The sequence below is a fragment of the Shinella zoogloeoides genome, assembly GCF_020883495.1.
Classification (GTDB): Bacteria; Pseudomonadota; Alphaproteobacteria; order Rhizobiales; family Rhizobiaceae; genus Shinella; species Shinella zoogloeoides.
The window spans coordinates 228623-285101 of the sequence record NZ_CP086612.1 but is presented as its reverse complement, the minus strand read 5'-3'; the positions used below and the strand labels follow the sequence as shown (position 1 = coordinate 285101).

Genomic DNA, 56479 nt, shown 5'->3' with positions numbered 1-56479 from the left:
CTTGAGCTTTGGGCCGCGACCGCCGAGCGGGAGGCGCGCCAAGTCTCGGAAGTGCAGGAGCCCTCGGTCGCCTTGCCCTCGATGAGGGCAGGGCACGAGGTCGTCGAAGATTACGCCCACACCGGCCTCACCCTCCGCCAGCACCCGATCGCCTTCCTCCGCAAAGACCTTCGCCAGAAGGGGATAGTGACATGCGCCGAAGCGATGGCCGAGCGCGACGGCCGCTGGCTGATGACCGGCGGCCTGGTGCTGGTGCGCCAGCGGCCGGGCTCAGCCAAGGGCGTGATGTTTCTCACCCTCGAAGATGAGACCGGGATCGTCAACGCGGTGGTCTGGCCGACACTGTTCGAGCGCCAGCGCCGCGTTCTTCTCTCCTCATCGATGATGGCGATCAACGGCAAGATCCAACGGGAAGGGGACGTCGTTCATCTCGTCGCGCAGCGGCTGTTTGACCTGTCGGACGATCTCGGCCGGCTGGGCGAGCGGGACGAACGATTTCCCTTGCCGCATGGCCGGGGCGACGAATTCGCGCGCGGCAATGGCGCACCGGATTCGCGCGAGCGGCCGAAGGCGGCGGCGCCCGCGCGCGACATCTATGTTCCCGACCTCTTAATCGATCGATTGAAGGTCAAGAGCCGGAATTTTCATTAGTTGCCACCTCGAGCCGACCATGGCGGATCGAATCGAGCGCAGTTGTAGCGGATGCCGAGGAGCCTTGTAGATCTTACCTACTAGGCAGCGACGTCTCCAATCAAAGACCCAGCAGGAATATTCCATTCCTTGCTGAGCTTTCGAATCTGTTCGAGATTGATTTCGCGTTTGCCGTTCAGAAGATCAGCAGCCCGCGCTTTAGAGCCGATAACGGCTACCAGATCCGCACGCGTGTAGTTGTTAGCAGCCATCACCGACTTGACCACCTCCACCGGACTCGCAGCCGGGATCGGGTAGTTTTTGCCTTCGTACTGTTCGATCAGAAGAACGAGCGCGTCAAAATGAGCCGCTTCTTCAGTGCCTTCCTCAGGTTCGTTCTCGAAATACGGCCGAACTTCCTTTAGTGCGGCATTGTACTCGTCTTCGCTCTGAAGGGTTCGGAAAGTTTTCAAATTCAACATATCGACCTCCTCACATCAGAGTTTTGCTACGTCAATCGCGTCATACTGAGCATGCGTACCGACAAACAGAACGAAAATCCGTTTCGTCCGAAATGCGACCAAACCCACAATGCGATATTTGTTGCCACCCACGTCGAAAATCACTTTGTTGCCCGCGACGATGTCGGCCGAGTTGAACGTTTTCTTCAGCTCACTGAAATTGCTCCAGCTTGCCTTTGATGCGGTTGCATACCATTCCGTCATCGCCGCTTCAGCCGTCTCTCTTGGCGCTCCTTTCGGCAGGTCGCTCCAGAATTTGACCAACGCGGACTTGGCGATAACGTTCACGTAGGCTCCTATATATCGCGTTCCCAATCTGGAAACAAGCTCCAAATTCCCAATTTGGAAACTTGCTTTGGATGGTTGTTGACCAGCTCGTCGACGACAGCATCGAACATCGCGTTGCCGCGCTGCTTACGCGGCCTGGCGTGCGTGGTTAAGCCTTAACGCCCAAGCACCGATCGCCTGATTGTTATCGACTCGCGTCGCTCTAAGGCGAGAGGAGCCGGGCACGATTGTCGGCGTCACATCGAAGGTCACAGGAATCGAGTAGATATCCGCCGCATGACGGTTTTGGAACTCTGCCTCAGCTCTTTCGACGAAGGTCGGTCCGATGTCCCTCAAAACTGACAATAGGAGGAGGACGATGGCCGTGCCAGAGATTGCCAATGAGGTGCCGAAGGGGGTTACGGCAGAGCTGGCGGCGGAAGCGAACGGATAGATTGTCGAAGGGACGAACAGAGCCACGACGAAAAGGACCACTTCCCACCAGAGGCGGGGCGCACGCGGCTTGCTCTTTGACGCTCCAGACATTTCCATCACCCATTGTCGTTGTCGATTCACCTCGTCCTTTATGGCGCAATCATCGCGTGATCAACATTCGTATAACCTTTTATGGTAATGTTATATCATATCGCATAAGATACCTTATGGAACTAACCCATTGATTTATTGCTCCAATTAATGGCCTTTCGGCAACACACACCGATCTGCGACCACGCCCTATGTCGATCCAAGCGTCTCCGCCGCAACGCTCGTCGAACTCGATCGCCACGCGAAATGAAAAGGTAGCGTCCGCGCACGTGGTGTAATTTCGGAGGCGCATTGAGGTGGAAACGGCGGTGGAGAATGAGCTGCCGAATTCGTTGAGCGCAAGGTGGGCACCGGGCCTGTCGGAGAAGGTGGAGTTGCAAAGCTTCAACCAGCCGAAAGGAACCCCGATGACCGACGACAGATTAGCTCTTTCCGAGCTTGCCGCGAAGAGTGGCGATAGCGATTTTCTGCGCACGATTGCCGAAAGCGTGCTGCAACTGATCATGGAAGCCGATGTTGATGGCCTGATCGGCGCTGGGCGCTATGAACGTGGCGACAGCCGCCAGACATGGCGCAACGGCTACCGCGACCGCTCGCTCGACACCCGGCTCGGCACGCTGAACCTGAAGATACCGAAGATGCGACAGGGAGCCTACTTTCCCGGCTTTCTGGAGCCGAGGAAGATGGTGGAGAAGGCGCTGGTGGCCGTGATCCAGGAGGCGTGGATCAACGGCGTCTCGACGCGCAAGGTCGATGAGCTGGTGCAGGCCATGGGCATGACCGGCATCTCCAAATCCTCCGTCTCCAAGCTGTGCAAGGATATCGACGAGCGGGTGAACGCCTTCCTCAAGCGCCCCCTTTCCGGTGACTGGCCATACCTCTGGCTCGACGCCACCTATCTGAAGGTGCGTGAGGGCGGTCGCATCGTGTCGGTGGCGGCGATAATCGCGGTGGCGGTCAACACGGACGGGAAGAGGGAGATTGTCGGCCTGCACATCGGCCCCTCCGAAGCCGAGCCGTTCTGGACGAGCTTCCTGCGTGATCTGGTCCGCCGAGGCCTCACCGGCGTCAAGCTGGTCATCTCCGATGCCCATGAAGGGCTGAAAGCGGCCATTACCCGTATCCTCAGCGCGACATGGCAGCGCTGCCGTGTTCATGCGACACGCAATGCGCTGGCCTACGTTCCCAAGGGCCAGCACACCATGGTCGCCGCCGCGATCCGTCAGGCTTTCATCCAGCCCGACCATGACAATGCCGTGCAGACCTGGCGGCATGTCGCCGACCAGCTCCGCGCCAGATGGCCCAAGCTCGGTACCTTCATGGACAATGCCGAAGCCGACGTGCTGGCCTACATGGCCTTCCCCGCCCAGCACCGCACGAAATTACATTCAACGAATCCACTCGAACGCCTCAACAAGGAGGTCAAGCGCCGTGCCGATGTCGTCGGCATCTTCCCCAACGAGGACAGCATCGTTCGCCTCATCGGCGCGGTTCTGCTCGAAGCCAACGACGAATGGCAGCTCCTGAGCCGATACATGCAGGTCGAGGCAATGGCCGAGCTAAACCCACCAACAATCGAAGAGGAAACTACACTTCAGATTACACCCAGAGCCGCCTGATCATGACGGCCCGGTCCTACACCCGAAATTACACCAACTTGACGGACGCTATCAATGAAAATGCTCAAACGCAGCGGGATGCCCTCCGCAGAAGACGGATTTCTGCGTGCTGAATCTATGAATCTCAACGGAGGCGTCGCCTTAACCGGCTGGTGCGGATCGAGGCAATAGTCTATCGGCATGACTGACGATGCGTCCGCCCGATACAAACGCCACCGCTTTCCAGCCGAGATCATCGCGCATGCGGTATGGCTCTATTACCGGTTCCCGCTGAGCCTGCGCGATATCGAAGACCTGCTTGCCGAGCGCGGCATTGCCGTCTCGTTTCAGACCGTCTCAGAATGGACGACTAAGTTTGGCCTGAAATTCGCCCACCAACTCAAGCGGCGGTCGATCGGCAACTTCGCAGACAAATGGCATCTCGATGAGATGGTCGTATCGATCAAGGGCAAGAAATACAGGCTGTGGCGCGCCGTCGATGCCAACGGCTACGTTCTCGATGCTCTGCTGCAAAGCCGCAGAAACAAGGGAGCCGCTCTTCGGCTGATGCGCAAATTGTTGAAGAGCCAAGGTGTTGCGCCGCGCGTGATGGTGACAGACAAGCTGCGTTCTTATTACGCCGCAAAGCGAGAGATCATGCTGGGGATCGAACACCGTTCGCACAAAGGGCTCAACAACCTCGCAGAAAATTCTCACCTTCCCGTTCGACGACGAGAGCGACGCATGATGCGGTTCAAGTCGGCAGGTCAATGCCAACGTTTCTCAACCCACGGCCAAATTGCCAATCTTTTCCAACTTCATCGAAAACACCTGAATGCCGCTGATCATCGCCAACTCCGCGCCCTCACCAGCGCCACCTGGCGTGAGATCGCGTTGCCGATCCAAGCCTGAAATTCAGGACAAAGAAATGATTGCGTCCTACGTCAGGTTAAGGCGACGCCACCGCCGCGAGGTGAGCGCAACGAAGAGCCCACGGCTTCCGTGATTGACTGAATAGGCTTCCGGCTGTCGGTCAGAACTTTTGCTTTGCCCGCTTCGGCATAAAATAGGCTCGGATCTTGACGAGCGCTTCGGCGACGGCAACGGCATCCTGACGGGTCGCGTTCCGTTTTGCCTCGCCGAGCTTGCGGATGGGCGCGACGATATCCCCAGTGACGGCATGACCTCCAAGGACGGGCTGCCAAAGCTTGGGCGCGTACCTTGTTCCCAATAGAAAGCAGAGGTCCCAAGCGAAGGGATCAAAGGTTTGATCATCGATCTTGGTGAACCTGGGCCGATGATCTTTCGGCGTTTCGGCGAGGCTTGCCGATATCCGGTTGTATTCCGCAACGATGGTCTGGACGGCTCGATGCTCGGTTGTTTCCATTGGCAGGTTCAGGGCATCCGGGCCAGTCAGCTCCGGGATCCACTGACGCGGGTCGATAAACCTCGGGCCGATGATGAGAGCCGTGAGATAGCCGTCGAGGCCGCTCATCGACCAGATCGGCGAGACTGGACGGCGTGCCCTGATAAACGCCTCGAACGCCTCGTCATCGAGCTTCGGTCGTGCCGTAGCCCCTTGGCTGTTCTGTGTCATGCCGCCCGTCGCTCCTGATCTGCAATGCTCTCGCGGTTGGCCTTCCAGGTCCATGGAAAGAGCGTATCCATCTGGTTCGCGGTCACCTTGCCGGAGATGATGCGCTCGAGCACGTCGGCAAGCCAAGCTTCGGGGTCTACACTATTGAGCTTTGCCGTGTTGACGAGCGATGCGAGGACCGCGAACGTCTTGCCACCGCGTTCGCTGCCCACGAACAACGAGTTCTTCCTCGTCAGAGCCACCGATTTCATCGAACGCTCGACCACATTGGAGTCCACTTCGATCCGGCCATCCTCCAGGAAGGCTGCCAGTCCGTTCCAGTGGTTGAGCGTGTAGGTGACGGCCTTGCCAAGCGCCGATTTCGACGACACCTCGTCGCTCAGTTCGGTGAGCTGGGCCTTCAGTTCGCTCATGATGGGCGCTGCCTCGCGACGCCGCACCGTGAGCCGGGTATCGGCATTTTCGCCGCGCAGTTTCGCTTCGATCCGATAGAGCTCGGCAATCCTGGCAAGGATCGACAGGGCCTCAGCAGACCCGGTCATCTTGACGATTTCGACGAACTTGCGTCGGGCATGGGCAAGGCAGAAGGCCAGCCGCATGGGAGCGACATTGCTCCTCCCCCGGCGCTTGGCCAAGGTTTTATAGGCTTGGTACCCATCGACCTGGAGCACGCCGGCAAACGACGACAATTGCCCCTCGACCTCGCGCGCGCTGCGGCTTTCGGCAAAAGTATAGGCCACCGCCGGCGGCGCCGGACCATTCCATGGCCGATCGTCGACCGCCTGCGCCCAAAGTTGGCAGACCTTGGTTCGCTTACGCCCCGGATCAAGCCGCGGGAGCGGCGTCTCATCACAGAACACCCTTGGCTGGGAGCGGATGAAGGCAAGCAGCGCGTCATAGAGAAGCTCAAGCCACCAGGCGACCCGCGTCACCCAGGCCCCGAGCGTGCCGCGATCGATGATCACGCCGCAGGAGGCAAGCATCTGCGCCTGGCGATGAAGCGGCAAATGCCAGGCGAACTTCGAAACGGCGACATGGGCGGCAAACGCCGTGGTCACCATGCCGCCGTCCATCACACGCGCCGGCGCTGGCGCTTGCACAATGGCACTCTCGCAGGCCCGGCATGCGTAGCGCGGCCGGATCGTCCGCTTCACCCGGACAACCGCCGGCACGATGTCGAGCGCCTCACTGACGTCCGTGCCGATGCAATGCAGCTCGAACGAGCAGCACGGGCAAATCTTGCTCTCCGGCTCGATGAGCTCTTCATACCGTGGGAGATGCCTGGGTAACCGGCCGATGTTGCGCGCCGGCGATCGCCGCTCCTGCTTTCGGCCGTCAGCCACGGGTGCAACATCGTCATTGGCCGCCGCGGGAATGTCGCTGAGATCGCCAAGCTCAAGCGTCGCCTGCTTCGGGTCGATCGCCGTCATCTTCTCCGATTTCGGCCCAAAGAGCTGCCGCTCCAGGAAGGCAACGCGCGCCTTGAGGTCGGCATTCTCTGCATCGAGCGAGAGAATGATTCGGCTCAATTGCGCGGCATCCTGAGGTAAAGGGTCGGGTCGAAGCGGCATGGCAGACCCTAGCACATGACCCTGAATCTTCAAGCAAATCCAATAGGATCAGCCTGCTTTCGTTGGCCGCTTTACGGTGTTTCGCCTGACCCGCGTCCAGTCGATACCGGCCAGCAAAAGGGAGAACTCCTGGCTACTCATCTGCATCGCGCCATCACGGATCGGTGGCCAAACGAACGTGCCAGCCTCCAGCCATTTCGTCGCCAGGATCATGCCTGATCCGTCCCAATAAATGCAGCGCAGGCGATCGAGACGCTTGGCGCGGAACACGAACACGTCACCACAGTAGGGATCAGCTGCAAGCGCTGACGCCACCAGCGCAACAAGCCCATTCATGCCGCGCCGGAAGTCGACCGGCTGCGTCGCCACCATGATCTTCACTCCACCAGGCGAAAGTCCAATCACCGGCGTGCTCGCAACGTTGCCACGATCGCCTGCGCCAATTCGGGCGCCACCGAGCCGATCACGGTCATACGCGCGCCAGCAATCTCGATCTCAATACGCCCCGCGGCGTCATGGGCGACATCCGACGGCGAGTTCTCGCAAGACGTTCTATCGCCAACCACCGTCACCGGCACGAACATGGCCTGCTGTGCGCCGGCTTGCGCGGATCGTCGAGAGGTCAGCCCGGCTTCGCGCCGCCAGACGTTCAGCAGACCGCGATTGACGCCCCAGCGCCGGGCGATCGCCGAGATGTTCACGTCAGGTTCTGCACTTTCGGCAAGGATCCGCGCCTTCTCCTCGTCGGTCCAATTCCGCCGCTGGCGTCGACCCGTGATCACCTCGATCCGACGATACTTTCCCTCATGCCTGGCTTCATGCATGCCTTCATCCATGGCTTCAAGCATGGCATCAGCGCGATCTTCGACCATCCCGTTCCGCTCCTATCGGTGAAGGAGCTGTTCTCGCGGCCGCGATCGCAAAAGGAAAGGTGGGGTGTTCGTCGCGCTCACGGTACTCCCGCGGCGCCTCCGGATCTTATCATACAGGACGAATTGCACCTTATCTCCGGACCGCTTGGAAGCCTGGCCGGTCTTTATGAAACCGCAGTTGACGAGCTTTGCCGTACGTCCGACGGGCGTCGCGCAAAGGTTATTGGTTCAACCGCAACGATCCGACGCGCGTCCCAACAGATACGCGCGCTTTTCGACAGAACCTCCTTCCAGTTTCCGCCACCCGGTCTGGACTACAGTGACTCGGGTTTTGCCGTCGAGGACAGGACGCTTCCCGGACGCCGGTATGTCGGCATCAGTACTGTCGGCCGGTCTGCCAAATTCACCCAGCAAGCCGCCTCAGCTACTCTCCTGCAGGCTGCAACGGATCCGGCAATCCAGGATCATGTCCGTGACGGTTACTGGACACTGATCAACTACTTTAACTCGTTGCGCGAGCTCGGCGGTGCGCTCGTTCTGATGCGTGATGACGTCACGAGAAGCATTGGCGACTATGCTGCACGCCGCGTTGGCGAGAGCGAGCGCCTTACCGACAACCAGATCGAGCTCACCAGCCGGGTCCGCTCAAACGACATCCCGCGATATCTCAAAAATCTGGAACGTGGCTGGCAGGATGAAGAGCATGTCGACATCGTGCTCGCAAGCAACATGATCTCCGTTGGAATGGACGTTTCACGGCTGGGGCTTATGCTCGTCAACGGACAGCCAAAGACAATCGCCGAATACATCCAGGCCACGAGCCGCGTGGGCCGAGATCGGCGCTGGCCGGGGCTCGTAGTCACTCTCTTCAACGCGGCAAAGTCCCGAGACCGAAGCCGCTACGAGACATTCGCAAGCTGGCATAACAGTCTCTACAGAGAGGTTGAGGCGACAAGCGTTACCCCCTTCGCCCCACGCGCCAGAGACAGGGCCTTACACGCTCCCTTTGTTGCACTGGTTCGCCATCTGGTGGCCGGCATGGCAGATCCCGGCGCGATTGACGATCACCAGAGAGAAGCGGAAGCCTTGCTGGACCGCATCGTCGAACGCGTCCGCAGAATAGACCCCGGTGAAGCAGACGCATCAAGAGAGCAGCTGGATGAGTTCCTGAATGACTGGTTCGATTTCCAGGGGCTCAATTCATACTGGGACGACCACAATCCCGCTCTTCTGACCTCCGCCGAAACGGCTGCTGCCCGGGGAAACAAAAGCCGTTACCGGTACCAGAGGCCCACACCCAACAGCCTTCGCTCCGTTGAGGCATCGACTCCATTTGTTCTGGTCGAACAGGCCCGCAGTAGAGAGGACAGACAATGAAACCGATCGGGAACATCAGACGGAGCCAGGTCCTTTCCGGCAACGGACCGGGTGCGATTATCGACTTTCGCGGCGACGGAGGTGCGCCACTTTCTGTCGTCGCTGCGGGGCTCGAGGCATGGGATCAGTTTTCAGCCCGGCAAGGGCTATTGAACGACCAGCGCATCTCTCACGAACCACTTCAGGCTCGACTGGGCGTTCGAGGATTTCGCCTTCCTCCTGTGGGCCAGGAGCGGGTGAACAATGTAAATCGTGAGCGGCTATTACCTGCCTACCGGTTTCCTGACTGGCATGTGTGCCCTAAATGCGAGCTTCTGCAACGTAGTCACTCGTGGGGAAAGGAAACCGATCGGCCCGAACTTTTCTGCTCCGCCTGCAGTACGGGTCGCGGGCGACGAGCCAGAAAAGCATTTGTTGTCCCTGTCAGATTTGTGGTCACCTGTTTGGATGGACATCTCCAGGACTTTCCGTGGGCATCCTGGCCCCGCCATGCCGAAGGGTGCCGCAAGAGACCGCTAAAGCTCAAGGGCGCCGGGTCCGGCCTCAAGGGATTGCGGGTTCACTGCACCGAATGCGCGGCAGAAAGAGATCTCGATGGAGCTTTGAGCCCCGGCACGCTCAAATCCATGAAGATCCGCTGCGATGGTCTTCAACCTTGGCTCAAGGGCGAGGGTTGTGAATGTGCAAACGAGCCGGTGGCGATTCAGCGCGGCGCGTCCAATGCCTATTTTCCGGTTATTGCGTCAGCACTGGATGTGCCCCCCTTCGGTGGTTCGTTCCGCGACGACCTTGAGCGGTTTTGGGACGACCTGAAGGAGCTTGACGATCCGGAACAGCTGCCCCGCTATGTCCGTCAAAAAATCCATCCTGAATGGCCGGATCGATCAATAACCGCGGATCAGCTCACCGCGAAGATAAAGATCTTGCTGACAATACTGTCGAGCGATTCAGCCGATCTCCGCCTGAACGAGCACATGATGCTTTGCTCCGGGCCTCGACGGGACGAGGAATTTCCCGAGTTCAAGATCAATCCTCAGCGGGTCCCCGCCTCACTCGAGACCTACTTTTCCAACCTTGTATCGGTCGACAGGCTTCGTGAGGTTCGTGCACTGCGCGGTTTCACGCGTCTGAGCCCGGCAGAGGCCGAGGATCGGAATGCAAAAATCGCTCCCTTGTCTCGCGAAAAGCTGAACTGGCTCCCGGCGATCGAGGTTCGTGGAGAAGGTATCTTTCTGAACTTCGCTCCGGACAGCGTGAGCGAGTGGGAAAATAATGAGGAAGTCAAAACTCGCGCGGCGGCAGCTCATGCGGCCGCCAAACGCGCCTGGGAAGAGCATAATGGCTCGGACCGTCCCTTTCCGATGGAAATCTCACCGAGATTTCTTCTTGTTCATACAACAGCGCATGCGCTGGCCGAGCGTCTGTCGCTCGACAGCGGATATTCGACTGCCTCGATACGCGAGCGGCTTTACGTTTCACCGGGGCCAGGCGGGATGTGCGGCTTCCTGCTCTACACCTCGGCCCCTGACGCAGACGGGACGCTGGGCGGCCTTTCGCGCAAGGGGCGGGCGGACGAGCTGGAGCCGATCCTTGTCGCAGCGCTTCGCGACATGGAATGGTGCTCCTCCGACCCTCTCTGCAGCACCGGCATCCTGTCCCTGTCGGAGGGGTCCGGATCTGCCGCATGTCACTGCTGCGCCTTCGTACCGGAAACTTCGTGCGAGCATTTCAACCGGCATCTCGATCGGGGGCTACTTGTAGGTACGCCCCTCGATCCCTCACTCGGCTTCTTCCGCACACTTGTCAACGGCGGAGTAAAAACCGGCCACGGGGCGGAGCAAAAGTCGGCCACTGTGGCGCCGGCCTGAGACGGCCGGGAGGGCGTAGCCCGAGCGGGGGTCTCAGGCCGGCGCGGCGATTTTTTGAGAGTAGTTTTAGCCGGCCTTTCGGGCTCGACTTTGAGCGAGGCGATAGCTGTCGCCGTTCATCTCGAGGATGTTGACGTGGTGGGTAACGCGATCGAGCAGAGCGCCGGTCAATCGTTCGGACCCCAGGGTTTCCGTCCATTCGTCAAATGGAAGATTGCTGGTGATCAGGGTGGCCCCGCGCTCGTAGCGTTGCGAGATCAGCTCGAACAGCAATTCCGCGCCGGTCTTTGACAGCGGCACAAAGCCCAGCTCGTCGATGATGAGCAGCTTGTAGCCGGCCATCTGTTTCTGGAACCGAAGAAGACGCCGTTCGTCGCGGGCCTCCATCATCTCGCTGACCAGGGCGGCCGCTGTCGTGAACCCGACGGACAGGCCTTTCTGGCACGCGGCCAGGCCGAGACCGAGCGCGACATGCGTCTTACCCGTGCCGCTCGGGCCCAGCGCAATGACGTTCTCCCGGCGCTCGATCCATTCACAGCGGGCCAGTTCCAGCACCTGCATCTTGTTCAGCTTGGGGATGGCTGTGAAGTCGAAGCTGTCGAGGCTTTTGACGATCGGGAATTTAGCCGCCTTGATCCGACGTTCGACCTTGCGGCGGTCCCGTTCGATCATCTCCCGTTCGGCAAGCCGGAACAGGTATCCGACATGATCGACGCCTTCGGTGGCGCATAACCGGGCCAGCTTCTGGTGCTCGCGCTGGAAGGTCGGCAGCTTCAGGGTCTTGAGATAGTGGGCGAGCAGGATGTCGGGTGCTTCGGTGCTCATGCCGCCTCTCCCGCATCAGACGACAGGAGGCGCATATACGCTTTCGCTGAGGTCTTCTCGACCGTCGCCCGCGGCAGGTAGGGATAGATCGACAGATCCAACCGCGGTGGCCGGCGCTCGACCCGGCACAGGATCAGATGCTTGACCGCATCGAAGCCGATCGCACCGAGCTGTATCGCCTGCTTCACGGCCGCATGCAGGTCCGCAAGGTCGAAGCTCTCCAGCAGGCGCAGAACCTGCACGTATTCCCGTCGGCCATGCTTTGCCATGCGGCCTTCCATCAGGCGGCGCAGCGTCGCGAACTCGTCCGGCAGGTTCCAGCCCTGGAGTGGAGCCGCCTGATCCAGCGCATTGATCTTCTGCTCGATCAGCGGCAGATAATGAACGGGATCGAAGACGACGTCTTCCCGTTCCCAGCATCGCGGATGACGGGCAATGATCTCGCCGCGGCAGCCGATCACCACCTCATTGACATAGCCCCGGACCCAGACGTCCTGATGGCCATAGGCGACCGGTACGGAATAGTCGTTGGTCTTGTAGCGCACCAGCGACTGGGCTGTCACCCTGGCGCTGGCCTGGTCGCAGGCATCGAAGGGAGACGCCGGTAACGGACGCATGGCCGCCAGATCACGCTGTAGCCGCTCCCCGATTGTCTCACTCTCACCGCGCAGCTTGTCGCGCTGGCGTTTGCGGCACTGCTCTTCCAGAAAGGCGTTGAACGCATCCCATGTCGCAAACTGCGGGATCGGCACCATAAAATTACGTCGGGCATAACCGACGAGTCCCTCGACATTCCCTTTATCGTTGCCCTTTCCCGGACGGCCATAGCGATCCCGGATCAGGTAGTGGGACAGGAAGCCGCTGAACAACGCCGCCCGCTTGCGTGTGCCGTCGGGCAGGATCTTGGCCACCAGGCAACGGTCATTGTCATAGACGATCGACTGCGGCACGGCCCCGAAGAAGGCGAATGCATGGATGTGGCCGTCGACCCAGGCCTCGGCCACCGCCGCAGGATAGGCCCGCACGTAGCAGCCGTCGCTATGCGGCAGATCCAGCACGAAGAAACGCGCCTTTTGCTCGACGCCGCCGATCACCACCGTCGCCTCGCCAAAGTCGGCCTGCGCATGGCCGGGCGGATGCGACAACGGCACGAACACCTCCTGCCGACGCTGATCCCGCTCGCGTATGTAGTCCTTGATGATCGTGTAGCCGCCGGTGAAACCGCACTCATCACGCAGGCGGTCGAACACACGCTTGGCAGTATGGCGTTGCTTTAGCGGCATCACAATGTCAGCTTCCAGCCACTGCTCGATCGTTGACACAAACGCATCCAGCTTCGGCCGTCGGATTGGTGTTCGTCGCTGATAGCCGGGCGGTGTCGAATAGGCCACCATCTTGGCAACGCTGTCACGCGATATGTTGAAATGCTTTGCTGCCTGACGCTGCGTCATCCCTTCGGAAACAGCCAGGCGAACCCTCAAATAAAGTTCCACGGTGTAGATCCCCTGTCCCTCCTGCGATCATTGCAGAAAGGAAATAGGTGGCCGGATTTTACTCCGCCCGCGGCTGGATTATTCCGCCGCTACCGTGGCCGACTTTTCCACCGCCGCTCTCAGCCGGTTTCCTTCTCCATGTAAACTTTGGCCTTGCTGCGGCCGACCTGCATGAACCCGCCGAAACCCTGCTTATCGGCGAACTTGCGGAACAGCAGCATCCAAATTCCGAAGAAGACAAGCGCTGGCGCCACCCAGGAAATCAGCGTGCCGAGAAAAGTGTTTTGCGGAACGCCAGTGATCTCGATACCTGACCGGTCTATCCGCTCCAGGATTGCGGGATTCACTACGGTCGTCACGAACTGCTTCTTGCCGTCGACCGGTTCGGCGAAGGTGCCTGTGATCGTGTCTGACCCGACCGCGACAGAGGAAATTTTCCCGTCAGCGAGATACTGCTCGAACTGGCTGTAGCTGATCGGCGCGACGGATTGCCAGCCGGCGATCAGGTTCTGGATGAAAAGCACGGCTATGAAAGCCACCACCCAGTACCAGATGTTGTATTCGGTCTTCCTTTCCATGCCGCTTGTCCCTTTCACTGGCGCCCGAGCCGCGCCCTGATCCGCTCGAGCAGCGCCAGCAGGGCGCGCCTTTCGTCCGCCGACAGATCCTGCAGGATTTCATCTTCGAGCGCCGATTGCCGCGGCGCGAGTTCCTTCAGCATCGCCCGGGCCTTCGACGTTGCCGTGACGATCTGCGCCCGCCTGTCGTCGGGCGAGGGCGACCGCTCGACCCAGCCGCCCCGGACCATGCGATCGACGAGCTGGCCGGCTGTGGCCTGGCCGACCTCCAGCAGGTCGGCCAGATCGCCGATGGTCAGCCCAGGCGCATCCTCGACATGCGCCGCCGCCATCCAGGACAGGCGGGTCAGGCCGCTGCCGCGGATGTCTTGGTCGATCCGCTGCTGGATGAGCTGCGCGACCCGGTGGATCGTCGTCCCGATCAGCGCGATGTCCGAAGAGATCATGGTTATCCCTCCTCCGATTGCATGGTACACAGGAGAAACCGCCCCCCATCCAAAACGCAATGCACCCATCATACATGCTTGCATAATAAATGGAACGGCCTATCTTGATAGGCGTTCTCCGAACCCACATCCGGCCGGCACCGTTGCCCGGTCCCTCCTTGCCGACGGTTCGGGGGTATCGATCAGCAACAGGAGGCCAGCAATGCTCTACCCGACATATCTGCGCCGCAGCGATCCCTTTGCGCTGATGCGCTCCATGATGCGCGATCTCGACCGCGGTTTCTGGCCGCCGTCCCGCGCGGCGTTCCCGGCGGTAAATGTCTGGCAAGGCCCTGAGGCCGTTGCAGTCACCGCTGAACTTCCGGGCATCGAACCTGACGACATTGAAATTTCGGTCAAGGACAACGTCCTGACGCTGTCGGGCGAACGCAAGGCGCCCGAGGTTCCCGACGGTGCGCGCTGGCACCGCAACGAACGCGTTTACGGCAGGTTTTCCCGCGCGATCCGGCTGCCGTTCGTGGCCTCGGATGACAAGGTCGAGGCGAGGATGGCGAACGGCGTATTGTGGATCGTTATCTCGCGGCCCGAGGAAACGAAGCCGAAGAAAATCGAGATCAAGGCAGCCTGACAGGAGCTGGAACGATGAGCACCGACATCTCGCAAGCCGCCGAAAAGACGCCGACCGACTCGCCTGAGACCACCGGCGGCGGACGCATCTACCGCCCGTCGACCGATATCGTCGAGACCGATCAGGGTTTCTCCATGATGCTTGAAATGCCTGGGGTCGCCGCCGATGCGATCGAAATCACGCTCGAAAATCGTGTGTTGACGATCCGCGGCAAGGTTGACCCGGTGCGGCCGAAAAACCTCGAACTTGCCTATGCCGAATATGGCGAGGGCGATTTCGAGCGTGCCTTCACGCTTTCCGAGGACTTCGACCCCGACAGGATCGAAGCCGAGATGCGAGGAGGCGTCCTAACTTTAACGCTCCCCCGGGCCCCTGAAGCGCAGCCGAAAAGGATCGCCGTCAAGGGCGCCTGAAAACCGAAGGAGACCATATCATGCAGATCAAAGACCTCATCCCCTGGGCGCGCAAGGACGGCGCGCCAGACGCCAAGAGCAGCGAAGACAACCCGATCGCGACACTCCAGCGCGAAATGAACCATGTGTTCGAGAACTTTTGGAACCGGGTCGGTCAGTTCGAATGGCCCTGGGGCAGCGGCGAAGCCAAATCCGACATGGTCGAGACCGACAACGCGATCGAAGTGTCGATCGAGCTGCCGGGCATGGAGATGAAGGACATCGAGGTGACGGTCAACGATGACATGTTGACTGTGAAGGGGGAGAAGAAGATCGAGCGCCAGGAGGAGAAAAAGGGGTATTACCTGTCCGAGCGCAGCTACGGCGCGATCTACCGGACAATTCCGCTCCCTCCCGGTGTGGATGGCGAAAAGGCGCAGGCATCCTTCAAGAACGGGGTTCTGACGATCAAGCTGCCCCAGACTCCCGAGGCGCAGGCGAAGGTCAAGCGCATCGAGGTCAAGAACGGCTGATTTGCCACATTGGGTGTCGCCGGTTTGCGGCGTCCCCTCCGCTCCGTGCGATATCGCACCGTCTGGCAAAGCCCCGGGGAGCTTGTCTCTCCAGGGCGGCTTTCGAGAGGCAATCATGAAAGACTTGCAGCGATCTGGGCTGACCCGTGAACAATGGTCGGCGATGACGCTCTACGAGAAGTTCGAGCAAGTTGTCATCCTCGTCCTCAGCGTCATCATTGCGGCGATCGTCGTGGCGTCGGTCTGGGCGCTGATGCGCGAAGTCGTGAACCGCTTGCTTCTGGGGGCATTCGACACTCTCGACTACGCCACCTTCCAGGTGGTGTTCGGCATGATCTTCACCGTGGTGATCGCGCTCGAGTTCAAGCGCTCCCTTCTTGTTGCGACCGAACGCAGCTTCGGGATCCTCCAAGTCCGCACGATCGTGCTGATCGCGCTCCTCGCCATCGCGCGCAAATTCATCATCCTCGACCTCGGCGAGACGGAATCATCCAAGATTGCCGCACTCGCGGGCGCGGCGCTTGCGCTCGGCGCTGTCCACTGGCTGGTGCGCGATCAGGACCGGCGCGAACTCGGAGGCCACGAGACACGATGACCGCGGCCTCCGCCAGCCACCGCCTGCTCAATTTCGTGCAATCGGCGCTGCTGCTCGGGCTCATGGCCGCGATTGCCTGGATCTCGGTGACAGCGGTCGTCGGACCCGAGACCGGTCTCCTCATGGCGCTCGCGATGGTCGGGGGGCTCCTGTTTGCGCCCGCGCTGCCACGCCGGCTGCTCCTCTCGGCCTATCAGGCGCAGTGGCTCACCGGTCGTGATGCCCCCGATCTCGTCGCGGCCCTGGCCGAACTCGCCCGCAGGGCCGGGCTGCAGCGCGCGCCGGCGCTTTATCGCGTGCCGAGCCGGCTGCCGAACGCACGCTGCCTCGGGCGTCTCCTGAGCGAAAGCGGTGGCGATGAAGGCCGAGACGACCCTGCGCCCGCTCTTGCCGGCGTGGGCCAACACGTTCCTCATGAAGTGGACGCGGGGGCTGTTGAAGAACTCATATTCCTATGAAGGCGGTCCTCAGCAAATTGTTGCACTGATAGGCTGACCCAAGAACCTGAGGTCGCTGCCCGGCGATCTACCGGGGCGCTTTTCTTGATAAATGGAGCGCCAGATAAGGCTCCAGAATAATAAAAAGGCGGCGGCAAGCCGCTTCAGGTTGATCGCCATAGCGGTCAGGAAGGACTGGATGCGCATGTTCTCCAGGCCGCGGCGCACAGCCCGTGCGAGACCATGCCAGGATTTCGCCTCGCCATGGAAACCTTCCGAACGCCAGCGATGCCGACGATACAGGCGCTTTTCCTCTTTCCCCCAACGGTCACGTTTCCGCCGTGCTCGAAGAAGTGCGGGATAATCGTTGACATCTCCACGAGCGTGCGCAGGTTCATCATGTCATCGGTCATCGGTGGTCCTTCCGAAATGGGTTGGCGTCAACAACCAAACCCTACCGGAAAGCGCCGATGACCACCCACACGCCGCTCACTCGCTACAGCGCTACCAACGGCGCGCTCGCGAGCGGCTTCATTATCGCCGAGCTACACCAACTGATGGGACACGACCCGTGTTCCTGTCCGTTAGTCGGGCGAAACTCGTAAATCAGATGCGCGGGCGGGCCGGCCGAACAGGAACCCCTGGCCATAGCTACAGCCGAGTTCTCGTAGCGCGTGGAGTTCTGTCACCGTTTCAACGCCCTCGGCGACGACCTGCTTTCCCAGTGCCTTCGCGATATCAATGATCTGTCTTTGGCACCCGCGCAAGACAACCCCTTAAATCTTGCGGTCTGGATGGCGGATAGGGAAGACCCGGGAGCGCCTCGTATCGCTCGACCGGGTTCCTGCGGGATCGATGTGATCTAGCTGTTCAGTCCCGGCATCTGGTGGATCGGGTTCAGGATGAATCGATCTGGCTCTGAGGTCCAGACCTTGCAGATGTATTCATATGGCGTGAGACCGCCGAGGGTCTTGAGCCTTCGTGCGAAGTTGTAGGCCGCCATGAAGTCGGCGAGGTGTGTTCGCAGCTGGTCGTGGCTGTCATAATGGAAGCGCTTGACGGTGGCCTCCTTGATCGTGCGGTTCATCCGTTCGACCTGGCCATTGGTCCATGGATGGTTAGGTTTGGTTAGCCTGTGCTCGATCCCGTTGGCCTCGCAGATCATGTCGAAGCGCATTGGCCGGGAGTAGATGGTATTCCGGTTCCGAGGCTGCTCTGCGAACTGGATGCCGTTATCGGTGAGAATGGTATGGACCTGGTAGGGCACGGCTTCGAGCATATGCTGAAGGAATTCCCAGGCGGTCTTCCTGTCGGCCTTGTCGACGAGTTGGGTCACGGCGAACTTGCTCGTGCGGTCAATACCGACGAACAAATATAGTTTGCCTTCAGTGGTCTGAACCTCGGCGATGTCGATATGGAAGAACCCTATGGGGTAGCGCTTGAACTTCGACCGCTTCGGCTTGTCGCCTTTCCACATCAGGCAGGCGCGATATGCCATGCCGTTGTAGGCACCGGTGCAGTGCGGATCGTGTCAGGTGAGGGATCGAGGGCTGCAGGGCGTAAAGACAATCGTCTAAGGGCAGAAGCGTATGACGCCGGAATGCCACGACCATCGCCTCTTCGGCTTCGGTGAGGACGGTGGACCGCGGCTCTGACGGCCCCGTCTTCATATCCTCGACCGTCGCACGCTTGCGCCACTTCGCAACGGTCTTGGGGTTGATGCCCAACTCCCTGCTCAGTTGCGCGAGCGAAGCTTGCGATCGCTGTATTGCTGCTCGGACAGCGTGCGTGGTCGTGGCGCTTCCGTGACGAATTTGTCCCATAGGGCATCCTTCCATTCCAAGGAAAGGATCGCACCATCAAACCACCGGATCAAACAACTAGATCCTGCCTGCCCCGAGCACCTTTCCGGGATTGAGAAGTGCCGGCGCGTCGAGCGCGCCCTTGATCCGGTGCATCAGGGCGAGTTTTGCCGGGTTGGACAAAGCCGATAGCGGCGCCACCCGCTTCGCGCCGATCCCGTGTTCGGCAGAAAACGACCCGCCCAGCTCTCCGATGCCCCGGTAGATCGCCTCCTCGACGGCACGCGCCTTTTCGGCCGGAATGTCGCCGCCGGTGCTGTTGAGGACGATGTGGAGGTTTCCGTCGGCTAGATGGCCGAAGACATAGGGATCGAGCGCGGCATCGATCGCCTTCAGATCAGTGAGGCACCGTTCGAGATAGGACGCGACCTGCGAGAGGGGAATGGAGACGTCGTAGGATGGCGCGCCCGGATGCTGCCGATAGATGAGGTCCGTGTCCTCGCGAAGCCGCCAGAGATCGGCCTCCTGCGCGCCCGAAAAGGCGATGACGGCCGAGGTGTCGGGATGAACGGCAACCACATCCTCGTAGATGCGCGCGAGTTCCGATTGCAAGGCGGTCTCGTCCGCGCCACCGAGCGTCATCAGGAGGTTGACGGGATGATCGGTGGCGTAGTCGGCCGCCGACCAGTGATGGTGGCTGGAGGTCAGGCGGAAATAGCTGTGCCAGACCGCTTCGGCGGCGCGCAGATGGCCGTATTCGGCATCGAGCCCCCGGCGCACCGTCTCAAGTGCTGCATCCACAGACGCCAGGCCGAACAGGACTGTCGCGGTGGCCAAAGGCTGGGGTTCGAGCTTGACGGCAATCCGCGTTATCACGCCGAGCGTGCCTTCCGCACCGACAAACAGATGTTTCAGATCATAGCCGGCGGCGTTTTTCACAACGCGGGTCAGGTCGGAATAGACCGAGCCATCCGCCAGCACGGCCTCCAGTCCCAGAATGCGATGCCGCATGACCCCCGACCGGAAGGCCGAAATCCCGCCGGCATTCGTCGAGGTCATGCCGCCGATCGTCGCCGAGCCGCGGGATGGCAGATCGATCCCCGGTTCAAGGCGATGCTCCGCGGCAGCCACCTGCAGCGCCTGCAGCGTCACGCCGGCCTCGACCACCACAACGCGCTCGACGGGGCAGAGATGCAGGATGCGATTGAGGCGGGCGGTGGAGAGTACCAGTTCGCCCGATTTAGACATCCCGCCGCCCACGAGCCCGGTTCGCCCGCCATGCGTGACAAGTGGGACGCCGTGGGCGCGGCAGCATTGGACGATGGCGGCAACCTCCCCGGTCGTGCCGGGGAGGACGACGGCGCCGGCGTCGAGATTTTCCGGGGCCACGCCGTAATCGATCATGGCGACCGCCTCTCCCTCCCTGAAATTTCCCGCACCGACGATGGTATGGATTTCGACGGTGAATTCGGGCTTCAGACGGTGCATTGGACAGGTCCTGTCGATGGCATCGGGAAAATGGGAGAGGCTGGCCTTGGGAAGCTCAGGGCATTTAGGCGTGAAGCGTGCCGTTTTTCTTCGCCGTCCAGGTGGCGATGTAGTCCATCAAGGCGGGGTTGAGGCAGTCGTAGGGTGCGAGATCGAGCTCCCGCAGCCGGGTGCGAACGCTGTCCATCTGTGCCGGATCGTAGCCGCTTTCGATGATCGAGGAGACAAAGGCCGCAAATCCGGGCTTGGCCCAGCCGCTCTCTTCAAAACGTTCCGGATGCACGAAGGACAGGCCCTTGAACGGATGATCGCGCTCGACCGGGCCGTACATATGCACGCCGCATGCCTTGCAGGCATGGCGCTGGATGAGAGCGGCCGGATCGACGACCGCGAGCTTGTCGCCGTTTTCGACGACCTTGACATTGTCGGTCGAGGCGACGGCGACGACCGAGAAGACGGCGCCGTCCGGCTTCCAGCACTTGGTGCAGCCGCAGGCGTGGTTATGGGCGATGTCGCCCTTGACGCGGACCTTGACCGGATTGCTCGCGCAGTTGCAGACGAGCGTGCCGCCGGAAAAGGTGGCATCGGTCGCTTTGAACCCGTTGTCGACGGATGGGTGTATCGCGATACTTGGCATGGGTTTCTCCTCCTTCATGGCCGGCGCGGCATGCGCGGCCGATAACAGGCACCGCCAGCGCTGGCGCGGCGGTGCAAATGCATGGATTGCGAGGTGCAGGCGGTCTTGAACCCGCGCTCAGTATACCACCACGCCGCGGATGCTCTCACCCTTGTGCATGAGTTCGAAGCCGTTGTTGATGTCCTCGAGCGGCATCGTGTGCGTGATCATCGGATCGATCTGGATCTTGCCCTCCATGTACCAGTCGACGATCTTCGGCACGTCGGTGCGGCCGCGCGCGCCGCCGAAGGCGGTGCCCATCCAGTTGCGGCCGGTGACGAGCTGGAACGGGCGCGTCGAGATCTCCTGGCCGGCGCCGGCAACGCCGATGATGACCGACTTGCCCCAGCCGCGATGCGAGGCTTCGAGCGCCTGGCGCATTACCTTGGTGTTGCCCGTGCAGTCGAAGGTGTAGTCGGCGCCGCCGATCAGGTCGCCGTTGCGCTTCGTCATGTTGACGAGGTACGGCACGATGTCCTCGCCGACTTCCTTCGGATTGACGAAATGCGTCATGCCGAACTTTTCGCCCCATGCCTTGCGGTCGGGGTTGATGTCGACGCCGATGATCATGTCCGCGCCGGCAAGGCGCAGGCCCTGCAGCACGTTGAGGCCGATGCCGCCGAGGCCGAAGACGATGGCCGTCGAGCCGATCTCGACCTTGGCCGTGTTGATGACCGCGCCGATGCCGGTCGTCACGCCGCAGCCGATGTAGCAGATCTTGTCGAAGGGCGCGTCCGGGTTGACCTTGGCGAGCGCGATCTCCGGCAGGACCGTGAAGTTCGAAAAGGTCGAGCAGCCCATGTAATGGTGGATCTTGTCCTTGCCGATCGAGAAGCGCGAGGTGCCGTCGGGCATCAGGCCCTGGCCCTGGGTGGCGCGGATCGAGGTGCAGAGATTGGTCTTGCGTGACAGGCACGAGTAACATTCGCGGCATTCCGGCGTGTAGAGCGGAATGACGTGGTCACCCTTCTTCACCGAGGTGACGCCCGGGCCGACGTCGACGACGATGCCCGCACCCTCATGGCCGAGGATGGCCGGGAAGAGGCCTTCCGGATCGGCGCCCGACAGGGTGAAATCGTCGGTGTGGCAGATGCCCGTCGCCTTCACCTCGACCAGCACTTCGCCGGCGCGCGGGCCTTCGAGCTGTACGGTCATGATTTCAAGCGGTTTTCCGGCCTGAACGGCAACGGCGGCGCGTACGTCCATGGTCTTTCCTTCCAGAGTGTCCGTCGTTTCGGAGATTTGGTTATCGCGGCAGGTAGCGCGTCAGGCGGGCTTCAAGCAGCCGGACGAGGGTGATCAGCACCAGATTGATCAGGAGGTACAGCACGCCGGCGATGGCGAAGACCTCGAGGATCGCATAGGTCTGGCTCATCAGGCGTTTCGCATGGCCGGTGATTTCCAGCACGGTGATGGTCGAGGCAAGGCTCGTTCCCTTGACGACGAGCACGAGTTCGTTGCCATAGGCCGGCAAGGCCTGCCTTATGGCGAGCGGAAACGTGATCCGGCGAAAACACAGGAGTCGCGACATCCCGCAGGCCTGCGCCGCCTCGACGAGGCCACCAGGTATCGACAGGAGGCCGCCGCGCAGGATCTCCGACGTATAGGCGGCGGTGTTGAGCGCCAGCGCCATCACGGCGCAATGAACACCGTCGCCGACGATCCACCAGAGGACGGGATTGTCGCGCACGAAGGCAATCTGGCCGAGGCCGTAGTAGAAGAGGAAGAGCTGAACGAGCAGCGGCGTTCCCCGGAAGACGGTGCTGTAGCCCTTGGCGAAGCCACTGACAAACCGGTTTTTCGAAAGCCGCATGACGGCGAGCGCGAGGCCGAGATTGAAGCCGACGGCGACGGCTGCCAGTGTCAGGACGGCGGTCAGCCACAATCCCTTGGCAAGGGTCGGAACGGCAAGCTGGATGAGATCGAGATCCATGGCCTATGTCCTCGTGCGGGGGCGCAGAAGGCGCTCGATCCGGTCGAAACCACCCTGGCTGACCAGCGTGATGACGAGATAGACGACAGCCGCGATGAAATAGAAAATGAAGGGATGGCGGGTGGAGCCGGCGCCGACGAAGGCGGCACGCATCAATTCCTGCAGGCCGACGACGGAGACGAGGGCGGTATCCTTGATGGTCGTCTGCCAGACATTGTTCATGCCGGGCACGGCAATCCGCAGCATCTGCGGTGCGATGATCCGGCGGAAGATGCGTCTGCCGGGAATGCCGAGCGCACGCGCCGCCTCGATATGGCCACCAGGAACGGCGGCAAGCGCGCCGCGCACGACTTCGGTGGAATAGGCGCCGGATATGGCCGCGATCGCGATAACGGCGATGATGAAGGCATAGCCGTTGCCGGCCAGTCCTTCATAGCCGAAGGCGGCGGCGACCTGCCCGACGAATTCGACGGAGGAGAAGAAGAGAAGATAGATGATCAGGAGCTCCGGCACGCCGCGCACGATCGACGTGTAGAAATCCACCGCCAGCGTCAGCGGGAAGAGCCGCGCCCATTTGATCAGGCCGCAGGCAATGCCGATGACAATGCCGAAGGCCATGCTCGCGATACCGACGGCGATGGTGATCGCCGCGCCGCGCAGGATTGCGGCGATCCAGCCGCCCTCCCATACCTGCCATAATCCAAATTCCATCGGGCCCGCCCAAACCTGTCTGTTATCCTGTCGGAGGCGGTGTCTCCCGGAGGATATCCGGGAGACACCATGTCGGCGTTACTTGCAGGGGCGGGAAATGTCCGTCTTGAACCAGGTCTGGCTCGCCTTGCCGATAGAGCCGTCGGCGACAAGTTCGCAAAGCGCCTTGTCGATGCGCGCCTTCAGCTCGGTGTTTTCCTGGGCGATGCCGACGCCGATGCCTTCGCCGAGCGTCGGATCGGAAGAGCTGGCGATCTTGACGTCCACCAGCTGGAAATCCTTGCCCTCCGGCTTGGCGAGGAAATCCTCCATCGCGGACGCGTCCGAAAAGGCCGTATCGACGCGGCCGCTGGCGAGGTCGATCTGCATCTGGTCGAGCGTGTCATAGGTCTTCAGGTCGGCGTTCGGTGCGTTCTTCTCGAGATAATGCGCGTGGGTCGTGCCGGCCTGCACGCCGACCTTCCTGCCGTCGAGCGCCTTGATCAGGCTGTCGAAATCCTTGATGCCCGCAAGGTCCGACGTCTTCGGCGCGACGAACATGTTGGCGAGTTCGGCATAGCCGATGGAGAAGTTGATCTCCTTCTTGCGGTCTTCGGTGATCGACATGCCCGAGATGATGATGTCAAAACGCTTGGCCTTCAGCGCCGGAATGAGGCCGTCGAAGGCCTGCACGACGAACTGGCACTTCATTTCCAGCTTGGCACAGAGCAGGTTGCCGACATCGGCATCGAAGCCGGTGACGTTGCCGACGGCATCGGCCATGCTCCATGGCGGATAGGCGCCTTCCGTTCCGATCGACAATTCGCCTTCCGCGGCCTGCGCCGTGGTGAGGCCGGTGGCAAAGAGCGTGGCGAGCAACAGACTTTTCAGCTTCATGTTTTGGTTCCCCATGTTGAGCTTCGTTGTCGAGTGGGTGAGGCCGGCGGCTGTCAGAACGTCCGGGCCAGGAACTGGCGCATGCGTTCGGAGCGCGGATTGGTGAAAACCTCCGCCGGGGCACCCTCTTCCTCCACCTTTCCCTGATGGAGGAAGAGGATCTTGTGCGAGACCTCGCGCGCGAACTGCATTTCGTGCGTCACAAGGATCATCGTGTTTCCTTCTTCGGCCAGTTGCCGGATCACCCGCAGCACTTCGCCGACCAGCTCGGGATCGAGTGCTGAGGTCGGTTCGTCGAGCAGGATGAGTTTCGGGCGCATCGCAAGCGTGCGGGCGATGGCGGCGCGCTGCTGCTGGCCGCCCGAGAGCTGGCCGGGATATTGCGCGTGCTTGTCGGAGAGCCCGACCTTCTTCAGCAAAGCGTGAGCGTGATCGACGGCCGCCTGCCGCTCTTCCTTCAGCACATGCAGCGGCGCCTCGACGATGTTTTCGAGCACGGTCATGTGCGGCCAGAGATTGAAGTTCTGGAACACCATGCCGACCCGCGAGCGGATGCGCTCGACCTGCCGCATGTCGGCCGGAACGGCATTGCCGTCCGCCGTTTTCTTCATGCGGATTTCCTCGCCGTCGATGACGATGCGTCCGTCGTTCGGCTGTTCAAGCAGGTTGATGCAGCGCAGGAAGGTGCTTTTCCCCGAGCCGGAAGAGCCGATCATCGACACGACCTCGCCCGGCTGCGCGGAGACGCTGACGCCGTTCAGCACAGGCAGGATGCCGAAACGCTTGTGGATGCCGTGCACCTCGATCGCCGGCCGTTCGGCAAGCCTCGGGCCGTTTACGTCGGGATGGGTGACGACGGTAACAGCCGCTGCTGCCGGAACGGTCTTTTCCGGGCCGGCGCCGCCAACCGCCTTGAGGTCGGCGAAGGCGCGATCGAAATGGCGCAGCGATGCGGCAAGGCATGTGCGCTGCCAGTCCGCATCCTCGGGGATGAAGGCGGCGCGCAGGGTTTCCTTGATCCTGCCGCCGAGCGGCGTGTCGACCTTGCCGAACAGATGAAGCCAGTTGTCTGCTTGCACCGCGTCGGAAACGGTGGCGCCGTCCAGCGTGCCGCATTCGACCACCAGCGGCAGGACGCGGGCCTTCGGCAGCGCGGTCCGCACGGCCGCAGAAACATAACCGGTTGCGGTCGCGGCAATGCCGGTATCTGTTGTCGCGTTCGCACCGGTGACGACGACCGAGAGTGTGGGGCCGAAGATGCTCCGCCCCCAGTCCAGCCCGGCGTGCTCACTTTCAGCGACCGACAGCAGCGCCGGATAACCATAGGGACCGGCGCCCGTATGAAGGTCGAAAACGACGACCTCGGCCGCCTGCTGCGCGAAGGTGGAGAGGATGTCGATGAGCGTGCGGTTGGACCAGACCGGGCCATCGCCACCATAGAACAGCCCATCCGGAAAATCGTATTGGCCAGCTTCGATGATTGGGGCGAGGCCGGCATAGCCGCCGGCTTGCCGCTTGGCCGCCTCATAGGTCTCCGCTGCCGCGTCGTGGTCCGGCCCCTCCAGGGCGGAACAGACGAGCGCGCCGTGCAAGGCGCCGTACGGTTCGTTTTTCGGCGGTGCTTTTTGCCAGTCGATAAAATTGCGGTTGAGGTCGACATTGTCTTCGTTCACCCGGCGCGACCATGCGCTGCCCCAGGGATTGATGAGATGGATCGCGAGCACGGCGGTATCGTCGGGAAGCTGCCAGGGCGTGTTCTGGGAGAGCCAGGCGGTCTGGCAGGCCGAACCGAACGGACCTTCGACCCCATGGGTGCCGGAAATCAGCACCATGAGCTTGCGGGCATCGTTGCGGCCGAGATAGGCGACATCGGTCGCAAGCCGCTCGCCGTCTGGACCATGCAGCGGATGCAGATATTCGACGAGGCTCGCCCCGGCGGTGCGCGCGGCGGCCAGGAACCGGGTGCGGAGAGCCGAGTAGTCGCCGGAAAAGAGACCGGATGGCGTCAATGAGGACATGCGATGTGGCTCCCGGTTCGCTTTGGGCAGACTTGCGTTTGCGCTCATGGTTCGTTCCCTCGGGCCGTAGATTGACCCCCTGTTCTGTCTTGTCGGATTGGAGCGGCGCTGCGGCGCGTCACTCCGTGGCGAGAGCGGTCAGCGCCTCGATGAAGCGGTCGTTTTCGGAGCGGCTGCCGATCGTCACGCGGATGAAGGTTTCGTAGCCGGCTTCCTTCCACGGCTTGATGATGATCCCCTTCGACAGGAAGTGATCCAGCGCCGCCCGGCTGTCCCAGCCGACATCGATGAAGAGGAAGTTCGTCTGCGATCCGGCGACGCGAAAGCCGAGGGCTGCGACGCGCTGGGAGACCCGCTGTCGTTCCTGCTTCAGTGCGGCGACCGATGCGCGCATCCATGCTTCGTCTTCGAGTGCAGCGAGTGCGGCGGTCTGCGCGGCGGCATTGACGTTGAACGGTGTCTTGGCGGCGGTCATGGCGCGCGCCAGGCGCAGGTCCGACGTCACGGCATAGCCGACACGCAGGCCGGCAAGCCCATAGGCCTTGGAGAAGGTCCGCAGCACCACCCAGGAGAGATCGGTCTTTGCGAGGGCGGCCAGCCCGTCGGGCATGTCGTCGTCGGTGAACTCGAAATAGGCCTCGTCCAGCACGAGCAGCGTTTGTGGCGGAACCGCCGAGAGAATACGCTCGAGGCCGTCACGGTTAAGCGCCGGCCCGACGGGATTGGACGGCGACGACAGAAAGAAGATCACCGGTTTGCGCGTAAGCATGGCGACGATCGCGGGAATGTCGAAATCCAGGTCCGGCCGCATGGCAACCTTCTCGACCCGCGCGCCGTTGGCGAGCGCCTCTATCTCGTGCAGGCCGAAGCCGGGACAGAGCGTCGCGACGAAGGCGCCGGGACGAAGAATTGCGCGGCACGCCGCGGCGATCATCTCCTCCGAGCCGTTGCCGACGACGATGCGGTCTGCGGGAACGTCGAGCTTGTGGCTGAGGGCCGTGCGCAGTGTCGTGCAGGCCGGATCGCAATACCGCGCCGGATTGAGGCCGGCGAGGGCTGCGGCGACCTTCGGCGAGCAGCCGTCCGGGTTCTCGTTGCTGGCGAGCGCGGCGATGTCCTGCCGGCCGCTGTGCTTCTGCGCGGCGGCGATGTTCATGCCGGCATTGTAGGGCGGCAGACCGGCGACATGCGGGTTGAGCGGAATTTCATCTCGGAGCAGTTTCGTCACGGGCTCTCCTTCGGGTGGCGAGGCCCCCCCGGTTCAGGCCGCAGCCTCTTGGTCACAGTCGCTACAGATCGAGCACGAGCGAGGATTTCGGCCGGGTACAGCACAGCAGCACCCGATCCCTCGGCATCACGTCCAGCGGCTCCTCGAAATAGTCGACCTCTCCGGAGACGAGGCCCTGCTCGCAGGTTCCGCAGACCCCAGCCCGGCAGGAGAATTCCGGCTCGATGCCCTGTGCCTCCAGGAAGGCAAGGATGGATTCGCTCGTGCCGTCCCAGGAGAGCCTGCGCCCGGATTTCTGAAGAACGATATGAGGTCCGTCGCCTGCGGGGGATTGGTCGTCGGCGGGCGGCTTGACGGGGTGCGGTGTTGTCTGCGCGGCTTCCTTGAGAAGGCTTGCCGGGCCGAAGAACTCATAGGCGATACGTTCCTTGCGGACGCCCAGGCCGGTGAGAATACCATAGAGCGCCTGCATGAAGGGGGGCGGGCCGCACATGTAGATGTCGTAATCGTCGAGCGGCAGAAGTTCCTGGAGGGTGGCGCGTGTCAGGAAGCCTTCGGAATGGCACCGCATCGTGTCGAGGTCGGCGCTTTCTGCGAAACGGTAGCAGAAATGCACGGTGACGCCGGGTCTGAGGGCGGCAAGCTGTTCGACCTCGCCGCGCAGGGCATGGACGGCCCCGCTGTCGCAGGCGTGGATGAACCAGACGGGACGGTTGCTTTCCCGCGCCAGCACATCGAGCATCGAGACCGTCGGCGTCAGCCCGACGCCGCCGGAAAGCAGCACGACGGGCCGGCGGCTCGACGTGTCCAGCTTGAAGGCGCCGCGCGGCAGGTCGATCTCGACGATGGCGCCGGGCTCGATCTCGTCATGCAGCCAGCACGAACTCACACCCGCCGGCACGTCTTGCGACGGTGCGGCCTCACGCTTCACGGTGATCCGATACGTGCCCTCCTCGCGTGGGGACGAGGAGACCGTATAGTTGCGCAGGACATGGCCACCCTTGCTATCGGGAACCCGTATCGTGAGGAACTGTCCGGCCTCGAACGGCCGCCAGTGCTGCCGGTCGAGAGGGGCAAGTCGGAAAGACGTGATGGTGGTGCTTTCGCGTGCCTTCGAGATGACTTCGAAGGGGCGGAAGCGCGAGGCCGCGGCGTCCAGCATTCGGGCGATCCTTACTCAGCCGCTGCGTGGGCAGGCCCGGCTTGCGCCTCGGCAGCGATCATCTGGGCGAGCTTGCGGCGGAAGCGCATCGGGCCGACGTCGATCTTCAGGTCGAGGTTCGGCGTCTGCATATTCGCCATCCCGTGATGGACGGCCTCCAGTACGATACGGTCCTCCTCGAAGGCGCCGCGCACGGACTTGGCGAAGCTCTCGGAAACCTTGGCGTCGTCGGGCGCGAAATTGCGCATCTGGAACCAGTAGTATTTGGTGCGGTTCTCATCGACCGGCGTCATGAAGTTGTAGCTGTCCATGAGGAAGGTGTTTTCCGGCAGCGCGCGGCCTTCGCCGCCCGTATGGGCCGGCGCGAAGATCGCCTTGATGATGGCGTTGCTCGGGTAGCGGACCTCGTAGTGCTGCTTGCGGTCCGTATTGCCCTCGAACTGCAGGAAGGGGGCATAAAAGGGTGCCGGTTCGGAGTCGATCATCCAGCGCCAAACGGTCACGCCATCGTCCTTCACGGTCGTCTCCAGCGGCGTTTCCTCGCAGGCTGAGCTTGCGAAGGACGATTGATGGACCCAAGCGACGTGGGACGGATCGAGCAGGTTGTCGGTCATGTAGAGGTAGTTGCAGTTGAGCGTCATGGACTCGCCGCGATTGATGCCCCATGCCGGGTCGTCGAAATACTCCACCTCGAAAATGTCCTTCGGGTCGGCCTTTTCCGCCTCGCCCATCCATATCCAGAGCAGGCCGTAGCGCTCGTGAACGGGGTAGGAGCGCACCTTGGCGACATGGGGAATACGCTCTGCACCCGGAACGCGGGTGCAGGTGCCCGAACAGTCGAAGGTCAGGCCGTGATAGCCGCATTCCACGTCGTCGCCCTTGATGCGGCCCATGGAGAGCGGCAGCTTGCGATGGGGACAGGCATCCTCCAGCGCGGCGGCCTGGCCATTCTGCCGGCGGTAAAGAACGATCTTTTCGCCGAGGATGGTGACGGGCTTCAGCTCGCGGCTTACCTCGTGATCCCAGGCCGCGACGTACCAGGCATTCTTGAGAAACATCTCGCTCTCCTTGCGTTTTGATAAGCGAATGTTCGTTGTTTTCTCGGCGCCAACAAGTTGCCAGCTGCTGCGTTCTATTTTAGAAAATCTAAATTGGGATGCGTCGCGGGAGGAATGCGTAACGATGTCGAACCCGTCCTTGCGTGGCTTGCAGGCCTTTGAAGCCATTGGACGATGCGGCTCGGTGAGTGCTGCCGCGGAAGACCTCGGCGTGTCGCCGGGAGCCGTCAGCCAGCTGGTGCGCAATCTGGAGCAATGTCTTGGATTGACGCTTCTGGAGCGGCGCGGCCGGCGGGTGGAATTATCGTCCTGGGGACGGCTGTATTATCGCGAGGTTGCGAAGGGTTTTCAGCAGCTTTCCCACGCCGCCAATGTCCTGACGCGTGCGCGCAACGAAAGCGGCATCGTGCTCAGCGCCCTGTCCTCGGTCGCCAGCCGTTGGGTCAGCCGCAAGATCTTCGATTGGCAGTCGCTCTGTCCGGGCTCGAACGTGCGCATCCTCGGCCAGGAACAGGAACCTCGCCTCGGTGCGGAGGAGGTGGATTTCCGCATCACCTACGGCCGGCGTTCCTACGCCCACGAACACGTAGCAGTTCTGTTCACCGATTGGGTCGTGCCGGTCTGTTCGCCTGCGCTCATTGCAAACGGCGCTCCGCGCTGTCCGCAGGACATCCTCACATTTCCCCTGCTCAATGTGGAATGGGAGGCAGACTACAAGGCGTCGCCGCAATGGAAGGACTGGGCAAGCCTCATCGATGCCGATGGCCGGCAGACCTTTTCCGGCCTTTCTTTTACCTTGTCGAGCAGCGCCATCGACGCGGCCGCCAATGGGCGCGGATTTGTACTCGCGCAGGTTTCCATGGTGCAGGACGAGATTGCCTCGGGCAGTTTGATCGTTCCCTTCGACATTCGCATGAAGCTTTCCGAAAGCTACTATCTCGCCTGGGACAGGACCGCTCTTGAAAAGCCGTTCGGCCAAAGGTTCCACAAATGGCTCCTCGGAATTGCCAGGCAACAGGATCAGTATTCGGCGCCAGCGCTTCCAACAGCCGTCGCGTCATTGTGAACCGCGCCGGGTTTGCCGGAGGCTCCAACTTCTGAGAAAGTGGAGCCGATATGAGCAAGACAACAAACAAATTTTCACCGGAAGTCCGCCAACGCGCCATCCGTATGGTGCTGGATCACGAGGCAGAGCATCCGTCGCGGTGGGCAGCCGTTTCATCTATTGCGGGCAAGATCGGTTGCTCGCCAGCCACGCTGCATGAATGGGTGAAGAAGACCGAGGTCGACAGCGGCAAACGAGCAGGCCTGCCGAGCGACGCGGCCGAGAAGATGAAGGCTCTGGAGCGGGAGAACCGCGAGCTTCGTCAGGCTCGATCTGTATATTTTTGACAGCATAACGGAGGTGCAGGAGATCGCCACGGAATGGCTTTGGACGTATAACCACGAACGGCCCAACATGGGCATTGGCGGCATTACACCCGCTCAGAAACTGAAAATGGCCGCGTGAGTTCTACCGCTGAACCCCGTTAAAACGGGGAGGATTACCCACCTGCCTGCGACTTCCGGGCCTATAAGGATCGGAACCGTATCGAGCGGATGTTCAACCGTCTCAAACAGTTCCGTCGCGTTGCGACCCGATACGACAAGACGCGAAAATCCTTCTCAGAATTCCTTGCCCTGGCCGCCGCAAAGATATGGCTCCCATACTTTGTCAACAGGACCTAGTCGCATATTTTAAATTAAAATTAGACTTTAAAGAGCTAACTTTGATCGAATCGGTTTTCGAGCACCGCGCGCATCAAAGTTACTAAAGATGGCACGCGGCATCGCCGACTGGTGTCATGGTTCCGCGTCTGGTCGTTGCAAAGGAAGGCAGCCCTCGACGAATGCCGGGTATTCACGTCCTGGCTTGCCCTGTGTTTGGATGGATTGCGAAGGCATGTCTGCAATGGACGAACGGCGATACGACAATACGGTTGCGGCAGAGCTCAGGGCTCTCAATCAGCTATTCGCGACGGTCCGTTATGATCGCAGGGGACGCATCAATTCGGCCAATCACCGTTTCGTCCGCTTGCTCGGACACGAGCTCGAGGACGTTGTTGGCTCGAGTGCCGCGCTCTTTGAACGTCCAGGTGCTACGCCACTCTTGCAGACGGGCGCCTGGGACCGAATCCTGGATGGAGAGACCCATCGTGAAGGGCGGTTCTGGTTGACGAAGACGGGCCAGGAACTTTGGCTCGACATGACGTTTGTGCCAATCGGTATACCCTCTGACGACGACTTCGAGGTTGTGCAGATCATCTCGGATCTGACTGACCAGCAAGAGAAGATCGCAGACGAGCGTGGCCAGATCGAAGCGATCGGAAACTCCCAAGCCGTTATCCAGTTTTCTCTCGATGGCCATGTTCTTGATGCCAATACGCTCTTCCTCGAGACGATGGGTTACTCGCTGTCCGAGGTTCTAGGGCAACATCACTCGATGTTTGTCGATCCTGACTTTGCCAGCCACCAGGACTACCGTGATTTCTGGGCTTCGCTTGGGCGAGGGGAGCATCAGTCGGGTGAGTATCGCCGGCGCCACAAGTCTGGCCGGGATGTCTGGTTACAAGCCGTTTATAGCCCTGTTCTTGATCTCGCTGGCCGGCCCATCAAGATTGTGAAATTCGCCACAGATCGGACGGCTGAGAAACTGCGACAAGCCGATTATGAATGGCAGATCAATGCCATCCACAAGTCCAATTGTGTGGTAACGCTTGGAATGAACGGCACGATCCTCGATGCCAACGACAAGTTCCTCGACGCGGTCGGCTTCAGCCTTCAGGAAATCGCAGGCCGTCACCACCGGATACTTGTGGATGGCGCTGAGGCCCATGGTTTGGCCTATAATCAGTTCTGGCATGCGCTGAGACGCGGTGAGCATCAATCCGGCCTTTACAAGCGCGTCGGCAAGGATGGTCGCCAGATCTGGCTTCAGGCAACCTACAATCCGATCTTTGACGCAAACGGTGTTCCGTCCAAGGTGGTCAAGTTCGCTTCGGTTGTAACGGAAGAACGTCTTCTGCAGGCTGAATATCAGGGACAGATTGCAGCGATCAATCAGGCGCAATGTGTGATCTCGTTTGCACTTGATGGGACTGTCATCGATGCGAATGATAATTTTTTGGAACTCACCGGCTACAGGTTTGGCGAGGTCTACGGACAACATCACAGCATGTTTGTCTCTGCCGATGCAGCAGACTCTGACGAATATCGCAGTTTCTGGCGCGAGCTTGGCTTGGGCCGACATAAAGCGGGTGAGTACAAGCGTATTGGCAAAGATGGTCGCGAGATCTGGCTACAGGCGACTTACAATCCGATCCTCGACATGGAGGGCCGGCCATTCAAAATTGTCAAATATGCAGTTGACGTGACCGCCGAACGGCTGAGACAGGCCGATTACGAGGGACAGATCGAGGCTATCAACAAGTCGCAAGGCGTCGTAGAGCTTGCACTTGACGGTATCATATTGGCGGTCAACGACAACTTCCTTTCGACCCTCGGCTTTGAGCGTGACGACGTGGTCGGGAAGCATCATTCAGAGCTCGTCGAAAAGTCCTATGCCAAGAGCGTCGAGTATTCCCTGTTTTGGGAGACACTTCGCAGTGGGCAATATCACGCAGGCCTGTACAAAAGGCTCGGTAACGACGGTAGGGAGATCTGGATACAGGCTTCTTATAATCCAATCCTCGACCTGAATGGTTGCCCTCGCAAAGTGATTAAATACGCGACTGATGTGACTTCAAACGTCGCGCTTGCCGAGGCTTTTGAGGATGCAAAACGGCAGGCCCATTTGGATTCGGGTACCTCCCTGCCGAACCGGACAAAATTAGTAGCTTTCATGGAAACCGCTCTGGCGAGCGCTGCGGCAAGCATGACGGTATTCTACGTCGATCTGGACCGCTTCAAACCAATCAATGACACTCATGGTCATCATGTTGGCGATCTGGTTTTGGGGGCCGTTGCAGATCGCTTGCGGCGTGCCATACGCGCTGATCACATGGTCGCACGCGTGGGCGGCGACGAATTCGTCATTGCAGCGCCCGGAATGCCAGCCGAGGCGGTCGAACGGTTCTGCATGAAGCTTATGGAAACAGTCGGTGCGCCCATTCGCCATGAAAGCGGTGAGTTGACAGTTGGCATGTCGATTGGAGTGGCGATTGCGCCCATGGACGGCACAACGCCGGATGAGCTCCTGCGTGCCGCTGATACGGCGCTCTACCGCTCCAAGCAATCCGGACGCGGGCAGTTCAGTTATTTTGCTGCTGAGATGAACGACAAGATCATGTTGCAGCGTAAGATGACGGAGGATATGCGCCATAGCCTGACCGCCGGCCATTTCTTCCTTGAATACCAACCGCGTTTTGATACGCGTGCCCGTCAAATGCGCAGTGTCGAGGCCTTGGTTCGCTGGGCGCATCCGGAGCGCGGCCGCATCCCGCCATGTGATTTCATACCATTGGCCGAGCAAAATGGTTTAATCGTGCCGCTCGGGGACTGGATCCTCGACACTGCATGTGAGGCTGCCGCGAACTGGTCCGGGATCGGCGTTTCGGTCAACGTCTCGCCAGTGCAGTTTCGCGATACAAAATTCGTCGACAAGGTCAGGGATTGCCTTCGCCGCTCCGGTCTGAAGGGTGAACTTCTGGAACTTGAGATCACCGAGGGCGTCTTGCTCGAAGATGCTGAGCGGGCGATTGAAGTGCTCAACGAGTTGAAGGCCATGGGCGTGAAACTTGCCATGGACGATTTTGGCACTGGTTACTCTTCGCTTAGCTATTTGCGCAATTTCCCCTTCGACGTCATCAAGATCGATCGGAGCTTCATCAGCGATCTGGGTACGCGAGAAAGTGCGCGGCCGATCGTTCAAGCAATCCTCGGCCTTGGTCGCGCACTCGGCTTAAGCGTAACAGCGGAAGGTGTCGAAACAAACGAACAACTCGCCCTGCTGACGGCCGACCATTGCTCCGAGATCCAGGGCTTCCTGATGTCGAGGCCGCTGTCGCAAGCCAAGATTTCCGAGCTGATCGAGAAGGTGCCGGAAATCACGGGGGAAGCGTTGCTGCAAACTGCCTGAGCTTCAAGACAATTGATTGGTCAGACGGAACGACTATGTCGAGGACGAGATCCTCGGCCGACTGGAGGCGCTCGACAAGGACCCTTACGGCAGGCCGGGCTATCTGGCCAAAATCTCCTACTCGGACGACGACATGGGGGAGGATTTCCTTCAGTTCCTCAATATTGTCTTCGGCAACAGTTCCATCAAGCCAGGCCTGAAGGTGGAAGACATCAGCCCCTCACCCGGCGTGCTGGCGCTCTGCAAAGGCCCGCGTCACGGCATTGCCGGACTTCGCGCCAGGGCGGGCATAGGTGACACACCCCTTCTGATGTCTGCCATCAAGCCCGTGGGCCTGTCGACAGCACAGCTGGCTCGTCTCGCCCATGACTTCGCGCTCGGCGGCATGCATTTCGTGAAGGACGATCACGGCCTCGTCGATCAGAAGACGTCTCCGTTCGAAGAGCGGTTGCGGGCCTGCGTCGAGGCCGTCGGCGAGTCGAACGCGAAATCCGGCGGCCAGACAAGCTTTGTCCCCAACATTACCGGGCCAACGACATCACTCGTCGAGCGCGCAAGACGAGCGCAGGAAGCTGGCGCGGGTGCCGTGATGATCGCCCCGGCACTGGCCGGCTACGACGCCATCCGTGCGCTGGCGGAGGATTCGGACTTCTCGCTTCCCATCATCTCCCACCCCGCCTTTTCCGGCGCGAATGTCGTCTCACCCGACTGCGGCTTCTCGCACCGCAGCTTTTTCGGCACCTTGCACCGGCTGATGGGTGTGGACGCTGCCATCTACCCGAACTTCGGTGGGCGTTTCGGCTTTACTCGCGAAGAGTGCCTGTCGATTGCGAGGGCTTGTGCGGCCGACATTGGGGGACCCAAGGCGATCGTTGCCGCGCCGGGTGGTGGCATGACCTTAAGCCGTGTGCCCGAAATGCGAGAGGCCTATGGTGACGACGTCATGTATCTGATCGGCGGCGCGCTGCTGCAGGAGCCTAACCTGGTCGATGCCTGCCGCCGCCTGGTCGCCGCCGTCCATGCCTGACGGCCATTCCGCCTTGAGAACCCCGCATCAATTATGAGCCACTAGCAGTCCCATTTTATTCGCGACGGAGCAGTTGTTGAGGTCCTTCTGTGTGGTGGCAACAAAATTGAGCTCACGTATTTTCTATTTTAACAGATTTGGAATCCCGATTGACCCAATCTGAAAAAACGCAGCCGCGTCACCCCTCTCGTGCAACCGCGCCTCGCAGTGTAATGGTCGCCCGCAGGCCGCCCTTGGCCCGGTTCGTTAACTCCACCGTTCCGCCATGCGCGTGCAGTATGGCTCTCGCAATGGGGAGACCCAACCCGACACCCCCGGTCTCACGAGAGCGGGATTGTTCAAGCCGTGTAAACGGCTCGAAGACGCGGGAGAGATCCGCATCGGGTATGCCCGGTCCTGTATCGTCGATGGAAATGACGACATCGCTGCCCATTCGACTGAGACCAATGACCGCTTCGCCCCCGTAACGCTGGGCATTCTCTATCAGGTTGCGCAAGGCGCGCCGCATCGGCGTCCGCCGAAGCGGCAAGGTGACGGGTTCCATCGTGCCGGTTACCACCTGCGGACCGGTTTCGCTCAGTTCGGAGGCCAGATCCAGGAGCAGTCGCGAAATGTCCGTCGGTTCCATCGGCTGGTCAGGCGAGACGCCACGGGCATAGGCCAGCGTCGCCTCGACCATGTCCTGCATTTCATCCAGCGTCGCTGCCATGCGCTCTCGCGTCTCGTCATCATCGACCATCTCCGCCCGCAGGCGCAGCGCCGTGATGGGCGACCTAAGATCGTGACCGAGCGCCGCCAGCATTCGCGTCCGGTCGGCAACCATGCCGGATATGCGTGCCTGCATCCGCTCCATCGCGTCGGACAGTGCGCGCACCTCGTCGGGCCCGCCGCGCGGCATGGAAAATGCCGGACCGTCGATCCCCATCTCTTCCGCCGCCTGAACAAGGTGTCGCAGCGGGCCGGTGATCCGGCGCAGTCCAAGCCAGAGCGCTGCCATGATCAGCGCCAACGAAAGCAGAATAGTGCCCAGGATAGCCGGAGGGAGCTGGAAATCCCGGCGGTCGTTGCGGGAGCGGACATTGAGCCAGGTCCCGTCCTTCAAGAGCACGGACAGGCGAAGTTCGGTTGGAGCCACGCCTGCGGCCAGCAGCCGGTCACGCAACCAGGCAAGCGCGGCAGGAGGCGTCATGGGACGGCCGTCGCGCGGGGAGATCCCGACTTCTTCGGCACGAATCTCGCGCGGGCTTCCCAGCACATCTGTTACCCTGGATCGGACCGCCGGTAGCTCAGTTTCCTTCAAACTGATCGCGCTCTCTCCCACCTCGAATTGCGCTTGATGCGAGCGGGCCGCGGCAAGGACGCCCGGACGATTTTCCGGTTCGGCGGCTTCCAGTGCGAGAACGACCGCCGCTGCCCGCTCGGCGGTTTCGACTCTGAGGCTGGCTTGCAAGGCGGTCCCGCGTTCACCCGTGAAAAGCCAGAGGCTTATGAACTGGGCCACCAGGAAGGCGACCAGGATCAACAGTGCCAACTGCCCGGTCAGGCTGCGAGGGGCAAGCCGCATCAATTCACCTCTCGGACATCGGTCGCAAGGCTGTAGCCACCCGCCCGAATGGTGGCGATGATCCTGGGGCTTGCCGCGTCATCTTCGATCTTGCGGCGCAGGCGGCTGACCTGGTTGTCGATGGTGCGGTCGAAAACCTCGGCTACCCGGCCGGACGTCAGGTCCAACAGCTGATCGCGCGACAGCACGAAGCGCGGGCGTTCCAGAAAGATGGTCAGCAACTTGAACTCGGCGCTTGTCAGGCTGACTTCACGCCCGTCCTGATGCGTGAGGGCGCGGGTATCGGTGTCGAGCACCCAACCTGCGAAGGCCAGCTTGCGCCCACCAAGAGTACCAGCCATGGGCTCGGGCCGGTCAGAACGTCGCAAGATGGCCTTGATCCGCGCCAGGAGTTCGCGCGGATTGAAAGGCTTCACCAGATAGTCGTCGGCGCCGATTTCCAGACCAACGATGCGGTCGGTCTCCTCGCCCAAGGCGCTGAGCATCAGGATCGGCGGGCCGCCGCTGGCCGAAACGCGCCGCGCGGCGGAAAGCCCATCCTCGCCTGGCATCATCACATCGAGAACGATCAGATCGAACCTTCCGGCCTTCAGAGCCACGTCCATTTCCGCGGCATCGCGAGCAGGCGTTGCGCGCATCCCGTTCTTTTCCAGATATCGCGTCACCGCATCGCGGATTTCGCGATGGTCGTCCACGACCAGGATATGGGGCGATAGATCAGTCATGCCCTTACATAGCCTGCCGTTGCAGCAAGCGGGAGGAATTTTGCGTATCCGTCTGTCGCACTCCCTGTCCTTGCGACAGACGGATACAATTCAGGCCCCGTCGCGGCATCCTTCTGCGACAAAGCCCCTCCATCCTGGTCTCATTCGAAACACAGACCCGAAGAGGTGAGACCATGAAACGCAAGACGATCCTTACTCTTGGCGCCATCGCTGCCGTCGCAGTCATCGGCGGTGCGACCATTCCGGCCATCGCGGGCGGCGGCCCCTGGGGCATGATGGGAGGCCATGCACCGGGCATGATGATGCAGGGCGCCGACGGCGCAGGATGGGGGCCTGGCCGGATGGGCCAGCGCGCCGGCCATGGCCCGATGGGCATGAACGGCTTTGCCGAAAATCCGGTCTTCCAGTCTTTCGATGCCGACAAGGACGGCAAGGTCACGGCTACGGAGGCAGAGGCCGGTGTTTCCGCCCTGCTCGCCACCCATGATGCCGACAAGAGCGGCGCTCTGTCCGAGGCGGAATTTGCCGCGCTCTTTTCCGAGGTGACCAAAGGCATGGCCGCGCGACCCTTCGCCATGCTCGATGATGATGGCAACAAGGAAATCAGCGCCGAGGAAATCACCTTTCCCGTGAAGATGATGGCCCGCATGGGCCGCTTGACAGACATCAATGCCGGAACCCCGACCAAACCGTAACCAGACAGGGGATAGCGGGTGCCGAAAGGTGCCCGCCCAATCATTCAAAGGGACAGAGCCATGACACATCCCACAGGTTATTCCGGAGCGCAGATCGCGCTCCACTGGATCGTCGCCCTGCTGGTCGCCGGTCAATATATCTTCAAGGACTCCATCGCCTCTGCCTGGGATGCGATCCGGCAGGGCACGGACTATGCCTTCGACCCACTGATCCTGGCCCATGTCGCGGGCGGCGGGCTGATCCTCGTCTTCATCCTGTGGCGACTGGCCCTGCGTCTGACGCGTGGCGCGCCTCTACCGCCCGCGAATGAACCCGCGCCGCTAAAGCTGCTGAGCCATGTCGCCCACTGGGCCTTCTATGCGGTACTGGCGATCATGTCTGTATCGGGTGCATTGGCGTGGTTCGTCGATCTCACCATTGCCGCACAGGTCCACAACATCTTCAAGGTCGTGCTTCTGGCGCTTGTCGCTCTGCATGTCCTGGCTATTCCCTTCCATCGGATCGTGCTGAAAAACAACGTCATGATCCGCATGATCCGTCCGGCGGAGTAGCGGCGACTACCGAGTGGGGCTCGACCGTTAAAGGTCGCCGGCGGGGGGAGCCTGGCGAATGTGCTGGACAAGAGCAGTCATGGGTCATCATGCTGGAAACGTCTCGACGTAGCGGGTTCAATCGGGTTGGGCATCAATCCAAATTTCCAAGATCGACAGAAAGAGAAGACCGCCATGTCAGCGCCCGAAGAGCAAAGCCTTCCGATTGATCTGAAACTGTCTGAGCCGACAGTTGCTCGCCGGCGCCGCTGGTTTCGCAAGCGCTATCTGCTGGTCCTGCTGGTCCCGGTGTTCATGTTCTCGGGCGCGGTGCTGGGACTGTATTTTCAACCGACGGGCTTGCAGAAGTTCTACGCACTGACGGGCCTTACTCCCGGTGGCGGCTCGGATGCACCCATTGCGCTGCCGCCCGAGATCGAGCTGCCGTCGAAGATGGCGGAAACCCTGCTGCCCACCGATGTGGTGGGGTTGGCGCGGGTGATGCCGCGTGGCGATGTCTCGGTTGTGGCGGCACCCTACGGCGCGGGCGATGCGCGCGTTGCCGAAATCCTCGTATCCGTGGGTGACCGGGTGGAGAAGGGCACCGTGCTGGCGCGGCTCGACAATCACTCGGCTCTGACCGGCGCGGTCCTGACGGCCGAGGCAAACCTTGCCGTGCGCGAAGCAAACCTCATTCAGACCCGTGCCGCGATAGAGGCAAGCCGCAACGAAGCACAAGCTACGCTTGATCAGGCCCTGGCCACTGCGGCAGAAGCCGCCACGACGCTGGCGCGAACGGCAGAACTCGTTTCGCACGATGTGGGCACACAGGCTACGCTCGATGCCGCCCGTTCGGCGGCAGAGAGCGCCCAACTTTCCGTGGTGCGCGCCGAGGCGACGTTAACGCGCTATGCCGCAGTCACGCTGGACGAACAGCCCGATGTGATCGTGGCGAGCCGCAATGTGGATGCCGCCCGATCCGACCTCGCCCGTGCGCAGCTTGATCTTGCGCGCGCCGAGGTCGTGGCCCCGATCACCGGTACAATCCTCGACATCCATGTTACGCCCGGACAGCGCCCTCCTACCGACGGCATCATGGACATGGGCGACACCGACCAGATGATGGCCGAGGTGGAGATCTGGCAGGACCGCATCAGTAATGTTTTGGTCGGCCAACCGGTGGAGTTGGCCACCCCGGCACTGGGTGTCACGCTTCAGGGCCGGGTGGACAGCATCGGGCTGACCGTGGGACGGCAGGGACTGATTTCGGACGACGCGGCGGAAAACAAGGATGCGCGCGTGATCCAGGTCCTGGTGGTGCTGGACAAGGCCTCCTCTGAACTTGCCGCACGCTTCACGAATCTCGAGGTCATAGCCCGCATTGACACCACTGCGCGGGTCAATCCATGAGCTACCTGCTGCAACGCCTGTTCGGGCGGCTGCCGATCGGCTGGCTGCAATTGACCCATAACCGCACCCGCTTTGCGGCGGCACTGGCCGGCGTGGCCTTTGCCAATGTGCTGGTCTTCGTCCAGCTTGGGATCATGAATTCGATGGGTGCTGCAACATTGCGACCCTATGATTTCTTCCAGGCAGATATCATGATTTCGGCCAGCGACGCGAGCACCCTGACCGATGGCGGCAATGTCGCAAGGCAATGGCTGCTACAGGCAATGGGTGATCCGGATGTCTCCGCGGGCATGGGTCTCCTGATCGCCAATGTTCCCTGGGACCGGGGCGAGAAGGACATCAGTCTGACGACCTTTGGCGTGGACCCGGTCAAGAAAGAATTCCTGGCCGCCGATATCGCAAGCGATCTGTACCTCTTGCAGGTGCAAGATGCGGCGATACTCGACCGGCTGGCCCGGGGACTGGGCAAGGATGAAGCTTCCGCGATCCGTCCGCAATCACCGCTCTCCTTTGAAACGCAGGGCCGTACCGTCACCGCTTACGCCACCTTTGCCGGCGGAGGCGGGTTCGGTGGCGATGGCTATATGCTGGTCTCGGATCAGACCTTTTTGTCGCTGTTCCCGACGCGCAGTTCCACGGCGCCCGACCATATCCTTTTGACGCTGCGCCCCGGCGCGCAGACGGAGGCCGTGATCGCGCGCCTGAAATCCCTGATCTCCGATCCATCCCTGCGCATCCGCAGCTATGAACAAGCCGCGCAGGAGGACCTGCGCTACCAGCAGACCAAGCGGCCCACGGGCATCATCTTCGGCTTCGGCGTACTGATAGGCGTTCTCGTCGGAATCGTGATCGTCTATCAGGTGCTGTCCACCGACGTGGCCGACCACCTGCGTGAATACGCAACCTTCAAGGCCATGGGTTATGGCCCCCAGTTCTTTCTCGGCATCGTCTTCGAAGAGGCGCTGGTGCTGGGGATCATGGGATTTATCCCCGGTCTGGTTGTCGGGACGACCATTTTGACAGTCATGGGCAAGATAACCACCCTGCCACTGGGCATGACACCCTCGATGGCGGCGACGGTCTTCCTCGGCACCATCGTGTTTTCCGCCCTGTCCGGCGCCATCGCCACCCGTCGGCTTGCCGCTGCCGACCCTGCCGATCTCTTCTAGGAGGCTGCCATGGACAGCGACGCAATCGTTGAAGTACGGGCCTTGAACCACTGGTTCGGCAGCGGCGAAGTCCGGAAACAAGCCCTGTTCGACGTGAACCTGACGTTGAAACGCGGCAGCTTCACCGTGTTGATGGGCCCTTCTGGGTCTGGCAAGACCACGGTGCTCACGCTGATCGGCTGCCTCCGCGCGGTACAGGATGGGTCGGTACGGCTTCTGGATCACGAACTGAAGGGCGCACCCCAGACACAGCTTGTCGCGCTGCGCCGGCGTCTGGGCTTCATATTCCAGGCCCACAACCTGCATGAAAGCCTGACTGCGGCGCAGAATGTGATGATGGGGGTGCAGGTGCATGGTGGCGTGCCCGACGGCGTGGCGCAACGCGCGGCCGCCCATGCGCTTGGCCTCGTCGGCCTGACAGACCGCACGACCTACCTGCCCGCCAACTTGTCAGGTGGGCAGAAACAGCGCGTGGCCGTGGCTCGGGCCCTTATCTCCAGCCCGGCGCTGGTGCTGGCAGACGAGCCCACCGCCGCACTGGACAAGGACAGTGCGGCCGAGGTCGTCGATCTGTTGAAACGCATGGGCGAAGCGCGGGGCACAACGACCTTGCTCGTCACCCATGACAACCGCATCCTTGACCGCGCTGATCGTATCCTGACACTGGAAGACGGCCGCATTGTCAAGATTGAGGAGCGAAACTAAGCTAGTGTTCTTAAAATAAAGGAGGTCGAGGTATCCCATCTGCGGTCATTGGTTTTACTACCGGAATCCGCAACAATATGAAAAGCTTGGCGTGTTCGATAGTTCTGCCTTACGCAAGTACTGATTGTAGGAGCTTCTGTGGTTGCCGCTCATGATGCAAGAAGTTTCTGAACCCTTGGGCATGATCGAGTGCGGTCTTCTGTCAGGCCTTCAAATGCGGCACTTTGGAAAGCTTTAACCCGGAACTCAATATTCTGCGTCGCCCAGAGGTTGTCGCCGACCGCAAGCAGTTCAGGCATTGGGAGTGCGATCTGATCTAGTTTCGCCAGAAGTTCGGCAAGGCCAACGTGACGTCGCTCGTGGAGCGGGTCAGCCGCTTTGCTAGGTGGCGTCGCCTTAACCGAGTTTGGGATGCGGTAGTCTCTTCGACCTGAACTTCACGCATCAATCGACAAAGCGATTTCCCGCCAGGTCGAGATGGCGTGAGTGCGAAGCTGGCGATGGTCTGCGGCGGTCAAGTCTTTGCGGTGAAGAAGGAAGAGATTGGCGATCTGGCCGTGAGTGGAGACGAAACGCTGACATTGCCGCGCGGACTTGAAGCGCATCATGCGCCGCTCTCGTCGTCGCACAGCAAGATGGGAATTTTCAGCCTGGTTGTTCAATCCCTTGTGCGAGCGATGTTCGACCTTCGGCATCAAATCCGCCTTCGCAGCCGAATAGGAACGCAGCTTGTCGGTCAGCATCACGCGCGGGGCGATACCTTGACCCTTGAGCAGTTTGCGCATCAGACGCAAGGCTGCTGCCTTGTTCCTTCGGCTTTGCAAGAGGGCGTCGAGAACGTAGCCGTTGGCATCGACGGCGCGCCACAGCCAGTATTTCTTTCCCTTGATCGTCACCACCATCTCATCGAGCTGCCACTTGTCGGCAAACTGGCCTCGTGAGCGGCGTCGGAGCTGATTGGCGAACTTCAAGCCAAATTTCGCCGCCCATTCCGAGACGGTCTGGAATGAGACGTTGATGCCGCGCTCGGCCAACAGATCTTCGACGTCGCGTAAACTGAGCGGAAATCGGAAATACAGCCAGACCGCATGGGTGATGATCTCGGCAGGAAAGCGGTGGCGTCTGAAGTGGGCGGCAGGGAATTCGGTCATGACAATCCGAATATCAAGTCGGCTAAAACAGGCGGTTAAGGCGACGCCACCGTCCTGACAGCAACCGCGATTCGCAGACGTGCGGCCATGCTGGCCTTCGCGACGGCATCGGCCCTGGTGCTTGCTATTCCGTTCGCCGCCACCGTCCGAGCGGAGCCTGCTGCAACCGGCTTCGTCTATACGGCCGATGAATTTGGCAACACCGTTAGCCGCATCGACCTTACCACGGAAAAGATCGACATCGTTCCGGTCCCGATCACGCCCCACAACGTGCAGTTCGTATCGGGAAAAGATTTGGTGCTGGCGGTGGGCCTGCCGGTCGCCGGCAAAGCTGAAGACGCTCATGCGTCCAATGGGGCTGGCCATGGCGGCGACGGACATGGTGATGCCGCTGTCGCAGGCCAATTGATCGTCCTCGACGCGGCCGATATTTCCTCCGGCGTGAAGGCGTCGATCCCCGTGGGTGGGCATCCTGCGCATGTGATCGCAGACGCGCAAGGCAATCGCGCCTACGTCTCGAATTCCGAAGACGACAGCTTGTCGGTCGTTGATCTTGCCAAGGGCGAGGTCGTCGCCACGGTCGGCACCGGCGACTACCCCCACGGCCTGCGGATGAGCCCGGATGGAAGCGCCATCTATGTCGCGAATGTCCAGGACGGTACTGTTTCGGTTATCGACACAACGGCGCTTTCGGAAGTTGCCAGGATCAAGGTAGGCGTTGCGCCCGTCCAGGTCGGCTTCACACCTGACGGAAAGCGGGTCTATGTCTCGCTGCGCGATGAAAACAAGGTCGCCGTTATCGACACGCAGTCGCGCGAGGTGATCGCACGCATCAATGTCGGCCGTTCGCCCATCCAGGTTTACGCCACGCCTGATGGCCGGCTGGTTTACGTCGCGAACCAGGGAACCGAAACGGAGCCGGATGAGACGGTCTCGGTTATCGATGTCGTAGGCGGGAATGTCGTGAAGACCATCCAGACGGACAAGGGCGCTCACGGCGTGACGGTCGTTGCCGACGGAGCCTTTGTCTTCGTCACCAACATCGTGGCCGGGACCGTTTCCCAGATCGACGTCGGCAGCCAGTCCGTGGTCAAGACATATGCTGTCGGCAAGGGACCGAACGGCGTCACCTATCAGGCGCAGTGATGCAACGTCGGGGCGGCGCTTCGCCGCCCCGCACGACCTAAGCCTCAAACCTATGAGCAGGACGGCCGGCATGCAGGCTTCATCAATGGACAAAGGGTCGGCGAGGCTCTATTCTTTGCCCATGCTTCGCGCGTTGCTTATCATTGTTACAACCATCTCGCTTGCCGCTGCTTCTTTTGCCGTTCAAGCACACGAGACCCGCATGTCCGGGATGTTGGAACGCGCCGCGCTGACGCAGCACATGGAGCAAGCCTCTTCTTCGATGGCCGCTTGCAGCGAAGGGAAATCCTGCAAAGCAGATGCCGGATTGTGCACCTTCGCCTGCGCCGGAATATCGGCCTGGCTTCCGGTTGTGCGTACTTCGGCAAAGCAAATCAGCTCGCGGCAAAAATATCCCTTCCCGCCGGATGCCGTCTTCGTTGCGGCAGCTCCCGGCCGGAATGATCGCCCTCCTATATCGCGCCTCCTCTGAGCCTGCGGCGGGGCTGATCCCGCTGCGATCCATTTGGACCTTTCAGGCGGGACAGATCGTCCCGAGGTGACGAATATGACGACCTTTTCACGACGCGGCTTCCTCGCCGCCAGCGCAGCCATGCTTGCTGCATCCCATTTCCCCATCAGGGCCTACGGCCAGGACGCGGCTGCGATCCGCCTGGCCGCCACCAGCCGCACGCTCGATATAGACAATCGACCGGCCACCGTTTTCGGACTTGCTGGTCCCAACGGGCAGGGGCTGCTCCTCGATCCGGGCGAGCGATTTCGGGTGGATCTGACCAACGATCTCGCCGAGTCCACGATCATTCATTGGCACGGCCAGATTCCCCCGAACGCTCAGGACGGCGTCCCGGATATGCCGCAGCCGCTTCTTCAGCCCAGTGAAACGCGCAGCTTCGATTTCGCGCCCCAGCCCGGAACGCACTGGATGCACAGCCATGTGCCGATCCAGGAAATGCGATTGCTCGCCGCGCCGCTGATCGTCCGGAGGGCAGAAGACCTATCCGCCGATCGGCAGGAAGTCGTCCTGTTCCTGCACGACTTCGCGTTCAAGACACCGGAAGAAGTGCTGGAAGAGATCACCAGCGCAAGCGCTGATGGACATGGCGCTGCCGGCATGTCACGCGCGATGCAAGGCATGAACCATGGCGGCATGCCTGGAATGAACCAGGGCGAGGCCGGGGGAATGGGCTCGATGGCCATGGATATGGGTAACATGGCGATGGATCTCAACGACTACGACTGGGATGCCTATCTCGCCAATGACCGAACCCTGTCCGATCCCGATGTCGTTCAGGTCGAACGCGGCGGCCGGGTTCGCCTCCGTGTCATCAACGCAGCCGCAGCCACCGTTTTCTGGATCGACACGGGCGAAGCACAAGCCCGGCTCGTCGCCGTCGACGGGCATGAGGTCCAGCCGGTCGCGGGTTCGCGGTTCGGGCTGGCCATGGGGCAGCGTCTCGACCTGGAGATCGACCTTCCAAATGAGACCCGCGCATGGCCGATTCTGGCGCTCAGGGAGGGCGAACGTGAAAGGACCGGCATTATTCTCGCCCCCGCGGGCGCCACGATCGACAGGATCGATTCCCTTTCAGCGAATGACGCCCCGGCCTTCGACACGGACTTGTCTCAGGAGTCACGGCTGGTCGCTGTCGACACGCTTGCCGCCCGTCCGGTGGATCGAAGCCACATGATCATGCTCGGCGGCTCGATGCAGCCCTATGTCTGGACCATCGACGGAGCAACATGGGGCAAGCATCGGCCGGTTGCCGCAACGAGCGGCGATCGGGTGGAACTGATGTTCCACAATATGTCGATGATGGGGCACCCGATGCATCTGCATGGGCATGCATTCCAGGTTGTTGGCATCAACAGGCGACGCTTCGAAGGTGCGCGCCGCGATACCGTGTACATACCGCCGATGTCGATGGTCACTGTTGCCCTTGATGCCGGCGAGGCCGCGAGCTGGATGTTGCATTGCCATCATATGCCGCATCTGGCCACCGGGATGATGACCGAGTTCAGGATCGCTGCATGAAACCGCTCTGGATCGCGGTCGCCGCAACTCTCCTGGCGGCGGCCGGTGCGATCTTGGTCGGAAAGGGACGGTCCGGTCAGGAGGCGAGCGATCGCATCGCCCTTGGCCGGGCAGTCTATCTAGCGAACTGTGCGAGCTGTCACGGCACGAAACTCGAAGGCCAGCCCGACTGGCGCAGCCCGGGCACGAGCGGCCGCCTTCCGGCGCCGCCGCATGACGAGACCGGTCACACCTGGCATCATTCGGACAGGCAGCTCCTCGCAATCATCACCGATGGGACCGCCGCGGTGGTTGGCGGTGGCTACGAGAGTGACATGCCCAGCTTTCGGGAGGCTCTGACCTCCGCCGAGATCGAGGCTGTCCTCGACTACATCAAGAGTACCTGGCCGCAGCGAGAGGCAGACTACCAACGCCGCATCTCGAACGGCTGACACGCCGGAGGCCACGAAAACAATTTCGTGGCCCCACATCGCCATCGCGCGCCGCCCCACCACCACATTCATGCCGACGGGTTCGGCAGTTGATGGCGGCAGAGAGGGTGTTCGGCGGCCTAAAGACATAAGGATTCACAAATGAACAAGAGAAACGTCTTCGCTCTGCTCGTCGCCGCGGCAGCGGTTGCGGGCTTTGCGCTTTGGAATCGAACCGGATCGGAAGACGAAGCCAGAAGAGGAGTATCGGGCCAGGGGACGGCATTGTCGGTTGTCGTGCCTTCGTCATTGTCCGACACCGCAAAGATGGGAGAACGAGCTTTCAACGCCGTCTGTGCAGCGTGCCACGGCAAGAACGCGGCCGGAACCGATGCCGGCCCGCCGCTCATCCATCGGATATACGAACCTTCTCACCACGGAGACTACGCCTTTGAAATGGCCGTCGCCAACGGCGTGCGCGCGCATCACTGGAAATTCGGAAACATGCCTCCTCAGCCGGGTCTGACGAGGGCCGACGTCGCTACGATCGTGGCCTATGTGCGCGAGCTTCAGCGGGCGAACGGCATTAATTGAGGAGCATTGGCGGCGAGATACCCTGCCAGACCTGTCGAGGCGGGTTTGAGGAAATCGGGCGGCTGCGAGTGGAGTTGTGGTGTGATAGGATGAGGCGGCCAAGTCGCCTATGGGAGGGGTGTGCAATGCGAACTGGCATAACATGCGCATTTGTCGTTCTGGCTTTGCTGGTGTCGGCGTCAAATGCCCAAGAGGATCAGCCGTTTCATACGTCTTATTTCGCGGATGAAACGACCATCAGCCTGTCCGTGACCGTCGCGGCAACCTCTCTTGACCCGGAATATAATTTCGATGTGCAAGTCGCGCTCACGGAGCGCGGACCCGAGGGTCAGATCAGATTCATCGACCACAGCGCCCACCTTGCAAAGGTACGATGCGCCGCGCCGAAGGCCGTCATGATCGGCCAATCAGAGTTTATGCTGTCGGATTCGCCCGAGCCGGGGGATTGGAAGCAGGATCTCTGGCGCACCTTCTGCCTCCTGCCGGTCTCATGAGGAACGGGGCCGCGCTGCATCCAGCGCGGCCCTGTGCTTCACTTGACCTGGGTGACAGTCAGCTTTCCGTTGACGCGCTCGGCAACGAACTGGACCTTTGCGCCGACCTTGAGCTTTTCCAGCATCGCGTCATCAGCGACCTGGAATACCATCGTCATGGCCGGCATCTCGAGGTTCTTCAGCTCTTCATGGATGAGCGTGACCTTCTTCGCCTTCTCGTCCAGCTTCTTGACCGTGCCGCTGGTGAATTCCTGCGCGAAGGCGGCGGTGCCGAAGGCGAAGGCGACGGCGCCGGCGAGTGTGATTCTTGTGATAGCTTTCATCGTCATTTCTGTTGCTCCTTATTTCTTCGCGACCGTGACGTCGCCGTGCATGCCGGAATCGTAGTGACCGGGAACGAGGCAGGCGATCTTGGACACGCCGTCGTTGGTGAACTTCCAGACGATCTCGCCGGATTTTCCGGGCGCGAGGCGAATGGCGTTCGGATCCTCGTGTTCCATTTCCGGGAATTTCTCCATCACGGCTTTGTGCTCCATGATCTTGTCTTCCTGGTCGAGCACGAATTCATGATCGACCAAGTTAGAATAATTCTAAACTGAACATTTTTCTGCGTTTTCCTTCCATCACGGAATGAGGTTGCGTCGACGCAGCATCATCCCGCTGCACACACAATCACTGCTCGGAGCACCATTCATGCGCGCCCTTCACAAGGAAAATCATCTCATCGAACGGATAGGCTGGCTTCGGGCGGCTGTACTGGGTGCCAATGACGGGTTGATCTCGACGTCGAGCCTGATCGTCGGTGTCGCCGCGGCGACCAACGCCTCGCATGAGATCCTTGTTGCCGGTGTTGCCGGTCTGGTGGCCGGGGCGATGTCGATGGCGGCGGGCGAATATGTGTCGGTCAGTTCGCAGGCCGATACCGAGGAAGCCGACATGGCGCGGGAACGGCACGAGCTGGCGACGCAGCCGGAGGCCGAGTTGGCCGAACTCGCGGCAATCTACGAGCAGCGCGGCGTGGCCCCAGAGCTGGCCCGGCAGGTCGCCGAACAGATGATGGCGAAGGATGCCTTCGAAGCCCATGCGCGGGATGAACTCGGATTGGCGAGCCATGTGATGGCAAGACCGGTTCAAGCTGCGCTGACCTCGGCGGTCACGTTTGCGGCGGGTGCGGCTTTGCCGTTGATCGTCGCCCTGCTTGCGCCGGCCGGAACGGCTGCATGGACCGTGTCCCTTGCTTGCCTCATCGGTCTTGCCATCCTCGGCGCAATCGGGGCACGGGCGGGCGGCGCCAGCATCTGGAAACCGACTATCCGGGTGGTGTTCTGGGGCGCTGTCGCGATGGCCTCGACCGCATTGATCGGCTCCGTGATCGGCCGGGCGGTGTGACGATGAAACGTCTGTCGCTCGATTTCCAGACCGTCATGTCGGCAATTGCGGTCCTCGGGATGATGCTGGCCGTCGCCGGGACCTGGCCGCCGGCGGAAGGCCTTTCCATTCTAAGATCTCCCGGTCTGGCGATGGTCTATTTGGCCGGAGGGCTTCCCGCCACCTGGAGCGCCCTGACGGCGTTGTGGCGCGATCATATCCTCGACATCGATCTTCTGATGGTCGTCGCGGCCGTGGCGGCGGCGATCGTCGGGGCGCCGTTCGAAGGCGCGGTGTTGCTGACGTTGTTCAGCGTGTCGACCACGCTTGAGCACCAGGCATTGGGACGCGCGCGCAGGGCTGTTGAGGCGCTCATGGCGCTCCGGCCGGAGACGGCTTTCCGCAAAGGAGAGGACGGGACCACGGTGGAGGTTCCTGCTGCGGAGCTTGCCGTCGGCGATGTGGTGGTGCTGCGTCCGGGCGCACGCGTGCCGACCGACGGTGTGATCCTGCATGGCCGTGGCGGAATCGACGAAGCCAATATCACCGGTGAGTCGATGCCGGTCTCCAAGGAACCGGGCGAGCAGGTTTTCGAGGCGACCGTCAATCTTGACGGGGTCCTTGACGTGACCGTCACCAGGACGGTCGGCGACAGCACGATCGCGCGCATGATCCAGCTCGTCACCGAGGCGCAGGAAGCGAAGGCGCCGTCCGAGCGCTTCAGCGCGTGGTTCGGCCAGCGTTATACGGTCGGTGTCCTGCTGGGCTCCGCTCTGGCCCTTGCGGTCTTCTATTGGCTTGGCCGCGACTGGGAACAGGCCCTCTACAAGGCCGCGACACTCCTGGTCGCCGCCAGTCCCTGCGCGATCGTCATCTCAGTCCCGGCAGCGATCCTGTCGGCGCTCTCCGCCGCGGCGCGAGGCGGCGTGCTGTTCAAGGGGGGCGGTGCGCTCGAAACGCTCGCCGCTGTCGATACCTTCGCGTTCGACAAGACCGGGACCCTGACCAATGGACGTGCAGAGGTTACGCGCATTGTCGCCCTGGATGGTGAGGATCGCCGTTTCCTTTCGCTCCTTGCCGGGCTGGAAGCGCATTCCGAGCATCACATCGCTGCCGCCATCCGTCGTGAGGCCCTGGTTCATGGCGTTGAGCCGGTGGCGGTCGTGGACGTTACGTCGCATCCGAGCGCCGGCATCGTCGGCTACGATTCCTTCGGCCCGATATGGGCCGGCAACGCTCACCTCGTCGAGGACATGGGCGCCTCCGTCGATGATCCGGCGTTCCGTGAACTCGCCGACAGTTCTCAGACCGTGGTCTATCTTGGGCGCGGTGCGACCGTTCTGGGGGCGGTCAGTGTTGCGGACGAAGCAAGAGCCAGCTCAGCCCCGGCGCTGGCCGCGCTTCGCGCCGGTGGCGTCAACCGCATCGTGATGATGACCGGCGACCGCAGGCCGGTGGCCTTGCGCATCGGTACGGAACTTGGCCTTGCGCCCGGCGAGGTTCATGCCGAGATGCTGCCGCAGGACAAGGTGCTCCAGGTCGGCGACCTCGCGCGTGATGGCAAGGTCGCTTTCGTCGGCGATGGCGTCAACGATGCCGCCGCATTGGCTCGCGCCGACGTCGGCATCGCCATGGGCGCGGCGGGGTCGGACGTCGCACTGCAGGCCGCCGACGTCGCCCTGCTGTCGGAAGACATGAAGAAGCTGGCCGATGCGCACCGGCTTGCACGGCGGACGGCCGTCATCATCCGACAGAATCTCGTCCTCGCGATCGGCGCCATGCTGGTACTTGTGACCGGCGGCCTGTTCTTCGACCTGCCGCTTCCGCTCGCGGTGATCGGACACGAAGGCGGCACCGTTCTGGTCGTGCTGAATGGCCTACGCCTCCTGTCGGACCGAATCCGCGCCACCGACGGCTATCTTCACCATTCTCGTCAATATGAGTTCCAGGATCAAACGGGCAGCACGTCCGGATCGCGGGCGACCTCGCCCACCACACCATGATTGGACCCAGTGCTGATTGGGCGGCAGCCGGACCTTCCCTGTCCTAAAAACCGCAAAGGGACACCGATGCTGACTTTGACATCGCTCGGCGCGCCACCGCATCCTTATCGACTGCGGGCTGTTCCAGGGGCTCAAGAACCTGCGCGAGCTTAACTGGGAGAAGCTTCCGGTTCAGCCTGCGGCGATCGGCGCGGTCATCCTGACGCAGGCCCATCTCGACCGTTCCGGATAGTCGCCGGCATCGGATAACACATGCCTCGTCTCACTTGCGCCAGATCAAGAACGTTCCTTTGCCAATGGTGTATCAGGGGGGGAAATGAAGGATCGGATCGTGGTCAAGGCACAAGAACTACCCTCAAGTTTCCACCACGTGCGGTTGGTTCTCGCTCGCGGCAAAGACCATCCGGAGGGAGATCGGGAAGAAGGCTATGATCTTCTGGTTCCGCTCAACCACGAAGGATTCCTTGATCCGCTGGAATGGAAGAAATCTCGCGACGCCTGTCGCGTCCGATATTTTCGGGACGGTAAGACGGCCCGCATCGGGCTGTTGCGGCGCAAGCCCGGCGGGCAGTGGTATTTCGATTACGAGCTGGGTGATCGGGACGACGAGATCGGTTTCCGCCTGGGCGAGGAGTGCTTCCGTCTTGGCGAATACATCTCGGTCGGGCGGGAAGGCGCGTTTGTCACCTATCAGGTCGCGCGCGTCGAAAAGCCCTGACGCCGGGGCGAAATTGCAGAAAAGGAGAAAGAACCTTGTCGAATACACCTCACACTCTTGGCGACGAATTCCCAGACCAGATGGACGCCATTCATGCCCTGAAGGCGAAAAGCCCGGAGTTTGCGCATGTTTTGACGGAATATGACGCGGTGAACGACAAGATTCATCGGTCCGAGACACGTCTCGACGCCATTTCCGAAGCAGCCGAGGCCGATCTGCGCCGCCAGCGGCTGATGTTAAAAGACAAGATCGTGGCATCGCTCCGCAACGCGTGAGGGGACTGCGAGGCCGGGTTTTGCTGCCCCGCTTGCATTACCCGATTTCGGGGAGATCAGCGACACCACTCTCCCCGAAACCATCGCTTACAGCCGACCAGACCGACCCATCAAGGCCCGAGTGTGGCCGCATGCCCGGCCGCGATCTCCCCCTCAATTCACGAACGGCCAAGATACAGAGACGCTGCCATGCCGGCCGCAAGGCCGAGCACGCTAAGGGCGCTGACGGGCCCGCCGATCCTTGAGCCTCCGACCCATGCCGCCATCACGGCTTTGACAAGTGTATTCATGGCCACGGCGATCAGGATCGCATCTGCCGCAAGACCGGGCTCGATCGAATGCGACGCCAGGCGGGCCATGGAGATCGAAATCGCATCCACATCGGCGATGCCCGAAGCGGCGGCGGTCACCAGAACGCCCGCATTCCCGAACGACTGCTGAAGCAGATGCGACACCACCATGACCACGGTGATGAGTGTCCCCATTTTCAGGGCAGGCGCCAATTCCAGCGGGTTGGTGATCGTAAGTTCCGGCTGTTCGGAGGAGCCGCGACTTTGTAGCAGCAGGAGCCCGGCGCCGATGGCGAGCACGCCACCGCCGATGAGCAATGGCCATTTGAGATGCGGAAGCAAGCTTGGGTTCAAGGCCGTTGCCACGACTGCAACGCGGATGATCATGGTCAAGCCGGAAAGAAGCACGCCACAGGAAAGCAGCGTGCTGGACTCGGGGTGCCGGCGGGCAAGCCTTGCCAGCGTCAAGGTCGTCGCTGTCGAAGAGGCGAGCCCGCCCGCGATCGCCGTCATCAGGACGCCAAGCCGGTCCCCGAACACGCGGACGGCGACGTAGCCGGCGAAGGAGACCGCGGCGATCAGGATGGTCAGCAACCAGATCTCATATGGATTGACGGTGCCCCAGGGATCGACCGGCCTGTTCGGCAGGATCGGCAGCATGAGAAAGGTCATTGCCAGAAGCGTCAGGCCCGACCGGATCTCATTCCAGCTCAGCGACGCGACCCAACGATGCAACGGCTCGCGCAGGGCAAGCAGCACAGCCGTGGCAACAGCCCCGGCGATGGCGGCTGCAAGGTCGCCGACGACGGCAAGCGTTCCCAGCAGGAACGTGGCTATGCCGGCGACGACGGATGTCGCGCTGTAATTTCGCTCGGCCCGCGCTTCGAGCCAGTGGTAGGAGGCGAATGCCGCGGTGAACCCGAGGAAAACAAGACCGATCACGAGGCCAGAGTCGAACTGCCGGGCCAGGGCGCCGGTAATGCCGCCGGTGAGACCGGTCAGCGCGAACGTTCGTAGACCTGCCGCGCGCAGATGGTCTTCCTCGTTGCGGGTACGCCATCCACGCTCCAGGCCGATCAGCAGACCGATCGAAAGCGATACCGCAAGGCGGCTGAGCAGGGCGTCAGTGTCCATGGTCTCCCGAGTTGCCTTTCAGCATCTGGCGTCGATGTCGATGATCATTTGTCTATGAAGAACCTTTGCACTCATTCTCATCATCGCCTTCCCGCAGATAGCGCTGCTCCTCCCAAATTCGATGTATGGTTGAGCCAGCGGAAGCGTAATCGACGCCGACACGACGATAAACCTTGTGAATTGCATTGCATTTGACGCGGATGGCCAATAATCAGAAGTGTCATAAAACAACACGCGAACCACCACAGTGAGTGAGTATCCTGGATGGAACCCTTTTCGAGAACCATGCGCGGCCTTTTGGGCGGGGTGAGCATGATAGCGAGTTTGACGGCGGGTGAGGCGATGGCGGAAGGTGCTTTCGACAAGACATTGACACTTGATCCCGCGCGCTTTGCGGTCGTCAACGTCACTGTGGACGGCAAGCCCATGGTGCTGCGGCGCTATGATGCGGTCTATGTCGGCAAGCCTGTCGCCATGGCATCCGAGCAGCCGGCTCGCAGGATGGGGCCGGGCGGAAGCCCCTCGGGCGCCGACACGCAAACGCTGGCTGATCCGCTGACATACCAGAAGCTCAGCATCTTCGTTCCTGAAACGGCATCCGAGACCTCGGCAATCATCCTGAATGTCAACAACGGAGGATGGTTCGCCAGCGAACTGCAGTCCGATATCGAAGACGGCGGCGCCTACCGATCGGACAGCGATACGGACAAGGCCGGCGCAGCGCTCGCCGCCGGCTATGTCTATGTTGATATCGGCAGTCGCGGACGTGGCATTCTGGCGGCCGACGGCAGCCTTCCGGGCAAGGCGCCGGCAGCCGTGATCGACACCAAGGCAGCTATCCGTTACCTGAGGCTCAACGATACAGCCCTTCCCGGATCTGCGGAGCGCATCGTCATCACCGGAACCTCCGGCGGCGGCGGTCTGTCTTCCGTGGTTGCCGCGAGCGGCAACAGCCCAGATTATCTGCGTCATCTGGCCGAGATTGGTGCTGCCGGCGTTGCGGAAGACGGGACAAGCAGTCTCAACGACGACGTCTTCGCCGTCATTGCCTATTGCCCGATCACCGATCTCGGTCACGCCGACATGGCCTATGAATGGCTCTATAGCGGCATCCGCACGGAGGAAAACACAGCGGACAATCGCTGGGGAGAGCGGGCCAAGGCCGCGTCAGCCGAGCTCGCTGCCGCCTATCCCGCCTATCTGGACGGCTTGAAGCTGACGCGAACCGACGGCACACCGCTCACCTCTGCGACCATGAAGGCCGCAATCACCGATGAGGTTCGCCAGGAAGTCGAACGCCATGTCGCAGCAGGTGGCACCATCCCCGCACGTGGCGAAGATTTCGAAATCACGCTGCGGCAGCGAGGCGGCGAGAAGACGCTCGTTCTCCAGAATGATTGGGTGACCGTCGAAAACGGCGCCGTGACGGCACTCGACTTCGACGCATTCCTGGGTTTCGTCGTCAAGACCTCCGCGCTGAAGAACGTGCCCGCCTTCGACCGAAGCGCCAATACCGGCAATGAAGGCGTTGACGGCGAGAACTCGCTGTTTGGCGCGCCCACTCAGGCCTATTCGAACTTCAGCGCCTTCGGCTGGAATAACAACGAGGTCAAAGGGGATGGATCCGGTCCCGACGATACCGGAATGGACTGGGCAGGCTATACAAGTGGAGCAGGAGCGGCGCTTGCCGAGCAGGTGCGCCTGATCAACCCCATGGCCTATCTTCGCACCGAGGCGAAGGCGGCAGGCTACTGGTATATCCGCCATGGCATGATCGACCGGGATACATCCTTTGCGGTGGAACTCTCACTTGCCGAAGCGGCCCGTATGGATAGCGACGTACAGTCCGTAGATTTCCGCCTGCCCTGGATGACCCCGCATAGCGGCGATTACGATGTGCGGGAAACCTATGCCTGGCTGGCCGGTGTGCTGGATGATGCCGTTGATCCAGCAGCGCGCTGAGGGTGTGACTTGAGGCATGTCTCTCAAGGCATGCCTCAATTGAAGGCCGCTTCAATCTTGCAGGCAAGTCGCTCGGAGGCCTAACCGTGCGAGGGCTTCAATAGCGGATGCATTTCCGAGTTCTGCCGCTTGACGATGAATTTCGACTACCCAATCGACACCCTTGGACATGCCCTTTCCGGTTTTGAACAGACCGGCCATGCAAACCATGCCATCGGATACAATGATGCCCCC

55 protein-coding genes and 7 pseudogenes (1 of these 62 only partly in view) are annotated in these 56479 nt (G+C 61.2%); 33 read left to right on the top strand and 29 right to left on the bottom strand.

Translation table 11 applies throughout. The features are described 5' to 3' along the window. On the top strand, nt 1-651 hold the 3' end of the coding sequence (locus K8M09_RS22550) for an error-prone DNA polymerase (protein ID WP_160788153.1). The gene continues 2613 nt to the left of window position 1, outside the view; 651 of the gene's 3264 nt are visible here — the last part of the coding sequence; the start codon falls outside the window, past its left edge; it ends in the stop codon at nt 649-651. A gap of 80 nt (nt 652-731) precedes the next feature. Here K8M09_RS22550 and K8M09_RS22545 read toward each other — a convergent pair whose 3' ends face one another. Both K8M09_RS22545 and K8M09_RS22540 read right to left on the bottom strand, forming a co-directional pair. Beyond that, nucleotides 732-1112 (bottom strand): helix-turn-helix domain-containing protein, encoded by a 381-nt coding sequence (locus tag K8M09_RS22545; protein ID WP_160788154.1) that lies wholly within the window; start codon nt 1110-1112, stop codon nt 732-734. A gap of 15 nt (nt 1113-1127) precedes the next feature. Continuing rightward, nucleotides 1128-1439, bottom strand: a complete 312-nt coding sequence (locus tag K8M09_RS22540; RefSeq protein WP_052821451.1) for a type II toxin-antitoxin system HigB family toxin — start codon at nt 1437-1439, stop codon at nt 1128-1130. A gap of 932 nt (nt 1440-2371) precedes the next feature. On the opposite strand from K8M09_RS22540, the gene K8M09_RS22535 reads away from it, so the two are divergent. Together K8M09_RS22535 and K8M09_RS22530 are read left to right on the top strand one after the other, a co-directional pair. Continuing rightward, nucleotides 2372-3583, top strand: coding sequence for an IS256 family transposase (locus K8M09_RS22535; RefSeq protein ID WP_160788268.1), 1212 nt, complete (start codon nt 2372-2374; stop codon nt 3581-3583). Nucleotides 3584-3763: 180 nt separating this feature from the next. Further along, nucleotides 3764-4474: an IS6-like element ISRsp9 family transposase gene (locus tag K8M09_RS22530; RefSeq protein WP_160788279.1), complete on the top strand. Its 711-nt coding sequence runs from the start codon at nt 3764-3766 to the stop codon at nt 4472-4474. A gap of 121 nt (nt 4475-4595) precedes the next feature. Here K8M09_RS22530 and K8M09_RS22525 read toward each other — a convergent pair whose 3' ends face one another. From K8M09_RS22525 to tnpA, 4 genes are read right to left on the bottom strand one after another with little or no spacing between them, the layout of a single operon-like run. Beyond that, the gene (locus tag K8M09_RS22525; RefSeq protein WP_064334525.1) at nt 4596-5159 is read right to left on the bottom strand and encodes a YecA/YgfB family protein; all 564 of its coding nucleotides are present in this window, start codon (nt 5157-5159) and stop codon (nt 4596-4598) included. Continuing rightward, complete coding sequence (tnpC, locus tag K8M09_RS22520) at nt 5156-6730, bottom strand: IS66 family transposase (protein ID WP_160788236.1); 1575 nt, start codon at nt 6728-6730, stop codon at nt 5156-5158. The genes K8M09_RS22525 and tnpC overlap by 4 nt, the downstream gene beginning before the upstream one ends. 48 nt (nt 6731-6778) lie before the next feature. Beyond that, nucleotides 6779-7135, bottom strand: coding sequence for an IS66 family insertion sequence element accessory protein TnpB (gene tnpB, locus K8M09_RS22515; protein ID WP_160788235.1), 357 nt, complete (start codon nt 7133-7135; stop codon nt 6779-6781). Further along, complete coding sequence (gene tnpA / locus K8M09_RS22510) at nt 7132-7602, bottom strand: IS66-like element accessory protein TnpA (RefSeq protein ID WP_160788234.1); 471 nt, start codon at nt 7600-7602, stop codon at nt 7132-7134. Before tnpA ends, tnpB begins: the two co-directional genes overlap by 4 nt. Nucleotides 7603-7725: 123 nt before the next feature. Here tnpA and K8M09_RS22505 point away from each other — a divergent pair, with 123 nt between their 5' ends. Further along, on the top strand, nt 7726-8979 hold the full coding sequence (locus K8M09_RS22505; protein WP_229342511.1) for a helicase-related protein: 1254 nt from the start codon (nt 7726-7728) through the stop codon (nt 8977-8979). After that, nucleotides 8976-10847: a DUF1998 domain-containing protein gene (drmB, locus tag K8M09_RS22500; RefSeq protein WP_229342509.1), complete on the top strand. Its 1872-nt coding sequence runs from the start codon at nt 8976-8978 to the stop codon at nt 10845-10847. Before K8M09_RS22505 ends, drmB begins: the two co-directional genes overlap by 4 nt. A 66-nt stretch (nt 10848-10913) precedes the next feature. On the opposite strand, the gene istB is transcribed toward drmB, so the two are convergent. From istB to K8M09_RS22480, 4 genes are all read right to left on the bottom strand, one after another. After that, nucleotides 10914-11672: an IS21-like element helper ATPase IstB gene (gene istB / locus K8M09_RS22495; protein ID WP_229341919.1), complete on the bottom strand. Its 759-nt coding sequence runs from the start codon at nt 11670-11672 to the stop codon at nt 10914-10916. Continuing rightward, entirely contained in the window at nt 11669-13165 is a 1497-nt protein-coding gene (istA, locus tag K8M09_RS22490) for an IS21 family transposase (RefSeq protein ID WP_456154557.1), read from the bottom strand. The genes istB and istA overlap by 4 nt, the downstream gene beginning before the upstream one ends. Before the next feature lie 119 nt (nt 13166-13284). After that, on the bottom strand, nt 13285-13743 hold the full coding sequence (locus tag K8M09_RS22485; protein WP_206366731.1) for an ATP-dependent metallopeptidase FtsH/Yme1/Tma family protein: 459 nt from the start codon (nt 13741-13743) through the stop codon (nt 13285-13287). A 14-nt stretch (nt 13744-13757) separates the two neighbouring features. Next, nucleotides 13758-14189, bottom strand: coding sequence for a MarR family winged helix-turn-helix transcriptional regulator (locus K8M09_RS22480; RefSeq protein ID WP_160788250.1), 432 nt, complete (start codon nt 14187-14189; stop codon nt 13758-13760). A 202-nt stretch (nt 14190-14391) separates the two neighbouring features. Here K8M09_RS22480 and K8M09_RS22475 point away from each other — a divergent pair, with 202 nt between their 5' ends. From K8M09_RS22475 to K8M09_RS22455, 5 genes are all read left to right on the top strand, one after another. Next, nucleotides 14392-14817: an Hsp20/alpha crystallin family protein gene (locus K8M09_RS22475; protein ID WP_160788249.1), complete on the top strand. Its 426-nt coding sequence runs from the start codon at nt 14392-14394 to the stop codon at nt 14815-14817. Between the two features lie 14 nt (nt 14818-14831). Beyond that, a complete protein-coding gene (locus K8M09_RS22470) occupies nt 14832-15230 on the top strand; it encodes an Hsp20/alpha crystallin family protein (RefSeq protein WP_003603273.1) in 399 nt (132 codons plus the stop codon). A 20-nt stretch (nt 15231-15250) separates the two neighbouring features. Beyond that, the gene (locus K8M09_RS22465; RefSeq protein WP_142849546.1) at nt 15251-15742 is read left to right on the top strand and encodes an Hsp20/alpha crystallin family protein; all 492 of its coding nucleotides are present in this window, start codon (nt 15251-15253) and stop codon (nt 15740-15742) included. A 115-nt stretch (nt 15743-15857) separates the two neighbouring features. Continuing rightward, a complete protein-coding gene (locus K8M09_RS22460) occupies nt 15858-16337 on the top strand; it encodes a phosphate-starvation-inducible PsiE family protein (protein WP_023517423.1) in 480 nt (159 codons plus the stop codon). After that, nucleotides 16334-16795, top strand: coding sequence for a M48 family metalloprotease (locus tag K8M09_RS22455; protein WP_024270363.1), 462 nt, complete (start codon nt 16334-16336; stop codon nt 16793-16795). Before K8M09_RS22460 ends, K8M09_RS22455 begins: the two co-directional genes overlap by 4 nt. Nucleotides 16796-16804: 9 nt before the next feature. Here the strand turns inward: K8M09_RS22455 and K8M09_RS22450 are convergent. The 13 genes and pseudogenes from K8M09_RS22450 to K8M09_RS22385 form a co-directional block, all read right to left on the bottom strand. Beyond that, a pseudogene (locus K8M09_RS22450) lies at nt 16805-17140 on the bottom strand (transposase); the annotation flags it as partial. Between the two features lie 218 nt (nt 17141-17358). Next, nucleotides 17359-17541: an EAL domain-containing protein gene (locus K8M09_RS22445; protein ID WP_081870565.1), complete on the bottom strand. Its 183-nt coding sequence runs from the start codon at nt 17539-17541 to the stop codon at nt 17359-17361. A gap of 95 nt (nt 17542-17636) precedes the next feature. Continuing rightward, nucleotides 17637-18597 (bottom strand): annotated as a pseudogene (locus K8M09_RS22440) (IS481 family transposase). A gap of 57 nt (nt 18598-18654) precedes the next feature. Then, nucleotides 18655-20064: an FAD-binding oxidoreductase gene (locus tag K8M09_RS22435; RefSeq protein WP_064334482.1), complete on the bottom strand. Its 1410-nt coding sequence runs from the start codon at nt 20062-20064 to the stop codon at nt 18655-18657. Between the two features lie 64 nt (nt 20065-20128). Continuing rightward, nucleotides 20129-20701 (bottom strand): S-(hydroxymethyl)glutathione synthase, encoded by a 573-nt coding sequence (gene gfa, locus K8M09_RS22430; protein WP_023515443.1) that lies wholly within the window; start codon nt 20699-20701, stop codon nt 20129-20131. A gap of 117 nt (nt 20702-20818) precedes the next feature. Continuing rightward, nucleotides 20819-21946 (bottom strand): S-(hydroxymethyl)glutathione dehydrogenase/class III alcohol dehydrogenase, encoded by a 1128-nt coding sequence (locus K8M09_RS22425; protein WP_023515444.1) that lies wholly within the window; start codon nt 21944-21946, stop codon nt 20819-20821. 40 nt (nt 21947-21986) lie between these two features. Further along, entirely contained in the window at nt 21987-22673 is a 687-nt protein-coding gene (locus K8M09_RS22420; protein ID WP_023515445.1) for an ABC transporter permease, read from the bottom strand. A gap of 3 nt (nt 22674-22676) precedes the next feature. Next, nucleotides 22677-23384, bottom strand: coding sequence for an ABC transporter permease (locus K8M09_RS22415; protein WP_023515446.1), 708 nt, complete (start codon nt 23382-23384; stop codon nt 22677-22679). 78 nt (nt 23385-23462) lie between these two features. Continuing rightward, a complete protein-coding gene (locus tag K8M09_RS22410) occupies nt 23463-24260 on the bottom strand; it encodes a transporter substrate-binding domain-containing protein (RefSeq protein WP_160787983.1) in 798 nt (265 codons plus the stop codon). 53 nt (nt 24261-24313) lie between these two features. After that, a complete protein-coding gene (locus K8M09_RS23755; protein WP_080723352.1) occupies nt 24314-26278 on the bottom strand; it encodes a DUF2817 domain-containing protein in 1965 nt (654 codons plus the stop codon). Between the two features lie 118 nt (nt 26279-26396). After that, a complete protein-coding gene (gene hisC, locus K8M09_RS22395; RefSeq protein ID WP_023517409.1) occupies nt 26397-27506 on the bottom strand; it encodes a histidinol-phosphate transaminase in 1110 nt (369 codons plus the stop codon). A 61-nt stretch (nt 27507-27567) separates the two neighbouring features. Then, on the bottom strand, nt 27568-28668 hold the full coding sequence (locus K8M09_RS22390; protein ID WP_024271188.1) for an FAD-binding oxidoreductase: 1101 nt from the start codon (nt 28666-28668) through the stop codon (nt 27568-27570). An 11-nt stretch (nt 28669-28679) separates the two neighbouring features. After that, nucleotides 28680-29726, bottom strand: coding sequence for an aromatic ring-hydroxylating dioxygenase subunit alpha (locus tag K8M09_RS22385; RefSeq protein ID WP_035228497.1), 1047 nt, complete (start codon nt 29724-29726; stop codon nt 28680-28682). Nucleotides 29727-29850: 124 nt separating this feature from the next. Between K8M09_RS22385 and K8M09_RS22380 the strand changes: the two genes are divergently transcribed. The 6 genes and pseudogenes from K8M09_RS22380 to K8M09_RS22355 all read left to right on the top strand — a co-directional run bounded on the left by K8M09_RS22380 (nt 29851) and on the right by K8M09_RS22355 (nt 35869). Next, nucleotides 29851-30792 (top strand): LysR substrate-binding domain-containing protein, encoded by a 942-nt coding sequence (locus K8M09_RS22380; protein ID WP_023513006.1) that lies wholly within the window; start codon nt 29851-29853, stop codon nt 30790-30792. A gap of 50 nt (nt 30793-30842) precedes the next feature. After that, a pseudogene (locus K8M09_RS22375) lies at nt 30843-31109 on the top strand (transposase); the annotation flags it as partial. Continuing rightward, a pseudogene (locus tag K8M09_RS22370) lies at nt 31099-31236 on the top strand (integrase core domain-containing protein); the annotation flags it as partial. The pseudogenes K8M09_RS22375 and K8M09_RS22370, both read left to right, overlap by 11 nt. A 44-nt stretch (nt 31237-31280) precedes the next feature. Beyond that, nucleotides 31281-31454, top strand: a pseudogene (locus tag K8M09_RS22365) (transposase); the annotation flags it as partial. 214 nt (nt 31455-31668) lie between these two features. Further along, the gene (locus tag K8M09_RS22360; RefSeq protein WP_160787984.1) at nt 31669-34842 is read left to right on the top strand and encodes a bifunctional diguanylate cyclase/phosphodiesterase; all 3174 of its coding nucleotides are present in this window, start codon (nt 31669-31671) and stop codon (nt 34840-34842) included. A gap of 16 nt (nt 34843-34858) precedes the next feature. Further along, nucleotides 34859-35869 carry a RuBisCO large subunit C-terminal-like domain-containing protein gene (locus K8M09_RS22355; protein ID WP_082342762.1) on the top strand — a complete coding sequence of 337 codons (1011 nt, stop codon included), beginning with the start codon at nt 34859-34861 and terminating at the stop codon, nt 35867-35869. A gap of 178 nt (nt 35870-36047) precedes the next feature. Here K8M09_RS22355 and K8M09_RS22350 read toward each other — a convergent pair whose 3' ends face one another. Both K8M09_RS22350 and K8M09_RS22345 read right to left on the bottom strand, forming a co-directional pair. Continuing rightward, nucleotides 36048-37433: an ATP-binding protein gene (locus tag K8M09_RS22350; protein WP_229342505.1), complete on the bottom strand. Its 1386-nt coding sequence runs from the start codon at nt 37431-37433 to the stop codon at nt 36048-36050. Beyond that, nucleotides 37433-38158 carry a response regulator gene (locus K8M09_RS22345; RefSeq protein ID WP_050746450.1) on the bottom strand — a complete coding sequence of 242 codons (726 nt, stop codon included), beginning with the start codon at nt 38156-38158 and terminating at the stop codon, nt 37433-37435. The genes K8M09_RS22350 and K8M09_RS22345 overlap by 1 nt, the downstream gene beginning before the upstream one ends. Before the next feature lie 173 nt (nt 38159-38331). Between K8M09_RS22345 and K8M09_RS22340 the strand changes: the two genes are divergently transcribed. The 6 genes and pseudogenes from K8M09_RS22340 to K8M09_RS22315 all read left to right on the top strand — a co-directional run. Next, nucleotides 38332-38853, top strand: coding sequence for an EF-hand domain-containing protein (locus K8M09_RS22340; RefSeq protein ID WP_050746449.1), 522 nt, complete (start codon nt 38332-38334; stop codon nt 38851-38853). 60 nt (nt 38854-38913) lie between these two features. Continuing rightward, the gene (locus tag K8M09_RS22335) at nt 38914-39405 is read left to right on the top strand and encodes a cytochrome b (protein WP_050746448.1); all 492 of its coding nucleotides are present in this window, start codon (nt 38914-38916) and stop codon (nt 39403-39405) included. A 174-nt stretch (nt 39406-39579) separates the two neighbouring features. Further along, a complete protein-coding gene (locus tag K8M09_RS22330) occupies nt 39580-40794 on the top strand; it encodes an HlyD family efflux transporter periplasmic adaptor subunit (protein WP_156334155.1) in 1215 nt (404 codons plus the stop codon). Beyond that, entirely contained in the window at nt 40791-41963 is a 1173-nt protein-coding gene (locus K8M09_RS22325) for an FtsX-like permease family protein (protein WP_160787986.1), read from the top strand. The genes K8M09_RS22330 and K8M09_RS22325 overlap by 4 nt, the downstream gene beginning before the upstream one ends. Nucleotides 41964-41972: 9 nt before the next feature. Beyond that, nucleotides 41973-42668, top strand: a complete 696-nt coding sequence (locus K8M09_RS22320) for an ATP-binding cassette domain-containing protein (RefSeq protein ID WP_160787987.1) — start codon at nt 41973-41975, stop codon at nt 42666-42668. Nucleotides 42669-42910: 242 nt separating this feature from the next. Then, nucleotides 42911-43051, top strand: a pseudogene (locus K8M09_RS22315) (IS30 family transposase); the annotation flags it as partial. 54 nt (nt 43052-43105) lie between these two features. Here the strand turns inward: K8M09_RS22315 and K8M09_RS22310 are convergent. Then, nucleotides 43106-43819: an IS6 family transposase gene (locus K8M09_RS22310; protein ID WP_037095196.1), complete on the bottom strand. Its 714-nt coding sequence runs from the start codon at nt 43817-43819 to the stop codon at nt 43106-43108. An 87-nt stretch (nt 43820-43906) separates the two neighbouring features. Here K8M09_RS22310 and K8M09_RS22305 point away from each other — a divergent pair, with 87 nt between their 5' ends. The 6 genes from K8M09_RS22305 to K8M09_RS22280 all read left to right on the top strand — a co-directional run bounded on the left by K8M09_RS22305 (nt 43907) and on the right by K8M09_RS22280 (nt 48495). Beyond that, nucleotides 43907-44965 (top strand): YVTN family beta-propeller repeat protein, encoded by a 1059-nt coding sequence (locus K8M09_RS22305; protein ID WP_037094854.1) that lies wholly within the window; start codon nt 43907-43909, stop codon nt 44963-44965. A 70-nt stretch (nt 44966-45035) separates the two neighbouring features. After that, nucleotides 45036-45437, top strand: coding sequence for a hypothetical protein (locus tag K8M09_RS22300; protein WP_094542215.1), 402 nt, complete (start codon nt 45036-45038; stop codon nt 45435-45437). Nucleotides 45438-45512: 75 nt separating this feature from the next. Then, the gene (locus tag K8M09_RS22295) at nt 45513-46997 is read left to right on the top strand and encodes a multicopper oxidase family protein (RefSeq protein WP_037094843.1); all 1485 of its coding nucleotides are present in this window, start codon (nt 45513-45515) and stop codon (nt 46995-46997) included. Then, on the top strand, nt 46994-47428 hold the full coding sequence (locus K8M09_RS22290) for a c-type cytochrome (protein WP_037094846.1): 435 nt from the start codon (nt 46994-46996) through the stop codon (nt 47426-47428). Before K8M09_RS22295 ends, K8M09_RS22290 begins: the two co-directional genes overlap by 4 nt. A 141-nt stretch (nt 47429-47569) precedes the next feature. Continuing rightward, nucleotides 47570-48001: a c-type cytochrome gene (locus tag K8M09_RS22285; RefSeq protein WP_037094849.1), complete on the top strand. Its 432-nt coding sequence runs from the start codon at nt 47570-47572 to the stop codon at nt 47999-48001. A gap of 125 nt (nt 48002-48126) precedes the next feature. Then, nucleotides 48127-48495, top strand: a complete 369-nt coding sequence (locus K8M09_RS22280) for a hypothetical protein (protein ID WP_052821447.1) — start codon at nt 48127-48129, stop codon at nt 48493-48495. 38 nt (nt 48496-48533) lie between these two features. On the opposite strand, the gene K8M09_RS22275 is transcribed toward K8M09_RS22280, so the two are convergent. Both K8M09_RS22275 and K8M09_RS22270 read right to left on the bottom strand, forming a co-directional pair. After that, the gene (locus K8M09_RS22275; protein ID WP_077546222.1) at nt 48534-48818 is read right to left on the bottom strand and encodes a copper-binding protein; all 285 of its coding nucleotides are present in this window, start codon (nt 48816-48818) and stop codon (nt 48534-48536) included. A gap of 18 nt (nt 48819-48836) precedes the next feature. Next, a pseudogene (locus K8M09_RS22270) lies at nt 48837-49070 on the bottom strand (cupredoxin domain-containing protein); the annotation flags it as partial. Nucleotides 49071-49188: 118 nt separating this feature from the next. Here K8M09_RS22270 and K8M09_RS22265 point away from each other — a divergent pair. The 4 genes from K8M09_RS22265 (at nt 49189) to K8M09_RS22250 (ending at nt 52859) form a co-directional block, all read left to right on the top strand. After that, the gene (locus K8M09_RS22265) at nt 49189-49884 is read left to right on the top strand and encodes a VIT1/CCC1 transporter family protein (protein ID WP_023513021.1); all 696 of its coding nucleotides are present in this window, start codon (nt 49189-49191) and stop codon (nt 49882-49884) included. 2 nt (nt 49885-49886) lie between these two features. Further along, on the top strand, nt 49887-51866 hold the full coding sequence (locus K8M09_RS22260; RefSeq protein ID WP_023513020.1) for a heavy metal translocating P-type ATPase: 1980 nt from the start codon (nt 49887-49889) through the stop codon (nt 51864-51866). 316 nt (nt 51867-52182) lie between these two features. Continuing rightward, nucleotides 52183-52584, top strand: a complete 402-nt coding sequence (locus K8M09_RS22255; protein WP_050746437.1) for a hypothetical protein — start codon at nt 52183-52185, stop codon at nt 52582-52584. A gap of 35 nt (nt 52585-52619) precedes the next feature. Then, nucleotides 52620-52859 (top strand): YdcH family protein, encoded by a 240-nt coding sequence (locus K8M09_RS22250; protein ID WP_023513018.1) that lies wholly within the window; start codon nt 52620-52622, stop codon nt 52857-52859. A gap of 158 nt (nt 52860-53017) precedes the next feature. Here the strand turns inward: K8M09_RS22250 and K8M09_RS22245 are convergent, their stop codons facing one another. Next, complete coding sequence (locus tag K8M09_RS22245) at nt 53018-54283, bottom strand: MgtC/SapB family protein (RefSeq protein WP_023513017.1); 1266 nt, start codon at nt 54281-54283, stop codon at nt 53018-53020. Nucleotides 54284-54547: 264 nt separating this feature from the next. On the opposite strand from K8M09_RS22245, the gene K8M09_RS22240 reads away from it, so the two are divergent. Next, on the top strand, nt 54548-56245 hold the full coding sequence (locus K8M09_RS22240) for a subtype B tannase (RefSeq protein WP_206366729.1): 1698 nt from the start codon (nt 54548-54550) through the stop codon (nt 56243-56245). Nucleotides 56246-56479: the final 234 nt, after the last annotated feature.

Bases quoted from the DNA above. Each gene is read 5' to 3' on its own strand.
- K8M09_RS22545 (WP_160788154.1), bottom strand. From the start codon at position 1,112: ATGTTGAATTTGAAAACTTTCCGAACCCTTCAGAGCGAAGACGAGTAC.
- K8M09_RS22535 (WP_160788268.1), top strand. From the start codon at position 2,372: ATGACCGACGACAGATTAGCTCTTTCCGAGCTTGCCGCGAAGAGTGGC.
- K8M09_RS22530 (WP_160788279.1), top strand. From the start codon at position 3,764: ATGACTGACGATGCGTCCGCCCGATACAAACGCCACCGCTTTCCAGCC.
- K8M09_RS22525 (WP_064334525.1), bottom strand. From the start codon at position 5,159: ATGACACAGAACAGCCAAGGGGCTACGGCACGACCGAAGCTCGATGAC.
- tnpC (WP_160788236.1), bottom strand. From the start codon at position 6,730: ATGCCGCTTCGACCCGACCCTTTACCTCAGGATGCCGCGCAATTGAGC.
- tnpA (WP_160788234.1), bottom strand. From the start codon at position 7,602: ATGGTCGAAGATCGCGCTGATGCCATGCTTGAAGCCATGGATGAAGGC.
- drmB (WP_229342509.1), top strand. From the start codon at position 8,976: ATGAAACCGATCGGGAACATCAGACGGAGCCAGGTCCTTTCCGGCAAC.
- istB (WP_229341919.1), bottom strand. From the start codon at position 11,672: ATGAGCACCGAAGCACCCGACATCCTGCTCGCCCACTATCTCAAGACC.
- K8M09_RS22485 (WP_206366731.1), bottom strand. From the start codon at position 13,743: ATGGAAAGGAAGACCGAATACAACATCTGGTACTGGGTGGTGGCTTTC.
- K8M09_RS22480 (WP_160788250.1), bottom strand. From the start codon at position 14,189: ATGATCTCTTCGGACATCGCGCTGATCGGGACGACGATCCACCGGGTC.
- K8M09_RS22475 (WP_160788249.1), top strand. From the start codon at position 14,392: ATGCTCTACCCGACATATCTGCGCCGCAGCGATCCCTTTGCGCTGATG.
- K8M09_RS22470 (WP_003603273.1), top strand. From the start codon at position 14,832: ATGAGCACCGACATCTCGCAAGCCGCCGAAAAGACGCCGACCGACTCG.
- K8M09_RS22465 (WP_142849546.1), top strand. From the start codon at position 15,251: ATGCAGATCAAAGACCTCATCCCCTGGGCGCGCAAGGACGGCGCGCCA.
- K8M09_RS22460 (WP_023517423.1), top strand. From the start codon at position 15,858: ATGAAAGACTTGCAGCGATCTGGGCTGACCCGTGAACAATGGTCGGCG.
- K8M09_RS22455 (WP_024270363.1), top strand. From the start codon at position 16,334: ATGACCGCGGCCTCCGCCAGCCACCGCCTGCTCAATTTCGTGCAATCG.
- K8M09_RS22435 (WP_064334482.1), bottom strand. From the start codon at position 20,064: ATGCACCGTCTGAAGCCCGAATTCACCGTCGAAATCCATACCATCGTC.
- gfa (WP_023515443.1), bottom strand. From the start codon at position 20,701: ATGCCAAGTATCGCGATACACCCATCCGTCGACAACGGGTTCAAAGCG.
- K8M09_RS22425 (WP_023515444.1), bottom strand. From the start codon at position 21,946: ATGGACGTACGCGCCGCCGTTGCCGTTCAGGCCGGAAAACCGCTTGAA.
- K8M09_RS22420 (WP_023515445.1), bottom strand. From the start codon at position 22,673: ATGGATCTCGATCTCATCCAGCTTGCCGTTCCGACCCTTGCCAAGGGA.
- K8M09_RS22415 (WP_023515446.1), bottom strand. From the start codon at position 23,384: ATGGAATTTGGATTATGGCAGGTATGGGAGGGCGGCTGGATCGCCGCA.
- K8M09_RS22410 (WP_160787983.1), bottom strand. From the start codon at position 24,260: ATGAAGCTGAAAAGTCTGTTGCTCGCCACGCTCTTTGCCACCGGCCTC.
- K8M09_RS23755 (WP_080723352.1), bottom strand. From the start codon at position 26,278: ATGTCCTCATTGACGCCATCCGGTCTCTTTTCCGGCGACTACTCGGCT.
- K8M09_RS22390 (WP_024271188.1), bottom strand. From the start codon at position 28,668: ATGCTGGACGCCGCGGCCTCGCGCTTCCGCCCCTTCGAAGTCATCTCG.
- K8M09_RS22385 (WP_035228497.1), bottom strand. From the start codon at position 29,726: ATGTTTCTCAAGAATGCCTGGTACGTCGCGGCCTGGGATCACGAGGTA.
- K8M09_RS22380 (WP_023513006.1), top strand. From the start codon at position 29,851: ATGTCGAACCCGTCCTTGCGTGGCTTGCAGGCCTTTGAAGCCATTGGA.
- K8M09_RS22360 (WP_160787984.1), top strand. From the start codon at position 31,669: ATGTCTGCAATGGACGAACGGCGATACGACAATACGGTTGCGGCAGAG.
- K8M09_RS22350 (WP_229342505.1), bottom strand. From the start codon at position 37,433: ATGCGGCTTGCCCCTCGCAGCCTGACCGGGCAGTTGGCACTGTTGATC.
- K8M09_RS22345 (WP_050746450.1), bottom strand. From the start codon at position 38,158: ATGACTGATCTATCGCCCCATATCCTGGTCGTGGACGACCATCGCGAA.
- K8M09_RS22340 (WP_050746449.1), top strand. From the start codon at position 38,332: ATGAAACGCAAGACGATCCTTACTCTTGGCGCCATCGCTGCCGTCGCA.
- K8M09_RS22335 (WP_050746448.1), top strand. From the start codon at position 38,914: ATGACACATCCCACAGGTTATTCCGGAGCGCAGATCGCGCTCCACTGG.
- K8M09_RS22330 (WP_156334155.1), top strand. From the start codon at position 39,580: ATGTCAGCGCCCGAAGAGCAAAGCCTTCCGATTGATCTGAAACTGTCT.
- K8M09_RS22325 (WP_160787986.1), top strand. From the start codon at position 40,791: ATGAGCTACCTGCTGCAACGCCTGTTCGGGCGGCTGCCGATCGGCTGG.
- K8M09_RS22320 (WP_160787987.1), top strand. From the start codon at position 41,973: ATGGACAGCGACGCAATCGTTGAAGTACGGGCCTTGAACCACTGGTTC.
- K8M09_RS22310 (WP_037095196.1), bottom strand. From the start codon at position 43,819: ATGACCGAATTCCCTGCCGCCCACTTCAGACGCCACCGCTTTCCTGCC.
- K8M09_RS22305 (WP_037094854.1), top strand. From the start codon at position 43,907: ATGCTGGCCTTCGCGACGGCATCGGCCCTGGTGCTTGCTATTCCGTTC.
- K8M09_RS22300 (WP_094542215.1), top strand. From the start codon at position 45,036: ATGCAGGCTTCATCAATGGACAAAGGGTCGGCGAGGCTCTATTCTTTG.
- K8M09_RS22295 (WP_037094843.1), top strand. From the start codon at position 45,513: ATGACGACCTTTTCACGACGCGGCTTCCTCGCCGCCAGCGCAGCCATG.
- K8M09_RS22290 (WP_037094846.1), top strand. From the start codon at position 46,994: ATGAAACCGCTCTGGATCGCGGTCGCCGCAACTCTCCTGGCGGCGGCC.
- K8M09_RS22285 (WP_037094849.1), top strand. From the start codon at position 47,570: ATGAACAAGAGAAACGTCTTCGCTCTGCTCGTCGCCGCGGCAGCGGTT.
- K8M09_RS22280 (WP_052821447.1), top strand. From the start codon at position 48,127: ATGCGAACTGGCATAACATGCGCATTTGTCGTTCTGGCTTTGCTGGTG.
- K8M09_RS22275 (WP_077546222.1), bottom strand. From the start codon at position 48,818: ATGAAAGCTATCACAAGAATCACACTCGCCGGCGCCGTCGCCTTCGCC.
- K8M09_RS22265 (WP_023513021.1), top strand. From the start codon at position 49,189: ATGCGCGCCCTTCACAAGGAAAATCATCTCATCGAACGGATAGGCTGG.
- K8M09_RS22260 (WP_023513020.1), top strand. From the start codon at position 49,887: ATGAAACGTCTGTCGCTCGATTTCCAGACCGTCATGTCGGCAATTGCG.
- K8M09_RS22255 (WP_050746437.1), top strand. From the start codon at position 52,183: ATGAAGGATCGGATCGTGGTCAAGGCACAAGAACTACCCTCAAGTTTC.
- K8M09_RS22245 (WP_023513017.1), bottom strand. From the start codon at position 54,283: ATGGACACTGACGCCCTGCTCAGCCGCCTTGCGGTATCGCTTTCGATC.
- K8M09_RS22240 (WP_206366729.1), top strand. From the start codon at position 54,548: ATGGAACCCTTTTCGAGAACCATGCGCGGCCTTTTGGGCGGGGTGAGC.